The sequence below is a fragment of the Jeongeupia sp. USM3 genome (assembly GCF_001808185.1).
In the GTDB taxonomy this organism is placed as follows: Bacteria; Pseudomonadota; Gammaproteobacteria; order Burkholderiales; family Chitinibacteraceae; genus Jeongeupia.
The window spans coordinates 3372369-3430039 of sequence record NZ_CP017668.1 but is presented as its reverse complement, the minus strand read 5'-3'; the positions used below and the strand labels follow the sequence as shown (position 1 = coordinate 3430039).

Genomic DNA, 57671 nt, shown 5'->3' with positions numbered 1-57671 from the left:
CGAAACACCGACCGTATCCGCACTCATGTCCTTCTCCCCGTTCAAGGCTTTCCACGGCAGGACGTCGTCCAGACCGTTGACGACCAGTACCAGTTCGTCCAGTACCCGCAGTACCGTTCCGAACGACGGCGCGTCGTCCGCCATGCGCTGGTTGCACAGTGTAGCGAGCGCCTCGACCGTCGCCTTGGCACCGACCAGCGCCTGCAGCAGCTCGTACAGGCGTGCCGGCGACTCGGCACGGACGACGTTCAGAAAGCGTGCGAGCTCCTTGGCGGCCATCTCGGCGGCGTCCTGCTCGGCACGTCGTCCGGTCCCGCACACGCTCTGGCGCTGCCAGCCCTGATAGACGGCAAGGGTGACGTCGGGCTCGTGATCGAGCAGCGGCACCCGGAACCGCAGTGCCTCGGCAAACATGCGCGACATCCACTCGAGCGGCGCGGTCCGCCACGACTCGTCGCCGTCGACCGCCTGCGGATGCAGCTCGGTCCAGTACCGCTCGCACAGCGCCGCCTGCAGCTCGACGCCCTTGACCCAGCCTGCAAGACCGTAGCGCTGCACCCAGGCCTCGCCCAGCCAGGCCGCCACCATCAGGTCCTTGCCGCGCCGCTGCAGGGTGTCGCAACACAACTGCTCGACCGTACGCCAGTCGGCAGTCTTGACCTCGGACTGCCAGATGCCGACGGGCAGGCCGGTATCGTCCTGCCGGCGCGCTTCCTGGATCCGGTGGTATTCGGGTTCGTGCCGCAACGGCACGCCGCACGGCTGTGCCGGGGTGACCGCTTGCAGCAGGGTCGCGATCAGCGCGGCGAAATCGGGGAGGGGCGACGTCATTGGAGGGCCAGGGTCCTTTCGTTGGCAAGCGTGATCGCGCGGAACGGCGACGGCGGAACGCCGACCGGCAGCGGCGACAGCTGCAGCGGCGTCTTGCCGCCCGGCGTCTGCAGCGCAATGCGCGCGAACATCCGGGCGCGGCTGGTCTTGCCCTGCGCCGACGACACCGGCACGGTCAGCAACAGCGGGACCGACATGTCGTCGCCACCGTCCAGGCCGGCGGCCGCATGGGCGCGCAGCAGCCGCAGCAGCGACCAGGTCCCGCTGTAATCCCATTGTGCGATGCGGTCGCCGACGGCCAGTCCCGACTGATGCGCATCGACCTGCGGCGATTCGGGCGCATCCTTGGCCCAGCGCAGTCCGAACGAGACCGCCTGCCCGGTCCGCCAGCGCAGACGGGACTTGTCGGCGGACGGGTAGCGCAAGCGCTGCGTTCCCGCTGCCATGGTCCATTCGATCACCTGGTCGGCGCCGGCCTCCTGGCCGCGATCGGTACGCCAGCCGACATCCAGCTCGACCCCGGTCATGCCGCTGCCGGGCTCGCGGGCCAGCAGCGGCTGAAGCCAGCCTCGGGCCGCCTGCAGCCGCTGCATGAAGACCCGCGCCGCCTGCGCCGACGGTGCGTCGCTGCCCTGCAGGCCGGCGTTGATGATCGCCTGATTGTCGTCGAACAAGCGGAACAGGTCGCCGACACGCTCCGGATCGGCCTCCTGCCGGGACGACAGGTCGGCAAACGGGAAGCGCCCGGCCATGTACTGGGCGTAGTAGCCACTGAGCTTTTCCCACGCCGCTGCCGCAGCCTGCGCCCGCAGGCCGCCGCAGCGGTCGCCGGCGACCCGGACCAGCATGCGCACCCGGTCGGTCAGCACATTGTCGCCACGCGGAATGGCGGCATTGGCCAGCACCGTTGCACAGTTGCCGGTGTCCATCTCGTTGAGGTCCTTGCCGATCAGCTGGTTCAACAGCGCCGGCGCGCTGGTGCTGCTCTTTTCCTTGTACTGCTGCAGTTGCAGCGCGAGGCTGCGCCAGCGCGCCAGCAGTTGCGCATCGGCGACAGCCAGCTGGTCGGCGTGCGGGTCGAGCCAGCCGACCGCCGGCGCAACGCTGGCCGAAATGCCGGCCAGCGCATCCAGCTGGCCGTCGAGGTACTGCTGCAGATCCTGCGGCGACGAGACGCGCCACGCCTTGAGGCTGGCGTTCTTGCCGCCATCCCACCACGAAAACGTGCCGTGCAGCGGCTGGTACAGCGCCAGGTCGTCGACCCGGGCGTTGGCCTGGCGCAGTTCGGCGAGCGCGATCCGATCGACCCTGGCGATCCAGTCGGCCGCCAGATCTTGCCGGCCCAGCGTGCCGAAGGCCGCCGCCAGTTCGCCGGCCTGCTGCGCGCCGGTGCGCAGCGACAAGCCACCCAGCCCCTCCGGGCTCGCCGATTCCCACATCGCCTGCGCGACGACCTGCCGGGCCGAAGCCAGTACTCCGATCCTGTAGCGCAGCGGCGTCTTGTCGCCCTGTGCCAGCAAACCCCGGTACGAGGCGAAGTATCCCAGCGCCACCGCCGGACCACCGGTGAGCGCGGCATGCGGTGCGGCAAAATCCTGCGCCAGCAGCAAGGCCAGCGCATCGCCGGTCTGGCTGGCGTCGGGCGACAGCTGCAGGGATCTAGCGGTCTGTTGCAGCAGTTCGTTGTCGCCGGGCACGGCCGACAGCCAGCGCGCCTTGAATGCCGACCGGGATGCATCGGCGTACCGGTTCAGCGCCGCAACGCCGCCGGCGTCGATCAGCCCGGCCCGTTGCGCCTCGCCCAGCAAGGCGGTGTAGCCGGGCACCGGCTCCTGCCGTCCGCCCGGGCGCCAGGCGACGTCGCTGTTCGAAACCAGCCGTTTGAGCAGGGCGATGCGCTCGCTCAGCTGTGCGAGTTCGGCCTGCGGCAGCGCCTGGCCGGCGGCCAGCCGCTGCAACTGCAGTTGTGCGCCACTGGCGGCCTGGCCGAAGGTGTCATCGGCGTACAGCCGGTTCAGCCATGCGCTGATCTGGGCAACGAACACGCGCCCGGCATCGGCCTTGCCCAGCGGGACCGCCGGCAGCGGCGGGCCACCGGCGAGGATCTGGCCGAGCTGCGCACGCACCAGCGGCTTCTCGCCCGGTTTCCACTGGTACAGCATGTCCGCCAGCGCGACCGCGTTGTCCAGCGGTGCGGCACCGCGCAGGCCGGCCATCAGCGCCGACGCCCGGTCGAGCCGGGCGGCCTGCTGGACGAGGCGCCTGGCCTGCTGGTACTCGGACCAGCCTTCGGGCGACACGCCACCGGCATCGGCGATCGCGGGCAGCGTCGCCAGCCCCTGCACCTGGCGCCGCAAGCCGGCCTGCAGCGGTGCAAGCAGATAGTGGTCGGCGGTACCGCTCGCTGCAGCGTCGACTTCTTCATCCAGCCCCGACAGCAATGACGTCGGCAGCCAGGCGGTCTCGAAGTGCCAGCGCGGTACGGCCGCCGAAACCTGCCACCATGCGGCGATGCGCTGCTTGGCGAGTTCGGCGTCGTCCGCGTACGCCCTGGACGTCGAGGCAGCGGCAATGCGTGCCTCGTAGCCCGACAAGCCGCGCAGCGCATTCCGCGCGCCGTGCCACGTCCAGACCATGCCCGTCAGCCAGCACAGCGCCAGTACGACCAGGCCGACCTTGGCAATGCGGTGGCCGCGCTGGCGCAGGGCCAGCACGCGCGACAGCGGCTTCGCCAGCCCCTGTTCGGCCAGTATGCGCTGGCGCAGCAGGCGCGTCGCAAACAGCGGCGCGCCCGCTGCCTGCACATCCCCGTCCGGCTCGAATTCGTCCGCCGCCCCCTGCCGGGCCATCCCGGTCAGGTAGACACCACGGAACACCGCCGCCTCGCCGCCAGCATCGCCGCGGAACACCGGTTCGCACAGGGCGCGCAGGCCGTCGCGCGTCGATTCGAGCTGGCCGGGCAGCAGAAACAGCGCCGCGTCGATCGTGCCGGACAAGGCGCCGGCCTCGGTGACTGCGGCGGTCAGCGTCTCGCGGATCCGTTCGGGCGCCATCTCGGCCCAGTCGCCGTTCCAGGCGGTGCCGAGCGCGAACGGCGACGACCAGCCGAGCATCACCTGCCTGGCCGCATCGGGCAGCCGGTCGGCCAGCTCGAGCACGCCGGGCTGACGCTCGAGCCCGGTCACGACCAGATAGACCGGCAGGCTCAGCCCCAGACGCCGCTGCAGGTCGGCCAGCCTTTGCTCGGCGCTGGCGCCGGTGCGCGCCGCGGCCTCGACCGACTGCAGCGTTTCCAGCGGCACCGCCCAGATCACCGCATCGAGCGGCCGCCCGGCGCGCGCGCGCAGCAGCGCCCCCGCAAGCCGGTGCCAGACGCCGAGCATCGGCACCGGACCGTCGGACGCCTCCAGCATGCCGTCCGGCGCCACCAGCACCAGACCGTCACCGCCGAACCACCAGCGGCCGTACCAGTGCCGCTCGCCTGCGGCACGCAAGCCCCATCCGGCGCACAGGCCGGCCTCGTCGCCGAGCAGCAGTACCCGTGGCTGCTGATAACGGTCGCGCCAGCCCATCTCGGCCTCGATCTGCCGGAGCACGCTGCGAAAACCGCCGATATCGCGATGGCGCCAGAGCCACCAGAGCGCGGCCAACAGCAGCAGCGCGAGCACCAGCACCACAAGCCAGACGAACGTCATGCCGGGCTCCGTCCGGCGGCCAGCGGCAGCCCTGCCTCGATCGAGGAACTCAGGTCCAGCCAGAACAGGTGCCCGATCGCGGTCATCACCACGACGAGCGCCAGCGCGATCAGCCCGAGGCGTGCACCGTCGGGCAGCATGCGCCGGGCCGAGACGCGCAGCGGCACGATGGCCGCCGGGCGCTCGAGATCGACGGCCAGTTGCTGCTCGTCGGGCGCGCGGCCCCAGGCGAATTCGAACAGCGCCCGCCGCCACGCAGCATGGACCACCCGGCCTTCGCCACTGCGCAGACGGCCGTAGAAGCCCAGCAGCAGCACCTGGAGCAGCACGTTCGCCAGATCGCGCGCCGCCGGATCGCGAAGCTGCAGCAACTGCTCGATCTGTGCCGGCAGTTGCTCGCCGGCGGCGCAACTACCGAACAGGCGCAGTTCCAGCGGTGCAGCCTGCCAGCTCTCCTGCCCCGCCCAGTCGTCGAAAATCAGCAGCTCGTCGATCAGCGCGACAAAGGCGAACTGCATCGTGTCGACCTGTTGCTGGCCGGCGTGCCCGGTCCTGGACAGCGCGACTCGTGCCAGGCGGCGCGCCAGCGTGCTGGCCACTTCGACGGCTTCGGCCGCCAGCGCCTCGCCGGGCTGGGCCCGCATCCGGATGTCCTGCCAGCGCTCGAGCCATTCGCACCAGCTCGATTCGAAAACCGGCGTCAGCGGCGCATCCCGGTGCAGCGGCAAACGCAGGATGTCACGCATCAGCGGTCCTCGGCCGGCAGGAACAGCACGACTTCCCACGGCGCCGGCAGCGTCGCGCCGGCGGCGCCGGTCAGACGCAGGCGCGCACCGCGATCGAACCACTCGCTGTCGGTATCCAGCACCACCAGATGCATGTCGCCCGGTACGCTGTACGACAGGCTGGCGCCCTGATCCAGCGCCTGCCACGACAGGCCGCGCATGCGTTGCCGGACCAGCGTGGCGACATGGCCGTCCGAGGCGATGATCGCCTGCTGCAGCCACGCGATCGCGCCCTGTTCGCCGCCGGGCATCCGCACTCCGAGCGTCGGCGCCGCCGATACCGGCAGGTCGGCGAGATCGAGCCAGAAACCGGCGGCGTCGCGCGCGAACGGCACGGTGCGGTAACTGGTCTTGACCCGGCCGAGCGCGGTGTCCAGCCAGCCGATCAGTTCGTCGTAGCCGGCCAGCAGTTCGCCGTATTCGAGTGGCCGGAACGCCGGAACGCCGGCGGCGGGATCGAGTGTCGCCACCGCGCCGGCCATGCCGGCCAGCAGCAGGTGGACCTGCGCCGGGTGAGCGATCCGGCTCGACAATGCCGCCTCGACCTCCGGCAGCCGCGACCAGAGCGAGCGCAGTTGCCGGCTCAGTTCGGGAACCTCCTCGTCGCGCCCGGCCTGCTGCGCTGCGCGGACCCGGCCGGCCAGATAGACGCACTTCTCGCGCACGCGTGCGCACAGCCCGGCCACCTTGCGGCCGAGCGGCGATTCGGGCTGCAGCCTCGGGGTCGGCGGTACGTAGGGCAGCGGTGCGAAACCGCCGCCCTGCTGCTCGACGCGCAGCAACGGAATGCAGACGAGATCGGCCCGGGTATCGTCGGTCACCAGCCTGAGGTCGGGGCGCCACAGCACCAAGGGCTCCGGCGTTTCACCGCCGGCCAGATCGGGCACCGCCTCACCGTGGACCGACAGATAGCGGCTGCCGCGCGGATCAAGCCGCCCCCCCCGCCACAGCGGCGCTACTGCAACGAATACTGTCACCGCATGGCGCGTCGACGCGGCGATCTGGTCCGTCACGTCGAGTTCGAGCGCCGGACGCACACCGGCGTCAAAACCGACCGGCAGGCCGTCGGGAAGCACGGCTTCGAGCGCCTGGACGCGCACGATGCCGGCCCGCAACGCCGATTCGTCGATATCGACCGACTGCACCCCCCAGAACCACGGATGTGCGGCCGCGGCATGGCGCGCGGCCAGGGTCTCGGCACGCAGCGATTGCTGCTGGAAATGCTGCGGCAGCAGTTGCATGCCCTCGTGCCAGCAGATGGCTTCCGGTACCTCGTTCAAGCTGCACTCCAAACATTCAGTGGACCTCGCCGGCCAGCGGCGGTGTCCGAAATCACGGGCCGGCCTGCATCAGTTGCAGATCACGGCTTCCCAGGCGGATCCGCACATCGCGCTCGCCTTCAAGCCGCAGCCGGTGCGCCCCCGGCGCGTCGTAGCTGGCGAACACCACCACCCCCAGCGCGTCGGCGCCGGCGAGCGGAACGCGATCGACGGCAAGGCGCTGGCCGGGGACGACCTCGAGCCCCCACACCTGCAAGGCTTGCGGGTAATCGCGCCGGTACTGCTCGCGGGCGGCAAACCATTGCCCGGACGAAGTCGTAAGCAATGTCTTCAGCAAGTCAGGATCGTTCACCGCCAGAAAGTCGACGGCAATCGGCGTGTCATCGTTGGCGCCTGCTGCAACCTCGATCACCGCGCTGCGCATCGCCACCTCGGGCTGCATCAGCCCGCAGGCCGGAAGGACCGAAATCAGCGACAAAACCCAGCAAAATCGACAGATAGCCCGCAAGCGCAACATTGAATCGGCCTCTTTGTGTGGCGCCAACTCTATAACACCAATGTCATGCGCACCAAACGACACGTTGCAGATAGAACACAGACACCGACATGTTGCAATCAGTGTTCTTACAACAAAATCAATCATCAGCTTGCAAACATAGATGAATAAGCTAATCTCGCCCGACAAACCGCCAATGATGTCATTGGCATTTCATGGCATCGACGATGCCGCATCGAGCAAACAAGCAGCCGCCGATACCGAGGCGTTGCGCCGATCGAGAGGAAACCATGGCCGAGAGCACGCAGCACAAGCTGGACCGCGTCCGCCCTCCACGCGTCCAGATCACCTACGACGTGGAAATTGGCAACGCCATCGAGAAGAAAGAATTGCCATTGGTCGTCGGTATTCTGGCTGACCTTGCCGGCAAGCAGGAGACGCCGCCCGCCAAGCTCGGTGAACGCCGTTTCGTCGACATCGATCGCGACAACTTCAACGAGGTGATGAACGCCGTCTCCCCGCGCCTCGCGGTCCAGGTCGGCAACGCGATCGGCGGCGACGGCAGCAAACTCAATATCGAGCTCAAGTTCAAGCACATCGACGACTTCGACCCGGTCAGCATCGTCAAGCAGGTCGAACCGCTGCGCCGCCTGTACGAAGCGCGCCAGAAGCTGCGCGACCTGCTGACCAAGCTCGACGGCAACGACCAGCTCGACCAGCTGCTGCAGAACGTCGTCGCCAATACCGAAGGGCTGCAGGAGATCAAGTCCAGCACTGCAGCCGGCGAGACCACCCAGACCGCAACGCCCGCAGCCGACACCCAGGCGGCGGAAGCGACGCCCGAACCCCAGGCCTAAGGGAGCGCACCCATGACCCAAGCACAAGCCGGCAGCGACAGCGCTGCGCAAACCGTATCGCTGTCGCTGCTCGACCGGATCATCGCCGACGGCCGGATGGCGCACGACGACAGCCAGAAGGCCTACGCCAAGGACCTGCTCGCCGAGTTCGCCACCCAGGTGCTCGACGAAGGCATGGTCGTCGACAGCGACACCGTCGCCATGATCAACCACCGCATCGGCCAGATCGACGCGCTGATCGGCAAGCAGCTCGACGAGATCCTCCATCACAAGGACGTGCAGCAGCTCGAAGCCTCGTGGCGCGGCCTGCACTACCTGGTGATGAACACCGAAACCAGCACGCGGCTGAAGCTGCGCCTGCTCGACGTGTCGAAGCAGGAGCTGCAGAACGACCTCGAGAAGGCGGTCGAGTTCGACCAGAGCGCGCTGTTCAAGAAGATCTACGAGGAAGAGTACGGCACCTTCGGCGGCCACCCGTTCAGCGTGCTGGTCGGCGATTTCGAGTTCGGCCGTCACCCGCAGGATGTCGCACTGCTCGAAAAGCTGTCGAACGTCGCCGCCGCCGCGCATGCGCCGTTCATCGCGGCCGCAAGCCCGCGGCTGTTCGACATGGGCAGTTTCACCGAGCTGGCCCAGCCGCGCGATCTGGCCAAGGTGTTCGAAAGCACCGAGCTGATCAAGTGGCGCTCGTTCCGCGCCAGCGAGGATTCGCGCTACGTGTCGCTGGTGCTGCCGCACGTGCTGCTGCGCCTGCCCTACGGCCCGGACACCAAGCCGGTCGAGGGGATCAGCTACACCGAGGACGTCGACGGCACCAACCATCAGAAGTACCTGTGGGGCAACGCATCGTGGGCGCTCGGCCAGCGGATCACCGAAGCGTACGCCAAGTACGGCTGGTGCGCGGCGATCCGCGGTGTCGAAGGCGGCGGCGCTGTCGAAGGCCTGCCGGCGCATACCTTCAGCACCGCATCGGGCGACCTCGCGCTCAAGTGCCCGACCGAGGTACCGATCACCGACCGGCGCGAAAAGGAGCTCGACGCGCTCGGCTTCATCGCGCTGTGCCACAAGAAGAACAGCGACCTTGCCGTGTTCTTCGGCGGCCAGACGACCAACCTGGCCAAGCTGTACAACCTGCCCGAAGCCAACGCCAACGCGCGCATTTCGGCCATGCTGCCCTACGTGCTCGCCGCCTCGCGCTTCGCGCACTACATCAAGGTCATCATGCGCGACAAGATCGGCAGCTTCGCGACGCGCGACAACGTCCAGGCCTACCTGAATAACTGGATTGCCGACTACGTACTGGTCAACGACAACGCCCAGCAGGAAATCAAGGCGCAGTACCCGCTGCGCGAGGCGCGCGTCGACGTGACCGAAGTCGCCGGCAAGCCGGGCGCCTATCGGGCGACGGTCTTCCTGCGTCCGCATTTCCAGCTCGAAGAGCTGACCGCGTCGATCCGTCTGGTCGCATCGCTGCCGCAGCCCGCGGCCTGAGTTTCGTGAATCCGCGTGGCCCGGCAAGGGCCACGCCACCCCAACAGACTGGAGCTAGTACCGATGGATGCCATCATTCTCGACCTGGGCAAGGACATCAAGGGCGATTGCGCGCTCGAAGGCTACAAGGACAAGATCGAAATCATGTCCTACAGCCACAACGTGGCGATGCAGGTCACCAACGACGTCAGCAATACCGAGCGTACCTCGGGCAAACCGCATATCGGCGAATTCACCGTGACCAAGTTCGTCGACGGATCGACCCCGTCGCTGAACCAGTACTGCTGCTCGGGCAAGTCGATCCCGGAAGTCCTGCTGACGATCGGCCGCAATGCGGCGGAAAGCAGCGGCAAGATCATGCCGTTCATCACCTACACGCTGACCAACGTAATCATGTCGAACGTCAGCGTCAGCGGCGGTGCCGGCGGCAAACCGGTCGAGACGCTGTCGCTCAACTTCACCAAGATCAAGTGGGATCTGACGACGCAGAAGGACGACGGCTCCAAGGAAGGTTCGGCGGCAACGACCTGGGATCTGGCGGCCAACAAGGCCGGCAAGTAAGACCGGCACGGCGCGACCATGACTTCCGCAAAGCCCTTTCTCGCGCCGCTGTTCGATCGCCTTGCCGACGACACCCCGGACGGCATGGCGGATGACGCCGCCCACTGGCGCCACGACGTGGACGACGTCATCCGTTCGGTCCAGGACGAGCTCTCCCGGCTGCTGAACTCGCGGCGCGGGACCCTGCAACACGCCCATCCCTTGAGCGTTATCGACTACGGCGTGGAGGACTGGAGCGCCTTCGCGCTCACCTCGCCACAGCAGCAGCACCGCGTAGAACGGCAGATCGCCGAGGTCATCCGCCATTTCGAGCCGAGGGTGAGCGAGCCGCAGGTCCGGCTCGTTCCGCTGCCCGGCCAGTCGCAGCGGCTCGGCGTGCAGATCAGCGGCCGTCTTGCTGGCCATCCTTCGCTCCCCCCCGTCGTCTTCATCAATACCGCGCTCGACGCGCTGCCGGCATGAGCAGCGATTCGATCGATCCGCTGCTGCTCGACTATTACCAGCGCGAGCTGACCTGGCTGCGCCATGCCGGGGCCGACTTCGCCGAGCGTTATCCGAAGGTCGCCCGGCGGCTCGACCTGTCCGGCGAGGAAAGCACCGACCCCCATGTCGAGCGGCTGCTCGAGGGCTTCGCCTTCCTGAACGCCCGGCTCCAGCGCCGGCTCGATGACGATTTCTCGCAGCTCACCGACGCACTGCTCGAGCAGCTCTACCCCTATGCGCTGCGGCCGATGCCGTCGGCTGCCGTCATCCGCTTCGAACCCGATGCGACCAAGGGCAATCTGGCCCAGGGTTACGAGATCCCGCGAGACACCGCGCTCTTCGCGACAACGGACAGCGGAGACAGCATCCATTTCCGCACGACGGCGCCGGTCACTATCTGGCCGATCGAGGTCGCCGACGCCACCTTGCTGCCGACCGAAGAGGCACAGGCACTTACCGGGATCGGCGATGCACGCAGCGCCCTGCGCCTGCGCCTGCGCTGCCATGCGCCGCTGCGCTGGTCCGAACTCGGCCTCGACTCGCTGCGCATCCATCTGGCCGGTTCGCCGATCCATGCCGCAACGCTGTACGACCTGCTGTGCGCCCACGCAATCGGGATCTGCGTGGCGCCGGCCGACAGACCGGCCCGGCTCCTGCCCGGCGCGCTGCCGCAACCGGCCGGCTTCGGTGCGGACGATGCGCTGCTGCCGCTCGAAGACGGCGTCCAGCCGGCCTACCGCCTGCTGCTCGAGTATTTCGCCTTCCCGGCCAAGTTCCTGTTCTTCGACCTGCCGATCCGGGTCCCCGATGATGCAGGCGAGCAGATCGAACTGCTCATCGCCTTCGACCGTGCCCCGTCACAGCGGCTGACGCTGCGGCCGAGCGACATCGCGCTCGGCTGCACGCCGGGCATCAACCTGTTTCCGCGCACGTCCGAGCCGTTGCGCCCCGACGGCACCCGCAGCGAGTACCGGCTGATCGCCGACAGCCACCGCGAGCACAGCCACGAGATCTACGCGGTCCGCCAGCTCCGCGCCGGCAACGACGAACGCGCCTACGTGGCACCGGCATATTTCGCATTCAGCCACGGCACCCGGACGACCGGCACGTGGTGGCACGCGCGGCGCACCAGCGGCCGTCGCGGCAGCGACATGCTGCTGACCTGGGTCGACGAGAACTTCAACCCGCACAGCGCCCCTGACCACACGCTCACCGCCGAGCTGCTGTGCACCAACCGCGGACTTGCCGAGGGGATGCCGGCCGGCACAGCGCTGTCGTTCCAGCGCGCCGGGCCGGTCGCACGGGCCCGGCTGCTGGGCAAGCCGACGCCGCAGACCACCGCACCGCTCGCCGGCGCCTCGCGCTGGCGGCTCGTGTCGCAGCTGTCGCTCAACCACCTGTCGCTGGTCGAGGACGCGCAGCCGCTCGCGGCGCTGCAGGAAATCCTCGCGCTCTACAACCTCAGCGACAGCCAGACGTCCCGGCGGCAGATTGCCGGCATCGTCGGCCTGGAAACGCGTCGCGCCGTCGCCCACGTCGGCCGCCAGGCGTGGCGGGGCTGGCGCAACGGGCTCGAGGTCCGGCTGACGCTGGACGAAGTCAACTTCACCGGTACGAGCCGCGTGCTGTTTTCGGGCGTGCTCGGCCATTTCCTCGCCCAGTACGCAAGCATCAACCGCTTCATCCGCACGGTACTGGTCGACAACGACCGGGACATCAAGACATGGCAACCGCTGGTCGGCGACCCGCTGATTCTGTAGCCGAGCGGCTGCAGCGCGAAACGCATGCGTTCGAGTTCGCGCAGGCGGTCGCGATCCTGCAGCGGCTCGCGCCTCACGGCACGCCGCCGGGCCACGGTGTCGACCCGAGGCAGGAAACCGTACGCCTGCACGGTCCGCTTGCACCGGTCCTGCCCGTCAGCGCACTCGGGCCGTTGCGCCCCCCCGACCGCGACGATGCACGCCCCGCGCTGCCGGTGCACCTGTTCGGGCTCGGCGGTCCGGACGGCCCGCTGCCCTACGCGTACCAGGAGTGGCTGCAGGCCCGGCGCGCACGCAAGGATCACGCACCCGCGGCCTTCCTCGACCTGTTCCACCAGCGGCTGCTGGGCCAGCTCTACCGCACGCTGCAGAAACACCGGATCGCCGCGCCGTTCGATGCGCCGGACCGCAGCGCGACCCGGCAGATCCTGCGCGCACTGACCGGCCTGCTGCCCCGGACGCTGCACGAGCGCCAGGCCGTACCCGACGCCGCCCTGCTCGGCCGAACCGCCATCCTGGCCAACCGGCGGCGGTCGGCCGGCGGCTTCCAGAGCATCGTCCGTGGCCATTTCGGCGTTCCGGTCCGGATCGAACAATTTGACGGCGCCTGGAGCCCACTGCCCGACGGCGCGTGCACGCGGCTCGGTCGCGGCGGCGGCAACAACCGGCTCGGCCTCGGCGCGCTGGCGGGATCAAGAGTCTGGGACGAACAGGCCGGCATCCGCATCATCCTCGGGCCGATGCCGCTGGCAAGCTATGTGGGCTTTCTGCCCGGCGGCGACCGACACCGCGAGCTGATGGCGCTGGCGCGCTTCTACTTCGGCATCGACATGGCGTGCCGGCTGGTGCTGCAGCTGGCCCCGGAACAGTCTCCCAGACCGGTACTGGACCGGCGTGCGCCACTGCGGCTCGGCCAGACCAGCTGGCTGGCCGGCAAGACCGACGCCCCCCGCCGCTGCATCCTGTCCGACACCCGCGAGCCGAAATGGAGCTGAACCAGCTCATCGGCCGCCTGAACCCGCCGTGCCGCGCCGCGCTCGAGCGTGCGGCACAGCGCAGCCTGCAGCAGACGCAATACCACGTCGAAATCGACCACCTGCTGCTCGAGCTGCTGGCGATCGACGGCGGCGATCTGGCGCTGATGCTCGCCCACGCCGGCATCGCCCCGGCCGCGCTGGCCGCCGAACTGCACGCCGCCAGCCAGCGCTTCGAGCGCGGCAGTACCTATACGCCGGCGCTGTCGAAACCGGTCACCGGCTGGCTGCGCACCGCCGCGGCCCGCAGCACCGGCCAGATCCGCTCCGGCCAGCTGCTGCTGGTGTTGCTCGATACCGGGCTGCACAGCCATGCCGCCACGGCGCTGGCGACGCTCCCGCTTGATACGTTGCGTGCCGGCTGGCCCGACAGCACCCGCTCGTCGATCGAGGATCACGGCGAGCCGACGGCACCGCGGCAAGACGCACGACCTTTAGCGGCAGCCCCCGCCGACCCGGCACTCGACCAGTACACGCAGGACCTGACCGCCGATGCCCGTGCCGGGCTGATCGATCCGATCATCGGCCGCGATGCCGAAATCCGCCAATGCATCGACATCCTGCTGCGCCGACGGCAGAACAACCCCATCCTCGTCGGCGAGCCCGGCGTCGGCAAGACCGCCATCGTCGAAGGACTCGCGCTGCGCGTTGCCAACGACGACGTGCCGCCGCCACTGCAGGGCGTCTCGGTGCGTACGCTCGACCTCGGGCTGCTGCAGGCCGGCGCCGGGGTCAAGGGCGAATTCGAGTTGCGGCTCAAGCGGGTGATAGACGCGGTACAGCGCGCCGCCAATGTCATCCTGTTCATCGACGAAGCGCATACGCTGATCGGCGCCGGCGCCGGCGAAGGCCAGAGCGACGCCGCCAACCTGCTCAAGCCGGCGCTCGCGCGCGGGCTGCTGCGCACGATCGCCGCGACGACCTGGATCGAATACAAGAAGTACTTCGAGCGCGATGCGGCGCTGGCGCGGCGCTTCCAGTTGATCCGGATCGACGAGCCGAGCGAAGCGGTCGCCACCGAAATGCTCCGCGCCGTCGCCGCCCGGCTCGAACAGCACCACGACGTGCGCGTGCTCGACGCCGCCATCCGCGACGCCGTGCGGCTGTCGCACCGCTATCTGTCGAGCCGACAGCTGCCCGACAAGGCGATCTCGGTGCTCGACACCGCCTGCGCCCGGGTCGCACTCGCCCAGTACGACACGCCGCAACCGGTCGAAGCAACCCGGCGCAGCCTGGCAGCAATCCACACCGAACTGACCCGGCTGCAGCGCGAACAGGCAAGCGGCCATGAACACACGGCACGCATCCTGCAACTTGAGGCCGAATCAACCGCGCAGCACAAGCAGCTTGCCCAGCTCGAAGCGCGCTGGCAGCACGAGCTTGCCGCGGTGCGCGAATTGTTGCGCGTACGCGCCACCTTCGACGCACTCGCCGACGAGGCGCGCGAACTCGGCGACGCTGTCCCGCCCGAACTCGACCTGCAGCTCGAAACCACCGCCGCCGAACTGGCGCGGCTCGAACAGGGGCTGGCCGTGATCCGCGACGGCGAAGCGATGGTGCCCGAGCATGTCGACATCCGCGACGTCGCCGCCGTCATCGCCGACTGGACCGGCGTGCCGGTCGGCCGGATGCTCGCCGACGAAGCCCACGCGATCCGCACGCTGGCGCAGCGGATGGGCCAGCGGGTGCTCGGCCAGGACGCCGCGCTGAACACCATCGCCCAGCGCATCCAGGCGTGGCGCGCAGGCCTCACCGACCCGCAGAAACCGGTCGGCGCCTTCCTACTGGTCGGGCCGTCCGGCGTCGGCAAAACCGAAACCGCCTACGCGCTGGCCGACGCGCTGTACGGCGGCGAACGCAACCTGATCACGATCAATCTCGCCGAATACCAGGAAGCCCACAGCGTCAGCCAGCTCAAGGGCGCCCCCCCGGCTATGTCGGCTACGGCAGCGGCGGTGTACTGACCGAAGCCGTGCGGCGCAAACCCTATTCGGTAGTGCTGCTCGATGAGATCGAAAAGGCCCACCCGGATGTATTGGCGACCTTTTACAACATCTTCGACAAGGGCGTGATGGAGGACGGGACCGGGCTGGTCGTGGACTTCAGGAACACGGTGATGCTTGCGACCAGCAATGTCGGAGCGGAACTGTTGCTCGAAACACCGGTGGCGCAACTCGGCTGCGAAGCGTTCAACGAAACGCTGCATAAAGCCCTGCTGAAAGCGTTCCGCCCGGCTCTTCTAGCACGTATGAGCGTAATTGCTTATAGCTCACTGGATGAAACGACACTGAAAACCCTTGCAATCGCCAAACTGGAGATATTAAGCCAGCGCTACCACGCAGCGACAGGGAAGCAATTTGATTTTGATGCAGGGGTCGTGAACGCAGTTTTGGCCAAATGCAATGTTGCCGCAGCCAGGGACATGGAGAATAAATTGACAACGGCAATAACGGAAAAACTGGCAAAATGGCCGCTGGATTAAATAAAGAACATTCACCCACCCAGGGCAATGCGGGCCAATCACCAGCAGAAAGCGCCTTAAAACAAAAACCAAGAACATTAACCAGAAATTTTCACAATACAAAATTTGCGCCAAAAACCGGAGATTAAGCCCTGCAAAGCCCGCCCCAGAAAAGCAACACCGCATTTGGATTCAAAAGTCAAAGCTTCTCGATCTTATAAGCCGACTCCAGAACCCGACGAACACCCCATCTGAAACCCACGAGAAAATCATCATGTCAGAATTTTTGAAAATGGCAAAAGACGCGATAGAAGTGGTGAAAAAAATACAATCTTGCAACACCGCGGGAGCGATGATAACCGATCGACTGGGGCTTACAGACCATGCTAAAAATGTCGGGAAAACGCAGCTCTTGCGGCCAACCACATTTTATGGAGATCCGCATTATAAAAACACCGAGTATGCTTCAAAAATACTTGATAGCGGCTATGGAAATTGCGCAGACAAAACAGATGTCGCAATACAATTCCTAAACAACAACCATGGAAACAAAGCACGTTTTACAAAATGCAGCAGCATTGGATATGACCATGCATTTTTAGTAATTCACACAGGTGGAAATCTCAATTATGGCGCAGGCAACACAAATGACAGAACAGCATTTGGTGATGACGCCGTTTTAGTTGATTCTTGGCAACACGATTATTACTACTTAAACGGCTACCCAACAATCAACCCCAAGGGTTGGTGGATCGGCCCATTTCAAGCCATCACCCGCTACAAAATATGGAGCAATCAAATTCACGTCTTAGCCACAAACGAGACTATTTAGCGACAAATAAGCGACCCAAAAAAATCGTTCACTTTTTAGCAAGGAAATACAATGCCCAACGACAATTCAAGGCCATCAATAGGCTAACCTAGCGATACCTGCCACCTCCTCACCGCGTCGACGCGGACGGGTATTTATCCGAAAAATAGTTCTGGCCTATTCGTAGGTTGGGCTGGATGAAATGAAGCCCAACATCGCGTGCTCATGCGCCCAACGCACCACGACCCACCCTATCGACACCTAACCCAGTCTCACCCAGCCCCACCATTGAACGGCAAGATCAAGATCAGGAGATGCACCATGCCAGATGGCCTTTACTACAAGAAGAACAAAGACTGGGTCATTGAATACAAGCACAACAAGCAGACCGTCACTCACGTTGTGCCCGGGGAGCAAAAAAGCAGGGCCGAGTTCTTCAAAAAGAACGCTCCCCCCGCACAAACCACCCCATTGAAGGTGCAATTCGACCTCACCCAGAAGCAAGTACCGGACTACGCCACGCTGAAGTTGATTCCAGTGCACGTACCGGTTTTGCCTCAGCCAAACAGCAACCATCTTCAGCAGATTCAGCCGCCGGTCGTTGTCAAAGCGCTGCCACAAAAATTCGCCCAGCACAGCCATACGTTTATCAACCTGAAAACGGAAAACGGCTTAACGCGGGAAGAAAAGCAGGACATCGTTCTTGAGATCATCGACAGAAAGGAAGGGCTGACCGAAAAAGACGTTGGCATTCTGCTTCAGGCCGCCAATCAGAGTTTTCCGCTGGCATTTGACTCGGCAGACGCGTTTCAGAAAAGGCTGTTCGGGCTGATCACGGCCATCAGCAAAAAGAACGGACCAAAACTGATCAACTCATTCGCACCTCTGATCGACGAGCAGCCGATCTGCATCATGATTCACGGCAGCTCTGTCGGCGGATTGCGCGGCAAGAAGAAGGACGATAAAGGCTGGTCTTTCGACGAGCACAGCGATATTGACGTATCGATCATTGATCTGAACCGGTTTTGCTGGGCGCAGGCGCTGGGCATCATCACGTACTCCGACACCAATTCCATCGAACTGAACGACATGCAGATTCGTCTGCTGAAGCTGGGGAAATTCGTCAGCCAGTTCAGGTCGAAATTCAATCGCCAGGCCAACTTCTGCATTTATCGCGACGAGGAAAGTGCGAGAGCCCATGCCGACTTTACGCTGGTATGCAAGATCGACCGGGGAATGGACGAGTTCGTCATCGAGAAGATTTACACGCCGTTCATCGAGAAAAAATCCGCCACGGACGACAAGCCTTTTACGCTCTCCCAGTTTTTTGGATACTACGACAGCACCCTTCGCGTGCAACAGGAAGAATGGGCAACCAACGAGCTCTGGGAGGAACGGAGAAATAAAATCACGCTACCGAGCCAGGGCAACCACGCTTTCAATGATCTGCATGCGATCCTGGGCGAGCATATCGGTGAGCTGCGTGTGCACCTGGATCCTTTCCGCCCGGCGCTGAGCGAGACACCGCACGTTTTCAAATTGATCGACACTTATCTCCAGGGGCTGGAAAGCATCTTGCCAGTTCTGGAATTTCTGTCCCGGGATTTGAAAATAGCCACTTCGCACCATGGCAAGAATGCCAATCAGATCATGCGGGGATTCAACGTAGAAAGCGACATGGTAAACGATCGGGAGTTTGGTAATGCGTGCACGTATTTCCACAACTGCTCCCGCTTGCTGTGCCAGATCGCCATTGAACGGCTCGGCAATCCAAAGCAGATTGCGTTCATCATTCCACCATTGAAAAAATCATTTACCGTTCTGCTCGACTCCGTTATCGACGCCAAACTGATTGTCAATCTCAAGCTCAACAAGACCCAGAAGTACGCTTACGTCCTGGACTGCGTCAAAAGTTACACTGAAGGCATCCGGTACAAGGCCAACGTCGTCTTCAAGGGCGGATTGGACACCATTCTGGCAAGATTGCTGCAAGAGAAAGAATTCGCAAAACTCATCCTCAGCACCGGCAACACTGTGACTACGACGCAGGTGCTGAATGCGCTGGATGATTCGATCGATGACAAGAAGGTGGATCAGCTCTAAGCCACCGGACATTTTTCCAGCCTGCAAGCATCACCGAGCCCAGCCGTGCCGACCCGCCCTACCGACTCCAACACCTCGCTCAGCCTCACCGCGACTGCGCCGCTCGACGCGCTGTACACCAACGCCTTCAGCGGCCACGAAGCCTTGAACGCGCTCGGCGAGATCGGCGTGCAGTGCGTCAGCGCTAGCGCATTGACGCTGGGCGACACGATCGCCAAGCACGTCACGCTCTCGCTGAACAACGACAGCGACAAGCGCCCGCTCGACGGCCTTTGCGCCGAGATCGGCCAGCTGCCGCTCGACGGCAGCGGCGGTTTTGATCGCTACGCCGTCACGCTGCGACCATGGCTGTGGTGGCTGACGCTGGCGAGCAACAACCGCATATTCCAGAACAAGACCGCGCCGGACATCGTCAAGGCGGTGTTTGCGGTGCACGGTTTCAGCGATTACCAGCTCAAGCTCAATGCCAGCTATACGGCGCGCGAGTATTGCGTTCAGTACGGCGAGAGCGATTTCGCCTTCGTCTCGCGGCTGCTCGAGGACGAGGGCATCTTCTGGTTCTTCACCCATGCCGCCGGCAAGCACACGCTGGTACTGGCCGACAACAACGACGCGTTTCCGGCCTGTCCGAACGCGGCGAGCATCGCCTTCAAGCCCGGCGACATGGGCGGGCGGGCGCTGCACGCGATCCGCGATGGCCAGCTGCAGCAACAGGCGGTCAGCACCGGCCACCGGACCACCGATTACGAGTTCACCACGCCGACGACCGCGCTGTACACGCAGGCGCAGGCCAAGGACGGCCCGCTGAGCCGTTACGAGCATCCGGGCGGCTACACGGTGAAGGCGACTGGCGACACGCTGGCCAAACAGCGCGTCAATGCGCTGCGCAGCCAGGCGCTGCGTTTTGTCGGCGAGAGCGACTGCCGCTGGCTGGTGCCGGGGCATACGTTCACGCTGACCGGCCACGACAACGCCGCCGCAAACATCGAGTGGCTGGTGACCGCGGTGACCCACGACGGCGATCACCAGCACTACGCCAACCGCTTCGAGGCGATCCCCAAGGCCACGCCGTACCGGCCGTTGCGGCAGACGCCGAAACCGTACATGCACACGCAGATCGCGACGGTGGTCGGCAAGTCCGGCGAGGAAATCTGGACCGACCAGTACGGCCGGATCAAGATCCAGTTCCCATGGGACCGTGACGGCAAGAACGACGAAGCCAGCTCGTGCTGGGTGCGCGTGGCGCAGGCGTGGACCGGCAAGGGCTTCGGCGCCCAGTTCATTCCGCGCATCGGCCAGGAAGTGATCATCACCTTCATCGACGGCGATCCGGACCGGCCGCTGGTGACGGGCTGCGTCTACAACGGCGACAACAGCCTGCCGTATGCGCTGCCGGCCAACCAGACCCAGAGCGGCATCAAGACCAATTCGAGCAAGGGCGGCGGCGGCTTCAACGAGCTGCGTTTCGAGGACAAGAAAAACAGCGAGGAAGTGTTCCTGCAGGCGCAGAAGGACTTCAACGCCAATATCCTCAACGACAGCAGCACGACCGTCGGCCACGACGAGAAGCTGACGGTGAAGAACGACCGTACCCGCACCGTCAGCGAAGGCAACGACACGACGACGATCGACAAGGGCAACCGCAGCGTCACGGTGAAAACCGGCACCGAGACTGTCGACATCAAGGACAAGCGCACGGTCAAGGTCGGCGGCGACCAGAGCCACAGCACCGGCGGCAAGTTCGAGCACAAGATCGGCGGCGACTACACGCTGACGATCGACGGTAACCTGACGATCAAGGTCGGCGGCACGCTGACACTGCAAAGCACCGGCGACTACACCGCCAAGAGCGACGGCGCGCTGACCAACCAGGCCGGCACGGCGCTGACCAACAAGGCCGGGACATCGCTGACCAACAAGGCGGGCACCTCGCTCGATAACAAGGCCGGCACGACGCTGACCAACGACGCCGGCGTCAGCCTGATGAACAAGGCCGCCGCCGAACAGACCGTCGACGGCGGCGGCATGCTCACCGTCAAGGGCGGCATCGTCAAACTCAACTGATGGACAAGGCCGTGGACGACATACAGACACTGGATCTGGAACGCGAGCAGACCCGGCTGACCGGCACCCTCGCCGGCGGCGCGTTGCAGGGTGCGCTGCAGATCCGCGAGGCAGGCAGGCCGCTGGCGCAGCTCGCCTATCAGCAGGGCGCCCTGCACGGCCCGTTCCAGCTGCTGCACCCGAACGGCAAGCTCGCCGCCCGGATGCAGTACGCCGACAACGCCCTGCACGGCCCGGCGAGCTTCTTCGGCCCCGACGGCAAGCTGCTGCACACCGCCAGCTACCGGCTCGGCATCGCGCATGGCGATGCCAAGGTTTTCCATCCGGATGGACGTCTGGCCCAGCACAGCCGCTACCGGCAGGGCAAGCTGCACGGGCTGCAGCAGCGCTTCCACGCCAACGGCCGGCTTGCCGAGCGCCACCGCTTCGTCGACGGCAAACCGGCCGGCCCGGCGGAAGGCTTCCATACCGACGGCCGCCCGCTCGACGCCGAGAACAAGCCGATCTCGCGCCTCGCCTGGTGGTGGCGGCGCTGGCAGGGGCACGACTAGGCACCGGCCGTCATGCGCGTTGCCGAACTGCGCTCGGGCGTCATTCGGCTTTGGCAAGGCGCAGCGTTCTACAGCACCTAGGTGTGAAGGTTCAATAGGTTGTTTCGGGTGTTCACCCGGAGAAGTTCTGCGAGACTGGAAATCGCCAAACCCCCAGTCACAGAACAAGACACCGGATGAACACACATAAGAATGCCCGACTGACGTATCTGCGTCGCCTGGAAATGGTTCAGGACATCACCGAGCATGGTTTGTCGACCGCGGCGGCGGCGGCACGCCATGGCGTAAGCGCGGTCACCACCCGCAAGTGGCTGGGCCGCTATCTGGTCGGCGGCGCGGCTGCCTTGCTCGACAAATCCTCGCGTCCCGAGCGCTCGCCACGTGCCATTGCGCCCAGCGTTGCCCTGACGATCATCGAATTGCGTCGCAAGCTGTTCCTGCAGGCTCGCATCGCAAGCTATATCGGCGTGTCCAAAGCAACCGTCAGTCGCGTGCTGCGACACGCAGGGCTATCGCGGTTAAGCGACCTGCAGCCCGCAGAGCCTGTGCAGCGCTACGAGCGCGAAATGCCCGGCGAACTGCTGCACGTCGACATCAAGAAGCTCGCCCGCTTCGAGCAGGTCGGCCATCGCATCACCGGCGATCGTCGCCAGAACAGCCGAAACAGCGGCTGGGAATATCTGTTCGTGGCGATCGACGACCATAGTCGCATCGCCTTCACCCGACTCTACCCCGACGAGCGCCGCGCCAGCGCCATCGACTTCCTGCGTGCGGCCAACGACTACTTCAAAACGCTGGGCGTACCGCTCCAGCGCCTGATCACCGATAACGGGCCCGCCTTCCGCTCCCATGACTTCGGCCGCGTTTGCGTTGAACTGGGCATTAAGCAGAGGTTCACCCGCGCCTACCGACCGCAAACCAACGGCAAGGCCGAGCGCTTCATCCAGTCCGCGCTGCGCGAATGGGCCTACGGCCAAACCTATCAACACTCGGATGAGCGCGGCGCAGTCCTGAGGTATTGGAATCATTATTACAACTGGCACCGTCCGCATCACGGCATCGGCTGCCACGTGCCCATGTCCCGTCTCTCAGCAACGAAAAACAACGTCTTGACTCTTCACACCTAGGTGTGAAGGTTCAATAGGTTGTTTCGGGTGTTCACCCGGAGAAGTTCTGCGAGACTGGAAATCGCCAAACCCCCAGTCACAGAACAAGACACCGGATGAACACACATAAGAATGCCCGACTGACGTATCTGCGTCGCCTGGAAATGGTTCAGGACATCACCGAGCATGGTTTGTCGACCGCGGCGGCGGCGGCACGCCATGGCGTAAGCGCGGTCACCACCCGCAAGTGGCTGGGCCGCTATCTGGTCGGCGGCGCGGCTGCCTTGCTCGACAAATCCTCGCGTCCCGAGCGCTCGCCACGTGCCATTGCGCCCAGCGTTGCCCTGACGATCATCGAATTGCGTCGCAAGCTGTTCCTGCAGGCTCGCATCGCAAGCTATATCGGCGTGTCCAAAGCAACCGTCAGTCGCGTGCTGCGACACGCAGGGCTATCGCGGTTAAGCGACCTGCAGCCCGCAGAGCCTGTGCAGCGCTACGAGCGCGAAACGCCCGGCGAACTGCTGCACGTCGACATCAAGAAGCTCGCCCGCTTCGAGCAGGTCGGCCATCGCATCACCGGCGATCGTCGCCAGAACAGCCGAAACAGCGGCTGGGAATATCTGTTCGTGGCGATCGACGACCATAGTCGCATCGCCTTCACCCGACTCTACCCCGACGAGCGCCGCGCCAGCGCCATCGACTTCCTGCGTGCGGCCAACGACTACTTCAAAACGCTGGGCGTACCGCTCCAGCGCCTGATCACCGATAACGGGCCCGCCTTCCGCTCCCATGACTTCGGCCGCGTTTGCGTTGAACTGGGCATTAAGCAGAGGTTCACCCGCGCCTACCGACCGCAAACCAACGGCAAGGCCGAGCGCTTCATCCAGTCCGCGCTGCGCGAATGGGCCTACGGCCAAACCTATCAACACTCGGATGAGCGCGGCGCAGTCCTGAGGTATTGGAATCATTATTACAACTGGCACCGTCCGCATCACGGCATCGGCTGCCACGTGCCCATGTCCCGTCTCTCAGCAACGAAAAACAACGTCTTGACTCTTCACACCTAGGGCAAGAGCGTGTTGACCTGCCCCGGCGACACCACCTTGATCACCCCGCCCCAGTTGCACATCAGCGTGCCGCCGGCACTCAGCGCCGGCATGTTGCCGACCAGCACCGTCGTCGCCCCGCCGGGAATCCACGGTGCCGGCGTCATCGGCACGCACGGCATCGGCGAGAACACCCCGAGCTTGGCCGCCGTCGCCGCCGCCACGACCGGATTGGCCATGCTCTGGCACATCGCAAACGGCGTGATGTTGACGATGGGAATGTGGTCCATCAGCGTCGCCGCCGGCATGCTGCCGAGCAGCACGCGGTTCATCGGCAGCACGTTCAGCACGGCCGGTGCCACGCCGAAGCTGCACTGCAGTGTCGCGCCGCCACACACATGGGGCATGGGCATCGGATTGGCCTCCATCCGGGATGAACGGTCAGTCGGAACATTTCACTCGCATGATTCTATCGCCATCGCCGCAAAGCGGACGGGCTTTCGACCGGGCCAGCGGCCGACGTGCGACTTGCGGCGTGGTCAAGTGCATCCGGCCAACACGGCCGGCCAGACTGGCAGGGCATCGCGCAAGAACCGGGCTTCCTCCATGCCGACAGCACAGGTGCAGCACGGTGCTGCGCAAAGTGCGCATCAGCGCAGCCAGCCCGGTGTGGCCGTTCTGCTTTCGCAACGCTGCTACCGAGGAAACGCTCGCTGACGGCCCCCTGCCACACGCGATCCGGACAGCGCCGGCGCAGGACTGGGCCGACGCAGCTTGCCGGGCCGCAAGTGCCCCGGCACGAATCACATGCAGATCACCTGCAACGGGACGTCCAGCTCAGTTCCTTGGCGCAACCGGAACACGCAAGTCCTGTTCGACGGTCTGATCGGCTCGGCGAAGCGAGCAGGCAGGCGATGCGCGGCCGAAGATCGGCAGCGTTGGCAAAGCAGCTGTCGGGCGCTTCATGCCGAAGCTGGCTATTGAATTTCAATCAAAACGGGAAAAGCGTTGCCGTATGCGACGGTATGTCGAGCAACGATGCCGGCAGGCGAGGAATCTGCATGCCGATGGCCAAATCTCAACCGGAGGTCAAGATGGCGTCCCCACGGGGATTCGAACCCCGGTAGTCACCGTGAAAGGGTGGTGTCCTAGGCCTCTAGACGATGGGGACTTCGAGAAGAGTAATGGTGCACCCGGAGCGATTCGAACGCCCGACCCTCTGGTTCGTAGCCAGATACTCTATCCAACTGAGCTACGGGTGCACTGTTACTTTCTTGCTTACTGCGGTACTGCGAGGTCCGCTGGCGGAGACGGAGGGATTCGAACCCTCGATAGAGGTTTTGGCCCCTATGCTCCCTTAGCAGGGGAGTGATTTCAGCCACTCATCCACGTCTCCGTCAAGGGAGGCTGGATATTACCTGCGGTCCGAAAACCCGTCAACCGCCTTGGCGGAAATAGTGCGAAATCAGCCCTTGTCGAGGCCGAAAGCCTTGTGCAGCACGCGTACGGCGAGCTCGAGGTACTTCTCGTCGACGATGACCGAGATCTTGATTTCCGACGTCGAGATCATCTGGATGTTGATGCCCTCTTCGGCCAGCGTGCGGAACATCGTTGCCGCAACGCCGACGTGCGAGCGCATGCCGACGCCGACGATCGAGATCTTGCAGATCTTGTCGTCGCCGTCGATCTGCGCCGCGCCGATGTGCGCCTGCACGCCTTCGAGCACCTTGATCGTGCGGGCCAGATCCGGCTTCGGTACGGTGAAGCTGAAGTCGGTGGTGCCGTCCTTGCCGACGTTCTGGATGATCATGTCGACGTCGATGTTGGCATCCGAGACCGGGCCGAGGATCTGGTAGGCGATGCCGGGCTTGTCCGGCACGCCGGTCACGTTGATGCGGGCTTCGTCACGGTTGAAGGCGATGCCGGAGACGACTGGCTTTTCCATGTTCGGGTCTTCCTCGAAGGTAATCAGCGTGCCCTCACCCTCTTCCTGGAACGAGGACAGCACGCGCAGTTTGACGTTGTACTTGCCGGCGAACTCCACCGAGCGGATTTGCAGCACCTTGGAGCCGAGGCTGGCCATCTCGAGCATTTCCTCGAAGGTGATGGTCTTGAGCTTCTTGGCTTCGGGCACGACGCGCGGGTCGGTGGTGTAGACGCCGTCGACGTCGGTATAGATCTGGCATTCGTCGGCCTTCAGCGCCGCGGCCAGCGCCACGCCCGAGGTGTCCGAACCGCCGCGGCCCAGTGTGGTGATGTTGCCCTGCGGGTCGACCCCCTGGAAGCCGGCGACGATGACCACGCGGCCGGCATTCAGGTCGGCGCGCATCGCATCGTCGTCGATCGACTGGATGCGGGCCTTGGTGTGGGTCGAATCGGTGAGGATCTTGACCTGGCCGCCGGTGTACGACTTCGCGTCGACGCCCATTTCCTTGAGCGCCATCGCCAGCAGGCCGATGGTGACCTGTTCGCCGGTCGAGACGATCACGTCGAGTTCGCGCGGATCGGGATTCGCCTGGATTTCCTTGGCGAGCGCGATCAGCCGGTTGGTCTCGCCGCTCATCGCGGAAACGACGACGACGATGTCGTGGCCCTGGGCCTTGAACTTGGCGACGCGCCGCGCGACGTTCTTGATGCGCTCGGGCGTGCCAACCGAGGTGCCGCCGTACTTCTGGACGATCAATGCCATGATGCAACCTGCAGGTTGAATGAAATGAGGGATCTGGCCCGGCCCGCGACGCCGTCAGCAATGCACAACGGATTCGCGCGGGAAAAGTGCCAAAACGAAAGATTGTAATGAAAGCCGTGCGGGTTTACGAGGCCGATCAACAGGCCGTTACAGCGTCCGGGCCGGTACCCGCGGCGCAACCGCGCACATCAGCTCGTAGCCGATGGTGCCGGCGGCGGTCGCGACCTCGTCGATCGGCAGATCCTTGCCCCACAATTCGACCGGCGTGCCGATCTGCGCCTGCGGCAGCCCGCTCAGGTCGACGGCGAGCATGTCCATCGACACGCGGCCGAGCAGGCGGGTCCGCACGCCACCGACGAGCACCGGCGTACCGGTCGGCGCATGGCGCGGGTAGCCGTCGGCATAGCCGCAGGCAACGATGCCGACGCGCATCGGCCCGGGCGCGGTGAATGCCGCGCCGTAGCCGACGGTGTCGCCGGCCTCGAGGGCCTGCACGCCGATGATTTCGCTCTGCAGGCTCATCGCCGCGATCAGCCCGAGCGACGCGGCGCTGCGATGCGCGAACGGTGTGGCGCCGTACAGTGCCACGCCGGGACGGACCCAGTCGCGGTGGACTTGGGGAAAATCGAAGGTCGCCGCCGAATTGGCGAGCGTCATCGGCAGCCCGAGCCCCTCCGCCGCGGCGTCGAAGCGCGCCAGCTGCGACGCGATGCCGCGCCCTGGATCGTCGGCGCTTGCAAAGTGCGTCATCAGGGTGATGCCGGCGACGTTGGCGCAGGCCCTGAGCCGTGCGGCCACCGCCGGCGCGGTCTCGGCGACGAAGCCGAGCCGGTTCATGCCGGTATTGAGCTTGAGATAGATGTCGAGCGGCTTCGGCAGCGCCAGCGTTTCCAGCCAGTGCAGCGAGCGCTCCTCGTGCACGGCGACGCTCAGGCCGTGCCGCGACGCCAGCAGCAGCTCATCGGCGCTGAACACGCCCTCGAGCATCAGGATCGGCCGGGTGACGCCGGCTTCGCGCAGGGCGACCGCGCGGCCGAACTCGAGCAAGGCAAAACCGTCGGCATCGGGCAGGGCCGCGACGACCCGCTCGAGTCCGTGACCGTAGCCGTTGGCCTTGGTCACGGCGTAAACCTTCGAGGCTGGTGCCAACGACTTCATCCGGCGGTAATTGTGGGCGATGGCGGCGGGGTCGATCAGGACCTGAAGCGGACGGGACATGGCGGACGGAAAATGGGCAGGGAATCAGTCTTGCGCGGCCTCGGCCGGCTGCTTGCAGCGGCGATGCCGCCAGTACCAGACGCCGACGATCATGGCGACCAGCGCGACCAGAATCAGGATGCCGGTCTGCCCGCGCTTGACCCACAGCAGCAGCCACTCGTGGTTGTAGGCGCCGTAGTAACCGAGGTAGACCCAGATCGGCACGCTGATCAGTGCGGCGAAACCGTCGAGCAACAGGAAGCGCCAGTACGAGACACAGTGGCTCATGCCGGCGGAGAGGAAGATCGGCGAGCGCAGGCCGGGGAGAAAACGCGCGACGAAGAGTACGCGGTTGCCGTAGCGCGAGAACTTGTCCTGTACCGCCGCGTAGCGCTCGGGCGTCATGATGCGCGCCACCCATCGCCACTTGAGCACGCGGGCGCCGTAGTAGCGGCCGAGCAGGAACATGACCGAATCGCCGACGAGCACGCCGGCCATGCCGACAAAGAACATCGTGTGCACGTTGGCATAGCCGAGGCCGGCGATGATGCCGCCGGCAACCAGGGTGATGTCTTCGGGAATCGGCACGCCGAAGCCACAGGCGAGCAGGACGAGGAAGACGGCGAGATAGCCGTAATCGGTGAAGACGCTCACCAGCAGTGACAGTGAATCCATATCGGCGCGCGGGAGCGGGAGCAGAAACGGTCCCCATCTTAGCATGCGAACCCTGCCGGCCGCGCCCTTGTCCGGCGGCGCATGAAAACGCCGCTTCTTGCGCCCCGTACACTGGGCGGCAAGGCAAACGTGTTATAAACGCGACGTTCCCAGCCTACGCGCGATACCCGCATGGACCGTGGTTTTTTCCTGATTCTCGGCGCGCAGTTCCTTTCCGCACTGGCCGACAACGCGCTGTTCATCGCCGCGCTGGCGCTGCTCAGGGAGCATCTGGCGCCCGAATGGCATCTGTCGATGCTACTGTGGTGCTTTACGGTGTCCTACGTCGTGCTCGCGCCGTTCGCCGGCTCGTTCGCCGACTCGATGCACAAGGGCCGCGCGATGATGATCTGCAACGGCATCAAGCTGATCGGCGGCGTCGGCATGCTCGTCGGGCTGCCGCCCATCCTCGCCTACACCGTCGTCGGCTTCGGCGCCGCAGCGTACAGCCCGGCCAAGTACGGGCTGGTCACCGAATACCTGCCGCACGAGAAGCTTGTCGAAGCGAACGGCTGGCTCGAAGGCGCAACGGTCGCGGCGATCATCTTCGGTACGGTGCTCGGCGGCGTGCTGACCGGCGCCCAGGTCGGCCACTGGCTGGAGACCCTGCCGTGGCAGATCGGCACGGCCGAGTTTGCCATCGGCGTGATCGTGCTGATCTACCTTGGCGCGGCCTGGCTCAACAGCCATATCCCGCGGCTCAACGTCCAGCTCAAACCGCTGAGCTGGGACCCGCTGCGGCTGACGCGCGAGTTCTACGCCTGTGCCAAGCGGCTATGGCTCGATCCGCAGGGCCAGCTGTCGCTGGCGGTGACGACGCTGTTCTGGGGCGCCGGTGCGACGATGCGGCTCGTCGTGCTCAACTGGGCGGTGATCTGGCTCGCCTACAGCATGGAAAAAGCGACGATGCTAATCGCCACGGTCGCGTTCGGCACCGCGTTCGGTGCGGTGATCGCCGGCCGTTTCATCCCGCTCAAGCGCGCGTTCTCGGTGCTGCCGGCGGGGATTGCGATGGGCCTGCTGGTGATGAGCATGCTGCTGGTCTACGACGGCACCCTCGCCGCGACGCTGATGTTCATCGTCGGCGCGCTGTCGGGCTTCTTCGTCGTGCCGCTGAACGCGATCCTGCAGCACCGCGGCTATCTGCTGATGGGCGCCGGGCATTCGATCGCCGTGCAGAACTTCAACGAGAACCTCGGCATCCTCGTCATGGTCGGCGTGCACGCACTGCTGGTGAAGTACCTGAGCACGCCGCTGCCGGCCGATGCGTCCGCACTGCTGGTCAAGCAGTTCGGCAACGGCGGGCTGCCGCCGATGACGGTCATCGTGCTCGGCTTCGGCCTGTTCGTCGCGGCGATGATGGTGTTCATCACCGCACGCTACCGGCGCGGCACGCGCGCCGGTGTCATGCACGACTGATCAGCGCGTCACGACGCACTCGAAGCTGGCCGCGGCGCCGACGTCGCCACCGCGGTAACGCGGCCATGCCGGATGCTCGCACAGCGGCCGGGTCCGGCCCTTCGTTGCGACATTGGCGTCGGCGACGACCTGCCGTGCCGGCGCCACGCCGTCGACGACCCAGCGATCGAGCGCCGCCAGCGAATCCCACGACGCCATGAACGCGCCAGCGACATGGCCGTAGCCGGGGACCACGTAAAAGCGCGAGAACGCCGTCGTTGCATCGTCGCCCATCGTCGCCCGCACCCGGCCCATGTAGTCGATCGTCGCCCGGGTGCTGACCAGCGCATCGGCCGCGCCATGCAATACGATCAGCTTGCCGCCGCGTCCGGCAAAGCGGCTCAGGTCGGTCCTGTTGACATCCTGAATCCCGGTCAGCGCACTGATCCTCGCCGTCCACGGCCCGGGCTGCGCCGGGTCGAGCGCCAGCGCATCGTAGGCCGGGTCGCGCGTCACCGCATACCGCACCCACTGGTCCCAGAATTGCGACAGGTACGGCTGGCCGAACCGGCCCGGGCTGGTCGGCGCCTCCGTGTTCCAGCCGAGAAAGCCGCGCAGGTCGGCGCCACTGAGGACGTTGAAACCCGGATAGCCCTTCTCGCCGCTCGCGACCGGATAGCGCAGCGTGAGCGGTGTGGCCATCGTCGTCACTGCGGCGATCTGCGCATCGGTCAGGCATTGCGTGGTCTTGCCCTTTGCGCAACGTAGCTTGATCGGCGTGAAGCGGCAGGCCTCGGGCCGGCTGATCAGGCCGTCGCGCACGCCGTCGTCGGCATCGCATGCGTCGATCTGGGCCTGGTACAGCATGCCCTGCGCGGCCGGATCGAGATAGGCGCCGGGGCGTGCCAGCGCCCGGGCGATGCGCCCGAAAGCGAGGTCGAGCGTTGCCGCGTTCCACGCCGGGTAGGCCGAGATCGCACCGTCGTAATCGTCGGGCCAGCGCTGCACGACGGCGAGCGCCTCGCGCCCGCCGGTCGAGCCGCCGGCGAAATAGCGCTGCGCCGGTGCCTTGCCATAGAACGCAAGCTGCAGCGCCGTCGCGGTGTCGCGGGTTTTCTTCAGCGCGTCGCCGGCGAAGTTGCGCAGCGCCTCGTCGTTCTGCATGAAGCGGCCGTCGAGCGAGCGCGTCGCCGAGGCGTCGGAGTACGGCGGTGCGGCCTCATGGCCGCTGTCGCTGCCGAACACCGCGTAGCCGCGCGCCAGCGGCGACGGCGTATCGAGCGGCGGCGCCGGTACGTTGCCGGTTGCGACGATCACGGTGCCGTTGTAGCCGCCGCCGCCCAGATGCAGCGACTTGCCGTTCCACGCCGCCGGCAGGCCCAGGTCGAAAAGGATGGCCGGCGCGGCCGGGTCGACCGGCAGCACCTGCCCCTGTATCCGGCAGAACTCGCCCTGCTCGCCCGGGATGGCCTGCCAGTCCGCACTGTCGACCCTGGCGCCGCTGGTCGGCAGGCCGATGTCCTTTGCTGCGAGCTGCCAGCCCTGCAGGGCCCCGCAAGCCTGCTTGTCCGGCTGGAGCGTCGCACGCGGAGACTGGCTGGCGCACCCCGTCAGCAGCAAGGCCAGGATGGCGATTTTCGGGTATTTGAACTGCATGGTCATCCTCCGTCAGGTACGGCTCAGCATAGCCGTAATCCTGGCGGGGCGAGCACCGCGCTATCGATCCGGCATCACCCGCACGCTGACGATGCGCGGCCCGTGCATGCGCTTGACCACGACGTCGAAGCCGTCGAACGACAGGCGCTCGCCTTCCTCGGGCAGGCGGCCGAGCTTTTCCTGGATCAGCCCGCCGACCGATTCGACCTCGGGGCTGTCGACGTCGATGCCGAGCGCGCGCGACAGCGTGAACAGCGGCAGCGAGCCCTTGCCGATCAGGCTGCCGTCGTCGAGCCAGAGCCAGTCGTTGTGCGTCTGGCGGAACTCGTCGCGGATTTCGCCGACCAGCACGCCGAGCAGGTTGTCGAGCGTGATGAAGCCGTACGGCGCCTCGCCCTTGGCGCCGATGACCGCGAAGTGCACCGCGCCACCGCGAAAGCGCCGCAGCAGCTCTTCGGCCGGCATGTCCTCGTTGACGCGCAGTGCCGGACGCAGATGGGCATCGAGATCCGGCTCGTCCTCTTCGTTGCTCAGCAGCAGCAGATCCTTGACATGGACCATGCCGAGCACGTGGTCGTCGTCGCCGACGACCGGATAGCGGCTGAAGCGGTGGGCACGGATCGTGGCGAGCTGCCTGGCCCACGGATCGTCGAAGCGCAGCGTCACCGCCTCGGAAAACGGCCGCATCAAGTCGGCGACGGTGAGCTTGCCGAAGTCGAGCGAATGCGCGAGCACGCGCAGCGCATCGCGGTCGACCGCATCGCGGCTGCTCGTGCGCAGGATCAGCTTGAGTTCTTCGGCCGAATAATGGCTGTCGTGGCCGTGGCCGACGTCGAGGCGCAACAGCCTGAGCACCCAGAACGCACTGTGGTTGAGCAGCCAGATCGCCGGGTACATGGCCCAGTAGAACGCGAACAGCGGTGCGGCGGTCCACAGGCCGACCTTTTCGGCCATCCGGATCGCCATCGACTTCGGCGCCAGCTCGCCAACGACGATGTGCAGGTAGGAAATCGCGCTGAATGCGAAGACGAACGACACCGTATGGACCAGCGCCGGATTGCCGACGCCAAGCCAGGCGAACACCGGCGCCAGCAGCGCGGCGAACACCGGTTCGCCGACCCAGCCCAGCCCCAGCGACGCGAGCGTGATGCCGAGCTGGCAGGCGGACAGGTAGGCGTCGAGATCGAGGTGGACCCGGGCGAGCATGCGGCCGCGGAATCCGACGGCCTTGGCGATGGCCTTGACCCGGGTCGGGCGCAGTTTGACGAGACTGAATTCGGCGGCGACGAAGAAGCCGTTGAGCAGCACCAGCAGCAGCGCGCCGGCGAGCATGAGGAACTGACTAAGCGCAGGGTCCATGTAGGCGGGGCAAGGCCCCGTGAAGGATCAGAACGGTTACCGAATGTACACGATGGGCTGCGGCTTGTCTGCCGTCAGCGCCCCGCGTACTCGCCGGCCGAGACGCGCGACAGCAGCCGCGCCAGCGCCTCCTGCTGCAGCGGTTTTTCGAGGAAATCGTCCATCCCGGCCAGGAGGCACGCGGTCTTTTCCTCGGCGATGCCGTTGGCCGACAGCGCGACGATCGGCAGTCGCGCCCGGCCGGTCAGCGCCTCGGCACTGCGGATCAGCCGCGTCGCGCTCAGCCCGTCGAGCTCGGGCATCTGCAGGTCCATCAGGATCAGGTCGATGCCGCCGGCGCGGGCGGCCTCGATCGCCTGCTGGCCGTTGTGGGCCAGCCGGACCGAGTGGCCCTGCGCCTCGAGCAGCCGCTCGGCGACCAGCCGGTTCACCGGATTGTCCTCGGCCACCAGCACGACCAGCGGCCGGGCCGCCGGCGGCCGGCTCGGCAGCGCGCTCGCCTCGCACGTCAGCAGCATCGCGGTGAAATGGAAGACGCTGCCGCCGCCGGGGTTGGCGTCGACCCACAGTTCGCCCTGCATCATCCGCACCAGCCGGCGCGAGATCGACAGGCCGAGCCCGGTGCCGCCGTACTGGCGCGAAATCGAGCTGTCGGCCTGCGAGAACGCTTCGAAGATCCGGCCGATCTGTTCGGGCGGCACACCGATCCCGGTATCGGCAACGCTGGCGTGCAACTCGACCACGTCGGCCTCGCGCGGTGTCAGCGTCAGCCGCACGGTGATCGCGCCCTGCGGCGTGAACTTGAGCGCATTGCCGATCAGGTTGACGAAAATCTGTTTCAGCCGCACCGGATCGCCGTACAGCGCGTCGGCCAGTGCGGCATCCGGCCAGTGCAGCGTCAGCCCGCGCAGCTGCGCCTGCGGGCCGAACATCCGTGCCAGCGACTCGACCAGCTCCTGCGGCGAGAACGGCACCGGTGCCAGGTTGAAGTGGCCGGCCTCGATCCTCGAGAGGTCGAGCACGTCGTTGACCAGCGTCAGCAGCGCATCGGTCGACGAGCTGATCACCGTCACCTGCTCGCGGCTGGCGTCGTCGAGCGGCTGCTGCGACAGCAATTGCGCCATGCCGACGATGCCGTTCATCGGCGTGCGGATCTCGTGGCTGATATTGGCGAGGAACTCGCTCTTGGCACGGCTGGCGGCCTGGGCCTCGGCGGTGGCGACCTTGAGGTCGTCGGCCAGCCGCCCCTTCTCGATCTCGAGTTCGATCGCCTCGGACAGCATCTCGTTGAAATAGCCGGCACTGCGCAGCACCGTATAGAGGAAGAGCAGCGACATCGCCGCGATCAGCGGATCGTACGGTTCGCCGCCGGCCAGCGCGGTCAGCGTCACCGGCAGCACCAGCATCACCGCATAGAAACGCAGCGCCGGCAGCACTGGCGACAGGATGGGTACCGCGCCGGCAACCATGCCGCAGATCACCAGCGAAACGATCAGCCGCGGCGCCGGCGGCATGCCGAACATGAAGGCCAGCGCCCCGCCGCCCCACCACAGCGCAACGATCGCCGTGCCGATCAGGTAGCGGCGGCGCCAGATCAGCGCGTGGGCAAAGTCGGCCGGTGCGCGTGCGTAGGCGCGCGCCAGCCCGATCCGCACCAGCGCGAACGACAGCGCCGGCAGCAGCCAGCCGAGCAGCTCGCCCACCGGCAGCGACGCACGCAGCCCGTAGCACAGCAGCGATCCGATCAGCATGCTCATCGCCTGGCCGATCACCGCATTGCGGTAAAGCAGCCGCGTGGTGCGGATCAGGACGTCGGGATGGGAACGGAGGGTGGCGGACATGCGCGGTGCGGATTGTGCTGGACCGGCAAGTATAGTGCAGCGACCTTGACCGCTCGGTGAACGGCCGCACGCGCGCCGGCCCATTTGCCAGAACGCGACATGCCCTTATACACTGGAGGGGTATGTCAACCCGATTCGCCCTCGTCCGTCGCTGGTTCGCGCTGGCGCTGATGTGCCTGCTGCCGTGGCAGCCGCTGTACGCGGCCGCCGCGTCGATGCATGCGCCGGCGGCGGTCACCGCCCCGGCCCACCGGGCCGATGGCCATCACGCCTCGCCCGACGCCCACCCTGCGCACGCCAGCTGCGACGACGCCCATTGCGCCGCCTGCGTCCCGCCGGTCGCCGACCTGCACCAGACAATGACCACGCCGACGCTGGCGCCGGTCCTCGTTGCCGCAATTCCCCGCCAGCCTGCCGACATCGACGCCGATCCGGCGCGCAAGCCGCCCAGACGCTGAGATCGCCGCATCCTGCCCGTTCCCGGCAGGATCGCCCCCGGCCGCGCCGCGGCCACACGTCCATGTCCAATCACGTGCGCCCGCAGCGTGCCGTTCGCCAGACCCTGCGTGCGCCAATCGAACCCGGAACAAATACCCATGAAAACCATCTCGTCATTCACGATGGCCGTCGCACTGCTCGCACCGACCGCCTTCGCTGACGGCAGCCACGCCAGCTTCGGCGAACCCGGCCGCGCCGCCGACGTCAGCCGGACGATCAAGGTCCGTACACTCGACACGATGAAGTTCGACATGTCGCCGGCGATCGGCACGATCAGCAAAGGCGAAACGATCCGTTTCGTCATCAGCAACCCGGGCCAGGTCGAGCACGAATTCGCGATCGGCGACGCGGCAAGCCAGAAGGCGCATGCCGAAATGATGCAGCAGATGCCCGGCATGCAGCACCACGACGAGCCGGGCACGGTGTCGCTCGCGCCCGGGCAAAGCAAGACACTGATCTGGAAGTTCAACAAAGCCGTCACCGGCGACATCGTGCTGGCCTGCCATCTGCCCGGCCACTACCAGGCCGGCATGCACGCCGAAGTCAAACTGAAATAACGTCCACCGCGCCGCCCCGAGGGGCGGCCCAAGGAGTACCGCCATGAAACCCGCTTTCCAACACCTCGCCACCGCAACACTGTTCGCGCTGTCGACCGCTGCCTGGGCCGGCCCGCAGGCCACGCTGTACAAGTCACCGGGCTGCGGCTGCTGCGGCGAGCACGCGCGCTACCTCGAACAGCAGGGATGGCAGATCAGGCAGATCGAAAGCAACGACATGTCGGCGATCAAGACGCGCTACGGCACCGCCGCGGCGCCGTCGTGCCATACGCTGGTCGTCGGCAAGTACGCGATCGAAGGCCATGTGCCGGTCGCCGCGATCGACAAGCTGCTGAAACAGCAGCCGAAGAACGTCAAGGCGATCTCGGCACCGGGCATGCCGGCGAACAGCCCGGGCATGGGGCCGTACACGCCGGGCACGATCGACGTCGTTGCGGTCGACGCGGCCGGCAAGGTCAAGCCCTGGGGCAAGTTCTAAGACCCCATCCCATTAGGCGGCTGCGCCTTTGCATTTTGGCCCCGTCCGGTGCTCCTCACACCCCAAGGGTGCTTCCTTCGGGGCGTCCTCGTGTACCAACACGTACACTGCGGTTTCTGCGCTCCGGGCGGGGCCAAACTGCTTTGGCTCGCTCGCCTACTGTGGACGGGCTCTAAGCGCCGGACGGGTCACTGCCCTGCCGGGCGCGGCACCTCGGTCGGCAGGATGGCAACCTCGTCCTTGTTGTCGGCAAGGATGTTGAGCGTCACCCTGCGGTTGCGGGCGCGGCCGTCGACACTGCCGTTCGGCTCGACCGGGCGGAATTCGGCATAACCGATCGCAACCATCCGCTTCGGTTCGACGCCGTTGTCGGCAAACAGCCGGACCACGCTGGCCGCGCGCGCCGCCGACAGCTCCCAGTTCGACGGAAACTGCGTCGAGCGGATCGGCTGGTCGTCGGTATGGCCTTCGATCTGGATCAGGTTGTCGGTGTTCCTGACCAGTTCGGCAACCGTCCTGAGCATCGTTACCGACGCCGGCTGCAGCTCGGCGCGGGCGAGGTCGAACAGCACGCTGTCGCTGATTTCGACGGCAATGCCGCGCTTGGACTGCGTCACCCGCACCTTGCCCTGCTCGATCAGCGGGCCCAGCGCGCCGCGGATGTCGCCGGCCATGCCGCGCATCTTCCTCGCCTGCGCCTCGAGCTCGGGCGCCCGGGTCACCGCCGACGCGGCAATCCGCTGCGGCGTCCCGGCCTGCGCCTGGTTCGGCAGCTGGATGACGCTGAGGCTCGACGGTGCCTGGCTGCGGAACGCGCTGACCAGCGAATCCGACAGCACCCGGTACTTGCCCTCGTTGACCGACGAGATCGCGTACATCACCACGAAGAACGCGAACAGCAGCGTGATGAAGTCCGCGTAGGACACCAGCCAGCGTTCGTGGCTTTCGTGTTCCTCGTCGTGCCTGCGTCGTGCCATGACTTACCGGACCGAGTAGCCGAACAGCTGCGTACCCAGATGCGCGGCGGCGCTGACGCCGACGCGTTTGGCAAAGCGGTCGATATAGCTCGGCTGGGCGGTGAAATCGACGACCTCGTCGGCCTTGACCACGTCGCGGGCAACGCTGTCGACCGAACCGAGCGCATCGGCAAGGCCGAGCCTGATGCCGGTTGCACCGCTCCACACCAGCCCGGAGAACAGGTCCGGGTTGTCGAGCGCCAGCTTCTTGCCACGGCCGGCCTTGACCGCGTCGATGAACTGCTGATGGATTTCGTCGACCATCGCCTGCGCCTTGCCGCGCTGTTCGGCCTTCATCGGCGAGAACGGATCCATGAACCCCTTGTTCGCGCCGGCGGTGACGAGACGACGCTCGACGCCGACCTTGTCCATGACCCCGGTGAAGCCGAAACCGTCCATCAGCACGCCGATCGACCCGACGATCGATGCCTTGTCGACGAAGATCCTGTCGGCGGCGACCGCGGCGTAATAGCAGCCCGACGCGCAGATGTCGTCGACGACGACGTACAGCGGCACCTTCGGATGCTGCTTGCGCAGGTCGCGCATCACGTCGTTGAGCTGGCCGGCCTGCACCGGGCTGCCGCCGGGGCTGTTGACCTCGAGCACGACGGCCTTGGTGTTGCGATCGTCGAATGCGGCCTTGAGGCCTTCGATCACCGGGCCGACATCGCCCTCGTCACCGGCCGCGATCGTACCGTCAAGCCGGACCAGCGCCGTGTGCGGGCCGTTCGAGACGCTGTCGAGCTCCTTCGAGCCGAACCAGCCGAACATCGCGGCGAGCACCAGCAGCAGCATGGCAAAACCGAGCAGCTTGAAGAAAATGCCCCAGCGCCGCGCGCTGCGCTGCTCCTTGATGCCGGCGTGCAGCAGATCGGTCAGCGCCTGGCGCTCCCACGGTTCTTGCATTGCTGAAGTCCTAGTTGTCGGATTACTCGGCCGGCCAGACCGCACCGTCGCGTTCGACGACGGCAATTGCGGTCAGTCTGCGCCCGGCGCAGGGTCCGCCAAGGCAGACGCCGGTCTCTGGCGCATAGTAGGCGCCGTGGGTGGCGCAGACAAGATAGCGCCTTGAAAGATCGAAGAATTCACCATCGCGGTAGTCGAGCTCGACCGGGATGTGCGCGCAGGCGTTTTCGTAGGCATAGACCTTGCCGCCGTGGCGGATGGCGAACGCCGGCCGCGTCGCATCGTCCCGCCCGATGCTGAAGCGGACGCCCAGCCCGCCGTCGACGAGATCGGCGCTCGTGCAGACCGGTCCGCAAGCCGGCCCGGCGACCGGATCAGCCATGGGCGAGCACCCAGCGCGTCAGCGACGGAAAGTCGTCGAAGATCGCCAGCGGCGCGCAGTCGCGCAAAGCGTCGACCGGATGTGCGCCGTAGCTCATCCCGAGGCTGGCGCAAGCGGCGTTGCTCGCCAGCTGCAGGTCGTGCGTCGTGTCGCCGATCATCACCGCGCGGTCGGCCGGCGTAAACGTGACGTCGAGCAGTTGCTCGAGCATCGCCGGATGCGGCTTGGAGAACGTCTCGTCGGCGGTACGCGTCGCAACGAAATAACGGTCGAGTCCGGTCGACGCCAGCACCCGGTCGAGTCCGACCCGCGACTTGCCGGTCGCGACGGCCATCTCGAAACCGGCGGCGGCAAAGGCATCGAGCCCTTCGCGCACGCCGTCGTACAGCAGCAGCGCATGGTCGCCGGACAGGTAGTGGTGCCGGTAGGCATCGACGATGCGGCGGATCATCGCTTCATCGACGCCGGGCGCCAGATGCTGCATCGCCTCGTTCAGGCCGTAGCCGATCACGTAGCGCGCATCCTTGTCGCTCGGGCTCTCGAGCCCCACGTCGGCAAATGCCGCCTGGATCGACCGGGCGATGGTCCCGGTCGAATCCATCAGCGTGCCGTCCCAGTCGAACACCAGGAGATCGAAACGTCGGTTCATGGCACAAGGGTATCCAGATAGGTTTGCAACTCCCTGGGCAGCGGTGCCTCCAGGATCAGTTTTTCGCTGGTCAGCGGATGACTCAACGTCAGCCGCCACGCGTGCAGGAACATGCGCTTGAGCCCGTCCCGCGGCAAGACCCGGTTCAGCGCCGGATCGCCGTACTTGTCGTCGCCGAGGATCGGATGGCCGCTTTCGGCCAGGTGCACGCGGATCTGGTGGGTCCGGCCGGTCTTGAGTTCGCACTCGAGCAAGGACGCATCGGCGAACTTCGCCTTGCGGTTGACGACGGTGTGCGATGTCAGGCCGTCGGCCGACTTCTTCACCCGGCGCTCGCCGTCGGGCGTCTCGTACTTGAGGAGCTTGAAGCGCACATGGCTGCGCGGCTCGGGCCACACGCCCTGCACCAGCGCGAGATAGCGTTTGTCGATCTGGTGGTTGTCGCGCAGCATCTCGTGCAGCTTGACCAGCGCCGAGCGCTTCTTTGCGATCAGCAGCAAACCCGAGGTATCGCGGTCGAGCCGGTGCACGAGTTCGAGAAACTTCGCCTGCGGCCGCTGCGCGCGCAGCAGTTCGATCACGCCGAAGCTGATTCCCGAACCGCCGTGCACGGCAACGCCCGAGGGCTTGTTGATCGCGATCAGCGCGTCGTCCTCGAACACGACCTCCAGCTCGAGCTGGCCGCTGGCCGCCTGCACCGCCGTGCTCGCCGGTTTCTCGGCGACGCGCACCGGCGGAATCCGCAGCACGTCGCCCTCGGCCAGCCGGTAGGTGACGTCGGTCCGGCCCTTGTTGACCCGCACCTCGCCACCGCGGACGATCCGGTAGATGTGGCTTTTCGGCACGCCCTTGAGCCGCCGGATCAGGTAGTTGTCGAGGCGCTGTCCGGCCTCTTCGGGGCCGATCTCAACGAATGTAACAGACGCTTTGCTCGTTTCAGACATATTGACTTATACTCGTTGGCACGCTGCCCGTTTTTGCAGGCCTCGCAGGCGAAATCGCTGCGACGCCATCCGGTCAGCGCCGGCCATTCAATGCGGCCCGTTTTTCATCCCGTTCTTTGCCCCTTCGCCCGGATACGCCGGCGACTCCCTTCCCGCCGTACAGCATGCTGTACCCCTCCGCCCCGATATCGGGCCCGGAGTGAGCGCGCGGGCATCGCCAGACGTCCTGCTTCGGGGGCCAAGTCCCGGGTTGCGGTTAATTTCGCTCACCGCAAAATAAGTAGCGATGGTAATTGATTCATACCATTCACGCACTCATCGGATTCCCGCCGGCGCCCTCCTGTTGGCGTCGGTCAGCCCGGCCAAGCCGGCCCCGACATTGACCCTCAAATAGTCAGATTCTGGAGCCAGAACACCCCCCGTCGCCCCGCAACAGTCTTTTCCGCAAGATGCGCCGGACGCCCCATTGGCGTCCCGCGACATCCCGCTAGCCGGGCGGCTGGCGTAGCCGGGCGTCCCTGCCGTCAGTGCGTGCAGGAGCCCTCATGAAACGCATGCTGTTCAACGCAACGCAGGCCGAAGAGCTGCGCGTTGCGATCGTCGACGGTCAGAAGCTGATCGACCTCGACATCGAGACCGTTGGCAAGGAACAACGGAAATCGAACATCTACAAGGGTGTCATCACCCGGATCGAACCCAGCCTCGAAGCCTGCTTCGTCGACTACGGTTGCGATCGTCACGGCTTCCTGCCGTTCAAGGAAATCGCCCGCTCGTACATGTCCGACGACGGTGGCCGCGGCCGCGTCGCCGACCAGTTGCGCGAAGGCCAGGAGCTGATCGTCCAGGTCGAAAAGGACGAACGCGGCAACAAGGGCGCAGCGCTGACCACCTACATCAGCCTCGCCGGCCGTTACCTCGTGCTGATGCCGAACAACCCGCGCGGTGGTGGCGTTTCGCGCCGTATCGAGGGTGACGAGCGCCAGGAACTGCGCGCGGCGATGGACCAGCTCGAAACGCCGCAAGGCATGAGCCTGATCGCCCGTACCGCAGCGATCGGCCGCGCCGCCGAAGAGCTGCAGTGGGACCTGAACTACCTGCTGCAACTGTGGCACGCGATCGAAGGCGCTGCGACGTCGCAGAACGGCGCCTTCCTGATCTATCAGGAATCGAGCCTCGTCATCCGCGCGATCCGCGACTACTTCCAGCCCGAGATCGGCGAAATCCTCATCGACAAGGCCGACATCTACGAACAGGCCCGCCAGTTCATGAGCCATGTGATGCCGGGCAACGTCAACCGGGTCAAGCTCTACCAGGACGACGTACCGCTGTTCTCGCGCTTCCAGATCGAGCACCAGATCGAAACCGCCTTCGCCCGCGAAGTCTCGCTGCCGTCGGGCGGTGCCATCGTCATCGACAAGACCGAGGCGCTGTACTCGATCGACGTCAACTCGGCACGTGCAACCAAGGGTTCGGACATCGAGGAAACCGCAGCGCGGACCAACCTCGAGGCCGCCGATGAAATCGCCCGCCAGATGCGTCTTCGCGACGTCGGCGGCCTGATCGTCATCGACTTCATCGACATGGAAAACCCGAAGAACCAGCGCGAGGTCGAGAACCGCCTGCGCGATGCGCTGCATCACGACCGCGCCCGCGTGCAGACCGGCAAGATCAGCCGCTTCGGCCTGATGGAACTGTCGCGCCAGCGCCTGCAGCCGTCGCTCGAAGAAACCACGCACATCGCCTGCCCGCGCTGCCACGGCACCGGTTTCATCCGCGGCACCGAATCGTCGGCGCTGCACATCCTGCGCATCATTCAAGAAGAAGCGATGAAGGACAATACCGGCGCGATCCACGCGCAGGTGCCGGTCGACGTCGCGACCTTCCTGCTGAACGAGAAGCGCAGCGAGCTGTTCGCGGTCGAAGCCCGCCTCAAGGTCGGCGTCGTCCTGATCCCGAACATGCATCTGGAAACGCCGAACTACGACATCGTCCGCCTGCGTCACGACGACCTGAACCTGCTCGACGAATCGCGTCCGTCGTACAAGATGGTCGAAGCGCCGAGCGAGGAAGGCTATCAGCCGGGCCGTGCCAAGGAAGAACAGGCCAAGCGTCCGGAAGCCGCGGTCAAGGGCATCACGCCGGCGCAGCCCGCGCCGATCTCGAAGCAGGACACCATCCAGCCCGAAGCGGCGCCGGTGGTCAGCGCCGGTCCGTCGCTGTGGACCCGCGTCATCAGTTGGTTCCGTGGCGAGCCCGAAGCCGCTGCCACCCCGGCACCGCAGGCCGAGCCGGCCAAGCGTGCCCAGTCGAACAGCGGCAACCGTCGCGGTGAACGCAGCGACCGCGGCGACCGTCGTGGCGAGCGCGGCGACCGTCGCGAGGGCCGTGGTGAACGCGGCGAGCGTACCGAGCGCAGCGAAGGTCGTGGTGAACGTGGCGAGCGCAACGACAACCGCAACGAGCAGCGCGGTGAACGCCGCAGCAAGGCACCGCGGATCGAGGAAGATCTGAACGCCCGCCAGCAGCGCAACGAAGCACGCGAACAGCAGCGTGGCGAACGCGGCGAGCGTGGCGAAGGCCGCAGCGAACGCGAGGCCCGCGAACCGCGCGAACCGCGCGAACAGCGTGAACCGCGCCAGCCGCGCGCACCGCGCAGCGAGCGTGCCCCACAGCCGGCGCCGGTGAAGGATGAAGTGGCCGAGATCGAAATGGCAGCGATCACCGCGGCACCGACCGACGAAGCACCGGCCGTGCAGGCCGAAGGCGAAGGCCGCAGCCGTCGTCGTCGTGGCCGTCGCGGCGGCAGCCGTGGCGAGCGCGCCGAGCAGGCCGAATCGCAAGTCGAAGGCGGTGCCGACGCTGGCGAGACCGTGGCACCGGTGACCGAAGTCGCTGCGGCTGTTGTCGCGGCACCTGTCGTCGCTGCGCCTGTCGTCGTCGAGGCTCCGGCCGTTGAAACACCGCCGGCCGCCGTTGCGACCGCAGCTGCAGCCGAGCCCGCAGCGGAAACCGTTGCCGAGGCCGAAGTGGTTGCCGAACCGGAAACCGCTGCCGAAGCCGTTTCGGCACCGGCCGAACCGACCCCGGTCGCCGAGCCGGCCGTTGTCGCCGAACCTGTTGCCGTCGCCGAGCCTGTTGCCGTCGCCGAACCGGCTGTGGCCCCGAGCCAAGCCGGCCTGCCGTTCGAGCCCGCTGCCGAGCCGGTACGTGCTGCAGCGGCGGTCGCAACGCCGGATGCCGTCGGTCTGGTGATGGTGTCGACGCGCAACGACGTTGCTCCGGAAGCTGTCGAAGTCGAGGCCAAGCCGCGCCGCCGTCGCCGCAGCGATGCGCCCAAGGCCCAGGCCCAGGCCGAAGCAGCCACGTTGCAACAAGTGGAAACCGTTCAGGCTGCAACCGTCGCGGCCGAAACGCCGGCACCGGTGCGTGCGCCGCGCCGTCACGCCGACGCAACAGTCGTGACCGACAGCGCACCACTGGTGCAGATCGAGACCCGCGACGTCTGATCGATGCCGACGGAATGAAAACCGCCCTTCGGGGCGGTTTTTTTTCGTCCGCGTGATCGGAATGGCTGTTTTCTTACGAAAACACCATCAGCAGGAAAGCACAAAAATGACAATCGGAAATCATTTGAAATCAATCACCTGGATGCATCTCTGCTCCTAGGGAATCTCCCAATACTGCGTCCCTGCCCTCGGCCCTAGGCTCAAAAAAAGAGGCCCATGTAAGCCTTGTCGCCGCGACAGCGGCTTCCCTGCCCATTCAAGAAAAGGACGCCTCCAATGAAACCGACCGCCCCTGCCCTGCTTGCCGGACTGGCCGGACTGATGGCCGCCGCCCTGCTCGCGGCCACGCCGGCCCGTGCCGCCGACAAGGTCTACCAGGTCGCCACCGATGCAGCCTATGCGCCGTTCGAGTCGCTGAACGAAAAACAGGAGGCCGTCGGCTTCGACATCGAGGTGCTGAGTGCCGTCGCGGCCAAGGCGGGCTTCAAGGTCAGGTTCGTCAATACGCCGTGGGAAGGCATCTTCGCCACGCTGTCGACCGGCGACCGCGACATCGTCGCCTCGGCGGTGACGATCACGCCCGAGCGCAGGATGACGATGGACTTTTCCGATCCGTATTTCGAGGCCAAGCAGCTGATCGCGGTCGGCCCGGGCAGCAAGGTCGCGCGGTTCACCGACCTGAAGAACAGGAAGATCGGCGTGCAGACCGGCACCACCGGCGACGAGATCGTGCAGAAGCTCGTCGGCAAGACCAATCCGAACATCCGGCGTTTCGAATCGACGCCGCTGGCGCTGAAGGAGCTGCAGAACGGCGGGGTCGACGCCGTCGTTGCCGACAACGGCGTCGTCGTCAACTTCATCACCAACAACAAGGGCGACAAGCTCAAGGTGATCGACGATACGAGCTTTGCCAAGGAGTACTACGGCTTTGCGGTCAAGAAGGGCAACAAGGCGCTGCTGGTACAGATCAACAAGGGTTTGGCGGCGATCAAGGCAGACGGCAGCTACGACAAGATCTATAAAAAGTACTTCGGCAAGTAAACCCCGTCCGCGGTAAAATCCCGGCACGAAGCGCAGCCCGCAGCTGCGCTTCTTTTATGCTGAACCACACTGAACAACATGAACTTTGACCAATTCTGGACGCAAGTCCAGCAAAGCGTGCCGCTGATGCAGCACTTCCAGCTGCAGATGATCTGGGAATACCGTGCGCTGTTCATCGACGGTATCAAGATGACCCTCGGCATCACGCTGATCGCCGTGGTGCTCGGCACCCTGATCGGCCTGTTCATGGGCATGGCCCGGCTCGCTGAGGTCAAACATGGTCCGTGGAAGTACGTCGTCCGCTGCCTGGTGCGCTGGCCGGCCAACGCCTACGTGACCTTCTTCCGCGGCACGCCGCTGTTCGTGCAGATCCTGCTGATCCACTTCGCGGTGATGCCACTGCTGGTCCATCCGGTCGACGGCCTGCTGCTCAGCGGCGACCTCGCGGCCGAGCTGCGGCAGGAGCATGGCGCGTTCATGTCCGGTCTGGTTGCGCTGACGCTGAACTCGGGCGCCTACATCACCGAGATCTTCCGCGCCGGCATCCAGTCGATCGCCAAGGGCCAGTTCGAGGCCAGCCGTTCGCTCGGCATGAACTACTGGCAGACGATGCGCTTCGTCATCATTCCGCAGGCGTTCCGCCGGATGCTGCCGCCGCTGGGCAACGAGGCGATCATGCTGCTCAAGGACAGCTCGCTCGTGTCGGCGATCGGCCTCGCCGAACTCGCCTACGCGGCGCGGACCGTTGCCGGCGCGTACTCGCGCTACTGGGAACCGTATCTGGCGATCTCGTTCCTCTACCTGATCCTGACGCTGATCATGGCCGCCGGGGTGAGCTGGCTTGAAGGGCGCTACAAGGAAAGCGGCGGCATCCACTGATCGCCACGATCCAATCAACGGGCCGCAAGGCCCGTTTTTTTCGCCCGGTCTGGGCAAAAAAAACCGCGCCTTGCGGGCGCGGTCTAAGTTGCCGTGATGATTGCCGTGCTACAACGTCCCGGCCGGGGCCGGACCGATGTTCAGTTGCGGCACGCCACGTTGGCGCTGTGGCGTCTGGCCGCATAATCGAGTGCCCGCATGGTCATGCAGGCCGTGCATACGCCGAGGGCGTTGACACGCTGATGGGTGATGCCGCAATCGCGGCAGCGGACCACTTCATGGCCGCCCCCCCCGCGCACATCCGCCCTGTTCTCCTGTCCATTCATGACGACCTCCTTGTAATCGCATTGCGGGCACTACGCCGCAGTGCAATAACCACCTCATCGGCAGGCAGGGCAAGCCTTGCTTCCCCCGCCCGGGGGTCGAACGAGTTGCGATCGTCGGCGGTTGTGGGTAGGTCGCCGCGATCCGTTGCCACCATGGTCTGGCAGCCCAGTCAGCGCCTTGAATATGGCGCCCATCATCCCCGTTGCTCTACCCGGGGACGCTCATTCTCGGCCTAGCCAGCGCTCCGTATTCCGGTGCGGGCAGTCCATCTGCCAGGGCGAAACCGTAGTTTGATTTTACGCAGCGCAACATTTGCATCAAGCATTTTTGTGTAGTGACTTTCCCTGAGACTACCAATCGTCCGGCATGACCGGACGCAAGGCGCGGGCGTGGCTGGCCGTGTACGCTTGCGGGCATGGAGACACTGCTGATCTGTTATGCCAGCCGCGATGGCCAGGCGGCGAAGATCGCCGGGCGCATTGCCGCACGGCGCATCGGGGGCGTGGTGCAGTGCTGCGACCTGAGCCGGCGCCAGCCCGCCGCGGCCGAGCTGGCCGGTGCCGGTGCCGTCGTCGTAATCGCCGCGGTACGGTACGGCCGGCACCTGCCCGAGGCCGAGCATTTCCTGCAACGCGAGGCCGCAATGCTGAAGCGCAAGCCGCTGGCGATCGCCTCGGTCAACCTCAGTGCACGCAAGCCGGGCAGGCACGGCGCCGAGGGGAATGCCTATCTGCGCCGCTGGCTGGCCAGGCATGCCCTGCAGCCGGCGCTGGCGACGGCCTTTGCCGGCCGGCTCGACTACCCGCGCTACCGCTGGTTCGACCGCTTGATGATCCGGCTGATCATGGCGATGAGCGGCGGCCCGACCGATCCGGCCGCCGTGGTCGAATACACCGACTGGGCGGCGGTCGACGCCTTTGCCGACGCGCTCGGCCGGCTCGGCGAGCGGGCCGGCGACGCTCAGCGGCCGCGGATGTAGCGGTTCACCGCGCTGTTGTGTTCCTCGAGGCTGCTGGAGAACTGCGAGCTGCCGTCGCCGCGCGAGACGAAGTACAGCGCCTGCGTTGCCGCCGGGCGTACCGCGGCGATCAGCGCCGCCTCGCCGGGCATCGCGATCGGTGTCGGCGGCAGGCCGGCGCGGGTGTAGGTGTTGTACGGCGTATCGGTCTGCAAGTCGACCTTGCGCAGCTTGCCCGCGTAGGCCTCGCCCATGCCGTAGATCACCGTCGGGTCGGTCTGCAGCCGCATGCCCAGCTTGAGCCGGTTGACGAAGACGCCGGCGACCATCGGCCGGTCGCTGTCCTGGCCGGTTTCCTTTTCGACCAGCGATGCCAGCACCAGCACATCGCCCGGCGATTTCAGCGGCAGATCGGGTGCGCGCTGCGCCCAGGCGGCACCGAGCTTGGCCTTCATCCGCGCGTGCGCACGCTCGAGCAGGGCCAGCTCGGCGCTGCCCGGATTCACGTGGTAGGTATCGGGAAAGAACTGCCCTTCCGGCGTGCTGGCGTCGATGTTCAGCGCCTTGAGCAGCGCCGCGTCGTCGAGTGCCGCCAGATCGTTGCCCAGCCGGTTTTCGGCGATCAGCGCCTTTTTCAGGTCGCGCCAGCTCCAGCCCTCGACGATGGTGAACGCGACCTCGATCACGTCGCCGCGCGCCAGCTTGTCGATCAGCTGCCACGGGCTCGCCGGCGCGTCGATGCGGTAGACGCCGGCCTTGAGGCGCGTCTCCTTGCCCGACAGCTGCGCCAGCACGCGGAACAGCAGCGCCGAATCGGTCGCCCCCTGCCTTTCGAGCTGGTCGGCGATCCGGGTGACACTGCCGGGGCCGACGTTGAACGTCAGCGGCACGGCCTGCGACTGCGGCGTCACCGCGTACCAGAACAGGCCGCCAGCGGCGGCCAGCGCCAGCAGCACGATCAGGACCAGCAGCTGTTTGATCCGGCGGAGGAAGCCGCCCTGCGGTTTACGGCGTTTCACGGCGGCGCTTTGCCTCGAAGAAGCGTTGGACGGTATCGAGTTCGCGGGTGCGGAACATCGGCGGCAGGCTCTTCCACAGCACCTTGCCGTACGGTTTGTCGACCAGCCGGTTGTCGGCAATCATCAGGATGCCGGTGTCGGTTTCGTCGCGGATCAGCCGGCCGGCACCCTGCTTGAGCGTGATCGCCGCATGCGGCAGCTGGTAGTCGATGAAGGCGTTGCGGCCTTCCTTGGCCAGTTGCTCGACCCGCGCCGACAGCACCGGGTCGTCGGGCGGCGAGAACGGCAGCTTGTCGATCACCACCAGCGAGAGCTGCTCGCCGCGCACGTCGATGCCTTCCCAGAACGTCTGGCTGGCGACGAGGATGGCGTTCGGCGAGGCACGGAACTTGTCCAGAAGTTCGGTCCGGCTGCCCTGCCCCTGCAGCAGCACCGGCCAGTCGAGTCCGGCGTCCTTGAGCCGTTGCGTGACCAGTTCATGCGCCTCGCGCATGGCCCGCAGCGAGGTAAACAGCAGGAAGGCGTGGCCTTGCGTCAGCTGCAGCAGCGGCCAGGCGCGCTCGACCACCTTGGCGGTGAACTCGGGCGAGTTGGCTTGCGGCATGTCGCGCGGCACGTAAAGCGCGGCCTGCTGCTTGTAGTCGAACGGGCTGTCCCAGGTTTCGCAGCGCGCGTCCCACAGGCCCAGCTCGTGCTGGAAATGCTTGAAGCTGTTGTTGACCGCCAGCGTCGCCGACGCGAACACCCACGCCTTCTGGCCGGCGTAGAGCTGCTTGCGGAACAGTTCGGCAATGTTCAGCGGCGTTGCGTGCAGCAGGAAGCCGTTCGGCGTGATGTCGATCCAGTGCACCGCGTCCTTGTCGTCCGGCTCGCACCACAGCGCCAGCGTCTCGCGCAGCGCCTTGGCGCGCTCGAAACACTTGGCGAGCGTCTCGCCACGCTCGGCCTGCTTTTCCAGCTCGGCGGCCAGCTCGGTCAGCCTGAGCATCAGCGCATCGAGCGCGTCGGCGTACTTCGGGTACTTGTCGGCGAGCTCGTGCTGCGGATGCTTGGCCGGCTCGGGCCTGAACGCAAGGCGGAAATCGCGGACGACCTTTTCCAGCGCCTCGCTCGCCTGCGGCAGGTGCACGTAGTCCTTGGCGATGACCAGTGCTTCGGCGCGGGCGTCGCGCGCCAGTTCGACCAGTTGGCCCGAGGCGATCGTCTGGCCGAAGAACAGGCTGGCGACGTCGGGCAGCTGGTGCGCCTCGTCGAAGATCACCGCATTGCACGCCGGCAGCAGCTCGCCGGCGCCTTCATCGCGCAGCCAGACATCGGCAAAGAACAGGTGGTGGTTGACGACGACGACGTCGGCCTCCTGCGCGTCCTTGCGCGCCTTGAGCACGAAGCAGTCCTTGTGCTGCGGACAGTCCTGGCCGAGGCAGTTGTCGCGCGTGCTCGTCACCTGCGACCAGATCGCCGCATCCTCGGCAACGCCGGTACAGCCGGCCTTGTCGCCGGACTGGGTCAGCCGGGCGTACTGCTCGATCTTCTGCAGGTCGACGATGTCTTCCCGCGAGCGGAAGCGGCCGTTGTGGCGCGCCTGCTCGAGGTGGTGGTGGCAGACGTAGTTGCCGCGCCCCTTGAGCAGTGCGATCGTCACCGGCACCTTGAGGATGTCGCGCACCGTCGGAATGTCGCGCGCGAACAGCTGGTCCTGCAGCGTCTTGGTCCCGGTCGAGACGATGACCTTGCCGCCGGACAGCAGCGCCGGGACGAGGTAGGCAAAGGTCTTGCCGGTACCGGTACCGGCCTCGGCGATCAGTTGGCCGCGCTCGTTCAGCGTCGCCTCGACGGCCTCGGCCATCTGCAGCTGCTGCGGCCGCAGTTTGTAGCCGGGAAAAGCCTCGGCCAGCGGGCCGTTGTCGGCAAAAAGCTCGGCAAGCGTCATGACGGAAAACGGGGAATGAAATGCATGCCCGATTGTACCGGCAACGCTGTTCTGCATCGCGGCAAAATGGCCTGCCGGTGCGGCTCAGCCGGAGCGTGCCTTGTCGATGCGCTTGAGGAAGACGGTGATCTCGCGCACGGTCTGCATGTCGCCGCGGCGCTCGGCCACCGCCAGCCCGTCGCGCCACGCGGCTTCGGCGTCGTCGGTCCGGCCGTGCTGCAGCAGCGCCTTGCCGAGCAGTTTGTACGCGGCCGAATACGCCGGATCGATCTCGATGGCCTTGCGCAGATGCTCGACGGCACTCGCCGGTTCGCCGTCGTTCAGATACAGCGTACCGAGCGACAGCCGCAGCATGGCGTTGTCGCGTCCGCTCGCCAGCATGTTCAGCAATGCATCCTTGTTCATGCCCATCCTCCTGTGAACCCGAGGCTAGCATGGCGCACGCCGCTTGCAGGCAAAAAAACACCCCGCACGCGGCGGGGTGGAACTTGCTACAGGGAGAGATGAGACGCTCAAGCAAACCGGCTTCGCTCAAACCGGTCCGCTCCGGGCTTGCGCCCGAGTCACACGTAGTAAGTGTCTCATTTTCGCAATAAGTTCATAGTGAATATTGACAATAAATGTGCTCAACTTTTGAACAGCAGCGTCTTTCCGCTCTGGCCGAGACTGGCCGGGCCAAGCCAATAAAGCAGTGACGGAACAAGGGCTTCGATGCTGGTCAGCGTTTCCGGCGACTCGCCCGGATGCGACTTGGTGCGGAACGGCGAGTGGATCGCGCCCGGAATCAGCCAGTTGATCCGCAGTTGCGGATATGCCTCCCACTCGTCGGCGGCGATCCTGACCCAGTTCTGCTGGCCGATCTTCGACACGCTGAAGCCGCCCCAGTAGGCCTTGGCATCGAGCGCGTGCTCCTCGCCGATCACCAGTACCGCCGCATCGGGCGCCTGCGTCAGCAGCGGCATCAGCCCGCGGGTGATCGCGAACGGTGCGGCGACGTTGACGCGGAACTGCTCGACCCATTCGTCGAGCTTCTGGTTCGACAAGGGCGAGAGGAAGGTGAAGCCGTTGGCGGCGTGCAGGATGCCGTCGAGCCGGCCGAACTCCTTGTTGATCAGCACGCCGAGCTGGGCGATCTCGGATTCGCCGATCTTGGCGAGGTCCATCGGCACCGCGGCCGGCTCCGGGCCGCCGGCGGCGACGATGTCGTCGTAGACGCGGGTCAGCTTCTTCTCGCTGCGCCCGAGCAGGATCACCGTCGCGCCCTGCCGCGCCAGCGCACGCGCCGCGGCTGCGCCGACACCCTGGCCGGCACCGGTGACGAGAATGACCCGACCGGCAAAAGCGTCGGCGGGCACCTGATAGTCTTTCCACTCGCTCATATCGTTGTTCCTGCTGAGAATGCCGCGATTATCCCACGGCTTGCCGCCCGGCCGCTGCGGATTGCACCTTCGAGCGTCGCCGGATAATCGCCGGCGGTGTAGTCGCCGGCCAGCCACAGGGTCGGCTCGGCGGTTGCATTGTCCGGCCGCCAAAGACCCGGCGTCGCGGCAAAGGTGGCGCGCTTTTCGGCGATCACCCGCCGCCAGCCGGGTTCGCCCCAGCCGAAGTGCGTATCGAGTTCCGTTACCACCTCGGCGGCCAGTTGCGCCTGCGTCCACGCCGAGTGCGCACCGCGCGCCGACAGCACCACGGCGATCAGCCCTGGCTGGTCGTGCGTCTGGCCGCGGTCGAAGATCCACTGGCCGATCCCGGCGGCAATGCCGACCATCGGCTGCGGCAGCGCCACCGACGCCGGGTACTGCAGATAGACCGTGACGATGGGCTGGTAGTCCCACGCGTTCAGTCGCGCGACCAGCGCGGCATCGATGCCGTCCAGCGCCATGCCGGCACGGTGCGGCGGCAAGGCGCAGACCACGCCGTCGAAGGCTTCGTCATTGACGCGCCAGCCATCGCCGGCACGCGCCAGTTGCCGCACCGACGTGCTCAGGCGCACCTCGCCGCCCCGCGCCGCAACGTAAGCGGCGGCGGCATCGGGAAACAGCGCTGAGAAATCGAGCTTCGGGAACAGCAGGTCGGACGCCGGCCGCGATCCGCCCAGGCTGTCGCGCAGCACGTTGAACAGCACCTGTGCCGACGCGGACTCCAGCGGCGTATTCAGTGCCGCCACGGTCAGCGGCCGCCAGAACGCTTCGACCAGCCGCGCGGGCTGCCGCTGTGCGTCCAGCCAGGCGGCGACCGGCAGATCGGCATCCAGCCGCCAGCGTGCGCCCTCGGCCGCACGCACCGCCCGGATCAGCGCCCAGCGCTCGCGCCAGCGCAAGCCCTTGGCACCGATCAGCCCAGCGGCCAGATGCAGCGGCGCCGGCAGGCGCGGTGCGCGCAGCCGGAAACCGGGGACGACAGCCAGATCGAGCGGCGTGCGCAGGAAGGCCGCGTCCGGATCGACGCCGACGCGCCGCATCAGTGCCAGCAACTCGGAATACGCGCCGATCAGCAGGTGCTGGCCGTTGTCGATCTCGCGGCCGTCGACGCTGATTCGCCGCGCCCGGCCGCCGAGCACCGGCCCGGCCTCGAACACCGTCACCCGCATGCCGGCGTCGGCCAGCCCGACCGCAGCGGCCATACCGGCGTAGCCGCCGCCGAGGATGGCGATCTGGCTCATGTCTGCTGCTCCGTCAAAGACCAATCCAACAGCTTACCCCCTCCCTGCCCCTCCCCCTGCAAGGGGGAGGGAACGTGAATCGTCAGTGATTGATTACTGAGCGGACTCATGCCCCTCATTGAAGAGGAGCGCCTCCCGCATCCGCCGCGACTGCTTATGCACGCCCCGTGCAGGAGCAGGAATCCCTGCCCTCCGAGCGGACTCACTCTCCCTCCCCCTCACAGGGGGAGGGTTGGGGTGGGGGTAGCTCCGACAGGCGAGCCAGAATATCCGCCAAGACCGCCCCGGTTTCGCGCAAAACCTGATCGTTCCAGTAGCGGAGGACGCGGAATCCGAGCCGGTTCAAGGCGTGAGTTCGATTTTCGTCGGACTGCGCCTGCGAGGCGTGCTGGCCGCCGTCGAGCTCGACGATCAGCCCCGCATCAAGACAGACAAAGTCGACAATATAGGGGCCGAGCGGATGCTGGCGGCGGAACCGGAAGCCGCCGAGCTGCCGGCCGCGCAAGCCGGTCCAGAGCCGCCGTTCGGCGTCGGTCGCTTCGGCGCGAAGCTTGCGGGCGAAAGCGGTTTGATCGGGAGGGATTCGATGCAGGGTCACCGGCCTACCCCCTCCCTGGCCCTCCCCCTGGCAGGGGGAGGGAATGTAGAGCGCAGCGGAAGGGTTGGAATCACTGGGCGTCCTCTCGCGCTACACAGCCGCGCCGATCAGGCTCAACCGAACCACCACGTCTTCCACGCCAGCCACAGCTTGCGGATCGGCGTCAGGCTCAAGCGCTGGTTGAGCACCTTGTCGGCGCCGTCGCGGCGGATTTCGGCTAGCGTTGCGCGGTAGATCGCCGCCATCAGGAGGCCCGGGCGCTGCGCCTTGCGATCCATCTCGGGCAGCAGCTCGAACGCCTGCCGGTAGTACTGTTCGGCACGGTCGATCTGGAAGGCCATCAGCGACTTGAACTCGGCGGTCTGGCGGAAGTTGAACACGTCAGCCGCCGGCACGTTGTAGCGCTGCAGCTCGTCGACCGGCAGGTAGAGCCGGCCGCGGCGCGCGTCTTCGCCGACGTCGCGGATGATGTTGGTCAGCTGGAAGGCGATGCCGAGGTCGTGCGCGTACTTGAGCGTCTTGCGGTCGGTGTAGCCGAAGATCTCGGCGGCCATCAGCCCGACGACCGACGCGACGCGGTAGCAGTAGAGCTGCAGGTCCTTGAAGCTGGCGTAGCGCGCCTGGTCGAGGTCCATTTCCATGCCGTCGATGATCTCGAGGAAATGCTCGCGGCTCAGGTTGAAGGTCTTGAGCACCGGCAGCAGCGCGCGCGTCACCGGGTGCTGCGGATTGCCGGCGTAGAGCTGGTCGATCTCGCCGCGCCACCAGTTCAGCGTGGTGCGCGCGACGCCTTCGTCGTGGGTCTCGTCGACCACGTCGTCGACCTCGCGGCAGAAGGCATACAGCGCGGTGATCGCGCGACGCTTGTCGAGCGGCAGGAAGCGGAAGCTGTAGTAGAAGCTCGAACCGCTCTTGGCGGCCTTGTCTTCGCAGTACTGATCGGGCGTCATGCTGTCTTTATCAAGGTTGCGGCGGCAGCGGCAAGCGTACCGTGCGCGTACCGGCCGTGCCGGGGAAGGTCTGGAACAGCGAGCGGGTCAGGTAGGGCAGCGCGTTGTCGAACTTGCCGCTGCCGCTGCGGTTCTTCGCTTCACCCTCGTACAGCTTGGCGAACTCGTTGCGCGCCAGCGCCTTGCGGTCGTAGATGTCGACGGCGAGGTAGCGCGTGTAGACGGTTTCGGACACAGGCTGGCTGCCGACGACCTCGGTGCTCGGATAGTAGTACGGCACGATGACGTAGCTGTTGCCGCTGTAGACGCGCCGGTAGTAGGTGTAATAGGTCGTACCCCAGACCGGCTGGTTGTAGGTCACCGTCTTGCCGTCGTCGACGCCATAGGCAAGCTCGACCAGCCAGTCGGCCCGGGCCGGACTGCTTTCCTGCACCAGCCCGTAGCCCTCGAGCGCGACGGCGACATCGTGCTCGACATCGCGCTGCAGCAGGCTTTGCGCCTGGCTGGCGTCGCGCTTGAACGCGAAGCGCTTGCCGGCGACTTCGGATGCCATCTGGTGGCGCACGCTGACTTCGGCGTTGAACGTCGGCGGCGTCGTGGCGCAGCCGGCGAGCAGCGCCAGCATGGCCAGAAAGACAAGCGCACGCATCATGAACCTCCGATCAGGCGATCTTGCCCGGAATCCGCGGCGTGTCGACGACGACGTCGCCGCACTGGGCGCGGTGGCGCAGCGCGTGGTCGATCAGCGTCAGCGCCAGCATCGCCTCGGCGATCGGCGTCGCACGGATGCCGACGCACGGGTCGTGGCGGCCGGTCGTCGCCATCATCACCGGGTTGCCCTGCTTGTCGATCGAACGGCGTTCCTGCGCGATGCTCGATGTCGGTTTGACCGCGAGATTGACGACGATATCCTGGCCGCTGGAAATGCCGCCGAGCACGCCGCCGGCGTGGTTGGTCGCAAAGCCCTGCGGCGTCAGCTCGTCGCAGTGCACCGAGCCGCGCTGGGCGACGCTGGCGAAACCGGCGCCGATCTCGACCCCCTTCACCGCGTTGATGTTCATCATGTTGTAGGCAATGTCGGCATCGAGACGGTCGTACACCGGCTCGCCCCAGCCGACCGGCACGTTCTCGGCGACGACGGTGATCTTCGCGCCGACCGAATCGCGCTCGCTACGGACGAGGTCCATGTAGTCCTCGAGCTGCGGGACGATGGCGTTGTTCGGCGCGAAGAAGGCGTTGTCGCCGACCTGGTCCCAGCTCTCGAACGGAATCTCGATCTCGCCGAGCTGGCTCATGTAGCCGCGGATGACGATGCCGAACTTCTCCGACAGCCACTTCTTGGCGATTGCGCCGGCGGCAACGCGCACGGCGGTTTCGCGCGCCGAGCTGCGGCCACCGCCGCGGTAGTCGCGAATGCCGTACTTGTGCCAGTAGGTGTAGTCGGCGTGGCCGGGGCGGAAGGTCTCGACGATCTTGCCGTAGTCCTGGCTGCGCTGGTCCTGGTTGCGGATCAGCAGCGCAATCGGCGTGCCGGTGGTCTTGCCTTCGAACACGCCCGAGAGGATCTCGACCGTGTCCGGTTCCTTGCGCTGGGTGACGTGGCGGCTGGTGCCCGGCTTGCGACGGTCCAGCTCGAGCTGGATGTCGTCGAGCGACAATGCCAGCCCCGGCGGGCAACCGTCGACGATGCAGCCGATGCCCGGCCCGTGCGATTCGCCGAACGAGGTGACGGTGAACAACAAACCGAGCGAATTGCCGGACATGAGAGACCCCAGAAGCGCAGATTGGAATAGGAATTGCTGACAATTCTACCATGCGCGCCCCGCTCCAGACCGGCCGCGGACGGGGTCAGCGGCCTAGGTGCAGAAACGCCGCCAGCCGGTCGAGAAAATGCCGCGTGCGCGCCGGCATCAGCCGCCGGGCCGGTAGCAGCGCGTAGACGACCAGCGGTTCGGTCGGCCACGCCGGCAACAGCCGGACCAGCTCGCCACGCCTGACTTCCTGCTCGCAGAACGAGGTCGCGACCATCGCCACGCCCAGCCCTTCGATTGCGGCGCGCAGCCGCAACGCGGCGTTCTGCGTGCGCAAGCGCGGCGCCAGCGGCAGTGCATACGGCGTTCCCTGCGCATCGCGGAACTGCCAGTGCGTTTCGTTCGGCGACGCGACCAGCGGCCACTGCGCCAGGCCGGCCGGATGATCGAGCGGCGACCGGGCGGCGAGCAGCGCCGGCGACGCGTACAGTCCGCGCTCGACGCTGAACACCTGCCGCGCCACCTGGCTCGAGTCGGGCAAGGCGTCGGCGGTGACGACGAAAACGATGTCGTAGCCGTCCGCGATCGGGTCGATGCGGCGTGCGCTGACGTCGACGTGGATGTCGAGTTCGGGATGGCTGGCGAGCACGTCGCAGATCACGTCGGCCAGTTGCTGGGTGCCGAACTCGTACGGCGCGGCGATGCGCAGCACGCCGCGCAGCCGGTCGTCGCCGGCGTGCAGGTGGTCGGCGATATCGTCCAGCCGGGTGAACAGCGGCGCAATCGCCATCAGCAGCTGTTCGCCCTCCGCGGTCAGCCGCAGGCGGCGCGTGCTGCGTTCGAGCAGCCGCACGCCGGCGCGCTTTTCCAGCCTGCTCACGGCCACGCTGACCGACGATTTCGGCAGTTCGAGCCGCTCGGCCGCACGGGTAAAGCTGGCCAGTTGCGCTACCGTGGCAAAGCAGTACCAGTCGTTCCAGTCTTTTGTTCGCATGGATGAACAATAAATCCATTCCGGGCGGTTTTTCCAGCCCCGGTGGCGGCGTAGCCTGAATGCACCATGCATACCACCCCGCTACTTTCCCGCCACCCCGAACTCGGCCGTACCCGGGTCTACCTGTTCGGCCTGACCGCCGGCTGCGTCACCGGCGTCGATTTCGTCGCCTCGTCGATGATCGGCATCGCCGGCGCCCACATCCAGGGTGGTGTGCACGCCGCGCCCGAGGAATACCTGTGGGCGATCACCGCCTACGCGGCCGCGGCGGTCGTCGCCAACCTCGTGCTCGGCCGCGTCGGCACACGCATCACCTTCCGTCGCTACATCCTGCTGTCGCTACTGGTGTTCTGCGCCGGCGCGCTGCTGTGCGCGGCATCGAACGACATCGGCGAGCTGGTGCTGGCGCGCGCCGTGCAGGGACTCGGCGGCGGCGGGCTGTTCGCCGCCGCGCGCATTACCGCCCAGCTCGTCAGCGAACCGCACGAGCGGCTGCCGATCTTCGTCGGCTTCGGCCTCGGCAGCTTCACCCTGACCGCGCTGGCGCCGTGGGTGTCGGCCGAGCTGGCGCTGAATCTCGGCTGGCGGGCGATTTTTCTGCTGCAGGCGCTGGTGGCGTTGCCGCTGTTCGCGATGGTGCTGACGGTGTTTCCGCGCCGCCGCAAAGCGCCGACGACGGCGCAGATGGGCACGCTGGGCTGGCCGGCCGCGCTGGCGTTCGGCTGCGGCGCGCTATTGCTGCTGCACGGCATCGAGGACTTCCGGCTGGCACGGATCGGCCTGTCCGGCGGCGAAACGCTGGCGCTGGCCGGCGGTGCCGGGCTGCTGGTCTTCGCCTTCCACTGGCTGCACAAGCACCCGGACCCGTGGCTGGATGTCCGCCGGCTCGTCAGCCGCCGCTATCTGGTCGGGCTGGGCTTTTACTCGCTGTACTACCTGATTTCGGGCGGCTGGAACTACCTCGTGCCGCAGTTCCTGCAAGCCGGGCTGGGCTTCAATTTCCAGACCACCGGGATGGTGCTGAGCCTGGCCGGACTGGTCGGCCTTGCGGGCGTGATCGTGCATACGCTCAACTTCAAACGGGTCTTCGGCAAGCGCCGGGTGATCACCGTCGGCTTTCTGGTCTTTGCGTCGGCCGCCACGCTGCTGGCAAGCGGCGCAATGCCGGGTGCGTCGATCGCCGCGCTGATGCCGGCGATGATGCTGCAGAGCCTGACCACGGCGCTGATCATGGTGCAGGTAGCGTCGATGACGTATCTGGATTTCGAGCCGGAGGATTTCGTCCACGCTTACCAGTTGAAGAACATCATGCGCGAGGTCGCCACTGCGCTGGGCACCGGCATGACCAGCCAGTGGC

50 protein-coding genes, 3 tRNA genes and 1 pseudogene (2 of these 54 cut by a window edge) are annotated in these 57671 nt (G+C 66.0%); 23 read left to right on the top strand and 31 right to left on the bottom strand.

The features are described 5' to 3' along the window. The 5 genes in view from tssA to BJP62_RS16170 are tightly spaced (at most 52 nt apart) and all read right to left on the bottom strand, a layout consistent with a single transcriptional unit that may run on beyond the window. A protein-coding gene (gene tssA / locus BJP62_RS16190; protein ID WP_070531317.1) for a type VI secretion system protein TssA crosses the window boundary here: on the bottom strand, positions 1–831 show its 5' portion. It extends 252 nt beyond the left edge of the window; 831 of the gene's 1083 nt are visible here — the first part of the coding sequence; its start codon is at positions 829–831; the stop codon falls past the left edge of the window. Beyond that, positions 828–4526: a type VI secretion protein IcmF/TssM N-terminal domain-containing protein gene (locus BJP62_RS16185; RefSeq protein ID WP_070531314.1), complete on the bottom strand. Its 3699-nt coding sequence runs from the start codon at positions 4524–4526 to the stop codon at positions 828–830. Before BJP62_RS16185 ends, tssA begins: the two co-directional genes overlap by 4 nt. Then, positions 4523–5272 (bottom strand): DotU/TssL family secretion system protein, encoded by a 750-nt coding sequence (locus BJP62_RS16180; protein ID WP_070531311.1) that lies wholly within the window; start codon positions 5270–5272, stop codon positions 4523–4525. Before BJP62_RS16180 ends, BJP62_RS16185 begins: the two co-directional genes overlap by 4 nt. Then, positions 5272–6591, bottom strand: coding sequence for a type VI secretion system baseplate subunit TssK (tssK, locus tag BJP62_RS16175; RefSeq protein WP_070531309.1), 1320 nt, complete (start codon positions 6589–6591; stop codon positions 5272–5274). Before tssK ends, BJP62_RS16180 begins: the two co-directional genes overlap by 1 nt. Before the next feature lie 52 nt (positions 6592–6643). After that, a complete protein-coding gene (locus BJP62_RS16170; protein WP_205700920.1) occupies positions 6644–7069 on the bottom strand; it encodes a hypothetical protein in 426 nt (141 codons plus the stop codon). A gap of 308 nt (positions 7070–7377) precedes the next feature. Here BJP62_RS16170 and tssB point away from each other — a divergent pair, with 308 nt between their 5' ends. The 14 genes and pseudogenes from tssB (at position 7378) to BJP62_RS16110 (ending at position 23436) form a co-directional block, all read left to right on the top strand. Then, a complete protein-coding gene (gene tssB, locus BJP62_RS16165) occupies positions 7378–7944 on the top strand; it encodes a type VI secretion system contractile sheath small subunit (protein ID WP_070531306.1) in 567 nt (188 codons plus the stop codon). 12 nt (positions 7945–7956) lie between these two features. Next, complete coding sequence (gene tssC, locus BJP62_RS16160; RefSeq protein WP_070531303.1) at positions 7957–9435, top strand: type VI secretion system contractile sheath large subunit; 1479 nt, start codon at positions 7957–7959, stop codon at positions 9433–9435. 63 nt (positions 9436–9498) lie between these two features. Next, positions 9499–9996, top strand: a complete 498-nt coding sequence (locus BJP62_RS16155; RefSeq protein ID WP_070531300.1) for an Hcp family type VI secretion system effector — start codon at positions 9499–9501, stop codon at positions 9994–9996. 18 nt (positions 9997–10014) lie between these two features. Further along, on the top strand, positions 10015–10458 hold the full coding sequence (tssE, locus tag BJP62_RS16150) for a type VI secretion system baseplate subunit TssE (protein WP_070531298.1): 444 nt from the start codon (positions 10015–10017) through the stop codon (positions 10456–10458). Further along, complete coding sequence (tssF, locus tag BJP62_RS16145; protein ID WP_070531295.1) at positions 10455–12239, top strand: type VI secretion system baseplate subunit TssF; 1785 nt, start codon at positions 10455–10457, stop codon at positions 12237–12239. The genes tssE and tssF overlap by 4 nt, the downstream gene beginning before the upstream one ends. After that, positions 12203–13234, top strand: a complete 1032-nt coding sequence (tssG, locus tag BJP62_RS16140; protein ID WP_070531293.1) for a type VI secretion system baseplate subunit TssG — start codon at positions 12203–12205, stop codon at positions 13232–13234. Before tssF ends, tssG begins: the two co-directional genes overlap by 37 nt. Then, positions 13225–15755 (top strand): annotated as a pseudogene (tssH, locus tag BJP62_RS16135) (type VI secretion system ATPase TssH). The gene tssG and the pseudogene tssH overlap by 10 nt, the downstream one beginning before the upstream one ends. Beyond that, positions 15740–15883 (top strand): hypothetical protein, encoded by a 144-nt coding sequence (locus tag BJP62_RS18740; RefSeq protein ID WP_168163846.1) that lies wholly within the window; start codon positions 15740–15742, stop codon positions 15881–15883. Before tssH ends, BJP62_RS18740 begins: the two are co-directional and overlap by 16 nt. Before the next feature lie 125 nt (positions 15884–16008). After that, positions 16009–16566, top strand: a complete 558-nt coding sequence (locus BJP62_RS18545) for a hypothetical protein (protein WP_145927234.1) — start codon at positions 16009–16011, stop codon at positions 16564–16566. A 300-nt stretch (positions 16567–16866) separates the two neighbouring features. Next, a complete protein-coding gene (locus tag BJP62_RS16130; protein ID WP_070531290.1) occupies positions 16867–18648 on the top strand; it encodes a hypothetical protein in 1782 nt (593 codons plus the stop codon). Positions 18649–18693: 45 nt separating this feature from the next. After that, positions 18694–20712, top strand: a complete 2019-nt coding sequence (gene tssI, locus BJP62_RS16125) for a type VI secretion system tip protein VgrG (RefSeq protein WP_070531287.1) — start codon at positions 18694–18696, stop codon at positions 20710–20712. Next, complete coding sequence (locus tag BJP62_RS16120) at positions 20712–21263, top strand: toxin-antitoxin system YwqK family antitoxin (RefSeq protein ID WP_070531284.1); 552 nt, start codon at positions 20712–20714, stop codon at positions 21261–21263. Before tssI ends, BJP62_RS16120 begins: the two co-directional genes overlap by 1 nt. A 176-nt stretch (positions 21264–21439) precedes the next feature. After that, positions 21440–22390, top strand: a complete 951-nt coding sequence (locus BJP62_RS16115) for an IS481 family transposase (protein ID WP_070531280.1) — start codon at positions 21440–21442, stop codon at positions 22388–22390. A gap of 95 nt (positions 22391–22485) precedes the next feature. Beyond that, complete coding sequence (locus tag BJP62_RS16110) at positions 22486–23436, top strand: IS481 family transposase (protein ID WP_070525743.1); 951 nt, start codon at positions 22486–22488, stop codon at positions 23434–23436. Here the strand turns inward: BJP62_RS16110 and BJP62_RS16105 are convergent. The 7 genes from BJP62_RS16105 to BJP62_RS16075 form a co-directional block, all read right to left on the bottom strand. After that, complete coding sequence (locus BJP62_RS16105) at positions 23433–23828, bottom strand: DUF4280 domain-containing protein (protein ID WP_070532856.1); 396 nt, start codon at positions 23826–23828, stop codon at positions 23433–23435. The two genes, BJP62_RS16110 and BJP62_RS16105, sit on opposite strands and share 4 nt — an antisense overlap. A gap of 682 nt (positions 23829–24510) precedes the next feature. Next, positions 24511–24586, bottom strand: a tRNA-Glu gene (locus BJP62_RS16100). A 14-nt stretch (positions 24587–24600) separates the two neighbouring features. Then, positions 24601–24677: transfer RNA gene (locus tag BJP62_RS16095), tRNA-Arg, on the bottom strand. A gap of 40 nt (positions 24678–24717) precedes the next feature. Next, positions 24718–24811: transfer RNA gene (locus tag BJP62_RS16090), tRNA-Ser, on the bottom strand. A 69-nt stretch (positions 24812–24880) separates the two neighbouring features. Next, a complete protein-coding gene (locus BJP62_RS16085; RefSeq protein ID WP_070531277.1) occupies positions 24881–26104 on the bottom strand; it encodes an aspartate kinase in 1224 nt (407 codons plus the stop codon). 147 nt (positions 26105–26251) lie between these two features. Then, a complete protein-coding gene (gene alr, locus BJP62_RS16080) occupies positions 26252–27322 on the bottom strand; it encodes an alanine racemase (RefSeq protein WP_070531273.1) in 1071 nt (356 codons plus the stop codon). Between the two features lie 24 nt (positions 27323–27346). After that, a complete protein-coding gene (locus tag BJP62_RS16075) occupies positions 27347–27976 on the bottom strand; it encodes a DedA family protein (RefSeq protein WP_070531271.1) in 630 nt (209 codons plus the stop codon). Positions 27977–28147: 171 nt separating this feature from the next. Between BJP62_RS16075 and lplT the strand changes: the two genes are divergently transcribed. After that, positions 28148–29434 (top strand): lysophospholipid transporter LplT, encoded by a 1287-nt coding sequence (gene lplT, locus BJP62_RS16070; RefSeq protein WP_070531262.1) that lies wholly within the window; start codon positions 28148–28150, stop codon positions 29432–29434. Here the strand turns inward: lplT and BJP62_RS16065 are convergent, their stop codons facing one another. The 3 genes from BJP62_RS16065 to BJP62_RS16055 form a co-directional block, all read right to left on the bottom strand. Then, a complete protein-coding gene (locus BJP62_RS16065; protein ID WP_070532854.1) occupies positions 29435–31069 on the bottom strand; it encodes a tannase/feruloyl esterase family alpha/beta hydrolase in 1635 nt (544 codons plus the stop codon). A gap of 60 nt (positions 31070–31129) precedes the next feature. Further along, complete coding sequence (locus BJP62_RS16060; protein ID WP_070531259.1) at positions 31130–32428, bottom strand: hemolysin family protein; 1299 nt, start codon at positions 32426–32428, stop codon at positions 31130–31132. 74 nt (positions 32429–32502) lie between these two features. After that, entirely contained in the window at positions 32503–34269 is a 1767-nt protein-coding gene (locus tag BJP62_RS16055) for an ATP-binding protein (RefSeq protein ID WP_070531257.1), read from the bottom strand. Positions 34270–34391: 122 nt separating this feature from the next. Here BJP62_RS16055 and BJP62_RS16050 point away from each other — a divergent pair, with 122 nt between their 5' ends. The 3 genes from BJP62_RS16050 (at position 34392) to BJP62_RS16040 (ending at position 35802) form a co-directional block, all read left to right on the top strand. Beyond that, the gene (locus BJP62_RS16050) at positions 34392–34727 is read left to right on the top strand and encodes a hypothetical protein (RefSeq protein ID WP_070531254.1); all 336 of its coding nucleotides are present in this window, start codon (positions 34392–34394) and stop codon (positions 34725–34727) included. Positions 34728–34865: 138 nt separating this feature from the next. Further along, the gene (locus BJP62_RS16045) at positions 34866–35324 is read left to right on the top strand and encodes a cupredoxin family protein (RefSeq protein ID WP_070531252.1); all 459 of its coding nucleotides are present in this window, start codon (positions 34866–34868) and stop codon (positions 35322–35324) included. A 43-nt stretch (positions 35325–35367) separates the two neighbouring features. Next, positions 35368–35802 carry a DUF411 domain-containing protein gene (locus BJP62_RS16040; protein WP_070531250.1) on the top strand — a complete coding sequence of 145 codons (435 nt, stop codon included), beginning with the start codon at positions 35368–35370 and terminating at the stop codon, positions 35800–35802. 188 nt (positions 35803–35990) lie between these two features. On the opposite strand, the gene motD is transcribed toward BJP62_RS16040, so the two are convergent. From motD to BJP62_RS16015, 5 genes are read right to left on the bottom strand one after another with little or no spacing between them, the layout of a single operon-like run. Continuing rightward, positions 35991–36779 (bottom strand): flagellar motor protein MotD, encoded by a 789-nt coding sequence (gene motD / locus BJP62_RS16035; protein WP_070531248.1) that lies wholly within the window; start codon positions 36777–36779, stop codon positions 35991–35993. Between the two features lie 3 nt (positions 36780–36782). Continuing rightward, on the bottom strand, positions 36783–37724 hold the full coding sequence (locus BJP62_RS16030) for a S49 family peptidase (RefSeq protein WP_070531245.1): 942 nt from the start codon (positions 37722–37724) through the stop codon (positions 36783–36785). A 22-nt stretch (positions 37725–37746) separates the two neighbouring features. Next, on the bottom strand, positions 37747–38106 hold the full coding sequence (locus BJP62_RS16025; RefSeq protein WP_070531241.1) for a Rieske 2Fe-2S domain-containing protein: 360 nt from the start codon (positions 38104–38106) through the stop codon (positions 37747–37749). Next, a complete protein-coding gene (locus BJP62_RS16020; RefSeq protein WP_070531233.1) occupies positions 38099–38755 on the bottom strand; it encodes an HAD-IA family hydrolase in 657 nt (218 codons plus the stop codon). The genes BJP62_RS16025 and BJP62_RS16020 overlap by 8 nt, the downstream gene beginning before the upstream one ends. Continuing rightward, on the bottom strand, positions 38752–39699 hold the full coding sequence (locus tag BJP62_RS16015) for an RluA family pseudouridine synthase (protein WP_070531230.1): 948 nt from the start codon (positions 39697–39699) through the stop codon (positions 38752–38754). Before BJP62_RS16015 ends, BJP62_RS16020 begins: the two co-directional genes overlap by 4 nt. Positions 39700–40244: 545 nt before the next feature. Between BJP62_RS16015 and BJP62_RS16010 the strand changes: the two genes are divergently transcribed. The 3 genes from BJP62_RS16010 to BJP62_RS16000 all read left to right on the top strand — a co-directional run bounded on the left by BJP62_RS16010 (position 40245) and on the right by BJP62_RS16000 (position 45125). Continuing rightward, entirely contained in the window at positions 40245–43205 is a 2961-nt protein-coding gene (locus BJP62_RS16010; protein WP_083300968.1) for an Rne/Rng family ribonuclease, read from the top strand. 276 nt (positions 43206–43481) lie between these two features. Beyond that, on the top strand, positions 43482–44246 hold the full coding sequence (locus tag BJP62_RS16005; protein WP_070531226.1) for a basic amino acid ABC transporter substrate-binding protein: 765 nt from the start codon (positions 43482–43484) through the stop codon (positions 44244–44246). Between the two features lie 78 nt (positions 44247–44324). After that, entirely contained in the window at positions 44325–45125 is an 801-nt protein-coding gene (locus BJP62_RS16000; protein ID WP_205700918.1) for an amino acid ABC transporter permease, read from the top strand. Between the two features lie 140 nt (positions 45126–45265). Here the strand turns inward: BJP62_RS16000 and BJP62_RS15995 are convergent, their stop codons facing one another. After that, the gene (locus tag BJP62_RS15995) at positions 45266–45451 is read right to left on the bottom strand and encodes a hypothetical protein (RefSeq protein WP_070531223.1); all 186 of its coding nucleotides are present in this window, start codon (positions 45449–45451) and stop codon (positions 45266–45268) included. Between the two features lie 416 nt (positions 45452–45867). On the opposite strand from BJP62_RS15995, the gene hemG reads away from it, so the two are divergent. Continuing rightward, a complete protein-coding gene (gene hemG / locus BJP62_RS15990) occupies positions 45868–46431 on the top strand; it encodes a menaquinone-dependent protoporphyrinogen IX dehydrogenase (RefSeq protein ID WP_070531220.1) in 564 nt (187 codons plus the stop codon). On the opposite strand, the gene mltG is transcribed toward hemG, so the two are convergent. From mltG to BJP62_RS15940, 10 genes are all read right to left on the bottom strand, one after another. Beyond that, entirely contained in the window at positions 46413–47429 is a 1017-nt protein-coding gene (gene mltG, locus BJP62_RS15985; protein ID WP_236943618.1) for an endolytic transglycosylase MltG, read from the bottom strand. The genes hemG and mltG overlap by 19 nt on opposite strands. Beyond that, positions 47416–49359 (bottom strand): ATP-dependent DNA helicase, encoded by a 1944-nt coding sequence (locus BJP62_RS15980; protein WP_070531216.1) that lies wholly within the window; start codon positions 49357–49359, stop codon positions 47416–47418. Before BJP62_RS15980 ends, mltG begins: the two co-directional genes overlap by 14 nt. 84 nt (positions 49360–49443) lie before the next feature. Continuing rightward, on the bottom strand, positions 49444–49764 hold the full coding sequence (locus BJP62_RS15975; protein WP_070531212.1) for a tetratricopeptide repeat protein: 321 nt from the start codon (positions 49762–49764) through the stop codon (positions 49444–49446). A 221-nt stretch (positions 49765–49985) separates the two neighbouring features. Further along, positions 49986–50738, bottom strand: coding sequence for an SDR family NAD(P)-dependent oxidoreductase (locus BJP62_RS15970; RefSeq protein WP_070531209.1), 753 nt, complete (start codon positions 50736–50738; stop codon positions 49986–49988). Next, positions 50735–52021: a hydroxysqualene dehydroxylase HpnE gene (gene hpnE, locus BJP62_RS15965; RefSeq protein WP_070531207.1), complete on the bottom strand. Its 1287-nt coding sequence runs from the start codon at positions 52019–52021 to the stop codon at positions 50735–50737. The genes BJP62_RS15970 and hpnE overlap by 4 nt, the downstream gene beginning before the upstream one ends. Before the next feature lie 202 nt (positions 52022–52223). Beyond that, on the bottom strand, positions 52224–52619 hold the full coding sequence (locus tag BJP62_RS15960) for an endonuclease domain-containing protein (protein ID WP_205700916.1): 396 nt from the start codon (positions 52617–52619) through the stop codon (positions 52224–52226). Between the two features lie 113 nt (positions 52620–52732). Beyond that, complete coding sequence (gene hpnD / locus BJP62_RS15955; RefSeq protein ID WP_070531205.1) at positions 52733–53569, bottom strand: presqualene diphosphate synthase HpnD; 837 nt, start codon at positions 53567–53569, stop codon at positions 52733–52735. A gap of 10 nt (positions 53570–53579) precedes the next feature. Beyond that, the gene (locus tag BJP62_RS15950) at positions 53580–54218 is read right to left on the bottom strand and encodes a DUF4136 domain-containing protein (protein ID WP_070531203.1); all 639 of its coding nucleotides are present in this window, start codon (positions 54216–54218) and stop codon (positions 53580–53582) included. A gap of 13 nt (positions 54219–54231) precedes the next feature. Next, positions 54232–55332 (bottom strand): chorismate synthase, encoded by a 1101-nt coding sequence (aroC, locus tag BJP62_RS15945; RefSeq protein ID WP_070531201.1) that lies wholly within the window; start codon positions 55330–55332, stop codon positions 54232–54234. A gap of 85 nt (positions 55333–55417) precedes the next feature. Next, positions 55418–56314 carry a LysR family transcriptional regulator gene (locus BJP62_RS15940; RefSeq protein ID WP_070531199.1) on the bottom strand — a complete coding sequence of 299 codons (897 nt, stop codon included), beginning with the start codon at positions 56312–56314 and terminating at the stop codon, positions 55418–55420. Between the two features lie 66 nt (positions 56315–56380). On the opposite strand from BJP62_RS15940, the gene BJP62_RS15935 reads away from it, so the two are divergent. Then, positions 56381–57671 carry the 5' portion of an MFS transporter gene (locus BJP62_RS15935; RefSeq protein WP_070531197.1) on the top strand. The gene runs 230 nt beyond the window's last position, so only the first 1291 of its 1521 coding nucleotides appear in the window; it begins with the start codon at positions 56381–56383; the stop codon falls past the right edge of the window.

Excerpts from the sequence above, each read along its gene's own strand:
- BJP62_RS16185 (WP_070531314.1), bottom strand. The coding sequence starts at position 4,526 with ATGACGTTCGTCTGGCTTGTGGTGCTGGTGCTCGCGCTGCTGCTGTTG.
- BJP62_RS16180 (WP_070531311.1), bottom strand. The coding sequence starts at position 5,272 with ATGCGTGACATCCTGCGTTTGCCGCTGCACCGGGATGCGCCGCTGACG.
- tssB (WP_070531306.1), top strand. The coding sequence starts at position 7,378 with ATGGCCGAGAGCACGCAGCACAAGCTGGACCGCGTCCGCCCTCCACGC.
- tssC (WP_070531303.1), top strand. The coding sequence starts at position 7,957 with ATGACCCAAGCACAAGCCGGCAGCGACAGCGCTGCGCAAACCGTATCG.
- BJP62_RS16155 (WP_070531300.1), top strand. The coding sequence starts at position 9,499 with ATGGATGCCATCATTCTCGACCTGGGCAAGGACATCAAGGGCGATTGC.
- tssE (WP_070531298.1), top strand. The coding sequence starts at position 10,015 with ATGACTTCCGCAAAGCCCTTTCTCGCGCCGCTGTTCGATCGCCTTGCC.
- tssF (WP_070531295.1), top strand. The coding sequence starts at position 10,455 with ATGAGCAGCGATTCGATCGATCCGCTGCTGCTCGACTATTACCAGCGC.
- tssG (WP_070531293.1), top strand. The coding sequence starts at position 12,203 with ATGGCAACCGCTGGTCGGCGACCCGCTGATTCTGTAGCCGAGCGGCTG.
- BJP62_RS18740 (WP_168163846.1), top strand. The coding sequence starts at position 15,740 with ATGGCCGCTGGATTAAATAAAGAACATTCACCCACCCAGGGCAATGCG.
- BJP62_RS18545 (WP_145927234.1), top strand. The coding sequence starts at position 16,009 with ATGTCAGAATTTTTGAAAATGGCAAAAGACGCGATAGAAGTGGTGAAA.
- BJP62_RS16130 (WP_070531290.1), top strand. The coding sequence starts at position 16,867 with ATGCCAGATGGCCTTTACTACAAGAAGAACAAAGACTGGGTCATTGAA.
- BJP62_RS16120 (WP_070531284.1), top strand. The coding sequence starts at position 20,712 with ATGGACAAGGCCGTGGACGACATACAGACACTGGATCTGGAACGCGAG.
- BJP62_RS16115 (WP_070531280.1), top strand. The coding sequence starts at position 21,440 with ATGAACACACATAAGAATGCCCGACTGACGTATCTGCGTCGCCTGGAA.
- BJP62_RS16110 (WP_070525743.1), top strand. The coding sequence starts at position 22,486 with ATGAACACACATAAGAATGCCCGACTGACGTATCTGCGTCGCCTGGAA.
- BJP62_RS16105 (WP_070532856.1), bottom strand. The coding sequence starts at position 23,828 with ATGCCCATGCCCCATGTGTGTGGCGGCGCGACACTGCAGTGCAGCTTC.
- BJP62_RS16085 (WP_070531277.1), bottom strand. The coding sequence starts at position 26,104 with ATGGCATTGATCGTCCAGAAGTACGGCGGCACCTCGGTTGGCACGCCC.
- alr (WP_070531273.1), bottom strand. The coding sequence starts at position 27,322 with ATGTCCCGTCCGCTTCAGGTCCTGATCGACCCCGCCGCCATCGCCCAC.
- BJP62_RS16075 (WP_070531271.1), bottom strand. The coding sequence starts at position 27,976 with ATGGATTCACTGTCACTGCTGGTGAGCGTCTTCACCGATTACGGCTAT.
- lplT (WP_070531262.1), top strand. The coding sequence starts at position 28,148 with ATGGACCGTGGTTTTTTCCTGATTCTCGGCGCGCAGTTCCTTTCCGCA.
- BJP62_RS16065 (WP_070532854.1), bottom strand. The coding sequence starts at position 31,069 with ATGCAGTTCAAATACCCGAAAATCGCCATCCTGGCCTTGCTGCTGACG.
- BJP62_RS16060 (WP_070531259.1), bottom strand. The coding sequence starts at position 32,428 with ATGGACCCTGCGCTTAGTCAGTTCCTCATGCTCGCCGGCGCGCTGCTG.
- BJP62_RS16055 (WP_070531257.1), bottom strand. The coding sequence starts at position 34,269 with ATGTCCGCCACCCTCCGTTCCCATCCCGACGTCCTGATCCGCACCACG.
- BJP62_RS16050 (WP_070531254.1), top strand. The coding sequence starts at position 34,392 with ATGTCAACCCGATTCGCCCTCGTCCGTCGCTGGTTCGCGCTGGCGCTG.
- BJP62_RS16045 (WP_070531252.1), top strand. The coding sequence starts at position 34,866 with ATGAAAACCATCTCGTCATTCACGATGGCCGTCGCACTGCTCGCACCG.
- BJP62_RS16040 (WP_070531250.1), top strand. The coding sequence starts at position 35,368 with ATGAAACCCGCTTTCCAACACCTCGCCACCGCAACACTGTTCGCGCTG.
- motD (WP_070531248.1), bottom strand. The coding sequence starts at position 36,779 with ATGGCACGACGCAGGCACGACGAGGAACACGAAAGCCACGAACGCTGG.
- BJP62_RS16030 (WP_070531245.1), bottom strand. The coding sequence starts at position 37,724 with ATGCAAGAACCGTGGGAGCGCCAGGCGCTGACCGATCTGCTGCACGCC.
- BJP62_RS16025 (WP_070531241.1), bottom strand. The coding sequence starts at position 38,106 with ATGGCTGATCCGGTCGCCGGGCCGGCTTGCGGACCGGTCTGCACGAGC.
- BJP62_RS16020 (WP_070531233.1), bottom strand. The coding sequence starts at position 38,755 with ATGAACCGACGTTTCGATCTCCTGGTGTTCGACTGGGACGGCACGCTG.
- BJP62_RS16015 (WP_070531230.1), bottom strand. The coding sequence starts at position 39,699 with ATGTCTGAAACGAGCAAAGCGTCTGTTACATTCGTTGAGATCGGCCCC.
- BJP62_RS16010 (WP_083300968.1), top strand. The coding sequence starts at position 40,245 with ATGAAACGCATGCTGTTCAACGCAACGCAGGCCGAAGAGCTGCGCGTT.
- BJP62_RS16005 (WP_070531226.1), top strand. The coding sequence starts at position 43,482 with ATGAAACCGACCGCCCCTGCCCTGCTTGCCGGACTGGCCGGACTGATG.
- BJP62_RS16000 (WP_205700918.1), top strand. The coding sequence starts at position 44,325 with ATGAACTTTGACCAATTCTGGACGCAAGTCCAGCAAAGCGTGCCGCTG.
- BJP62_RS15995 (WP_070531223.1), bottom strand. The coding sequence starts at position 45,451 with ATGAATGGACAGGAGAACAGGGCGGATGTGCGCGGGGGGGGCGGCCAT.
- hemG (WP_070531220.1), top strand. The coding sequence starts at position 45,868 with ATGGAGACACTGCTGATCTGTTATGCCAGCCGCGATGGCCAGGCGGCG.
- BJP62_RS15980 (WP_070531216.1), bottom strand. The coding sequence starts at position 49,359 with ATGACGCTTGCCGAGCTTTTTGCCGACAACGGCCCGCTGGCCGAGGCT.
- BJP62_RS15975 (WP_070531212.1), bottom strand. The coding sequence starts at position 49,764 with ATGAACAAGGATGCATTGCTGAACATGCTGGCGAGCGGACGCGACAAC.
- BJP62_RS15970 (WP_070531209.1), bottom strand. The coding sequence starts at position 50,738 with ATGAGCGAGTGGAAAGACTATCAGGTGCCCGCCGACGCTTTTGCCGGT.
- hpnE (WP_070531207.1), bottom strand. The coding sequence starts at position 52,021 with ATGAGCCAGATCGCCATCCTCGGCGGCGGCTACGCCGGTATGGCCGCT.
- hpnD (WP_070531205.1), bottom strand. The coding sequence starts at position 53,569 with ATGACGCCCGATCAGTACTGCGAAGACAAGGCCGCCAAGAGCGGTTCG.
- BJP62_RS15950 (WP_070531203.1), bottom strand. The coding sequence starts at position 54,218 with ATGCGTGCGCTTGTCTTTCTGGCCATGCTGGCGCTGCTCGCCGGCTGC.
- aroC (WP_070531201.1), bottom strand. The coding sequence starts at position 55,332 with ATGTCCGGCAATTCGCTCGGTTTGTTGTTCACCGTCACCTCGTTCGGC.
- BJP62_RS15940 (WP_070531199.1), bottom strand. The coding sequence starts at position 56,314 with ATGCGAACAAAAGACTGGAACGACTGGTACTGCTTTGCCACGGTAGCG.